At 40.1% G+C, this 55,228-nt stretch carries 52 protein-coding genes; 38 read left to right on the forward strand and 14 right to left on the reverse strand.

Annotated features, from left to right (window positions below; all coding sequences use genetic code 11):
- Positions 1 to 228 precede the first annotated feature (228 nt).
- Entirely contained in the window at positions 229 to 1,596 is a 1,368-nt protein-coding gene (locus tag LKD20_RS06910) for an NCS2 family permease (RefSeq protein WP_227721275.1), read from the reverse strand.
- A gap of 145 nt (positions 1,597 to 1,741) precedes the next feature.
- Here LKD20_RS06910 and LKD20_RS06915 point away from each other — a divergent pair, with 145 nt between their 5' ends.
- From LKD20_RS06915 to aroD, 3 genes are all read left to right on the forward strand, one after another.
- A complete protein-coding gene (locus LKD20_RS06915; protein ID WP_024066769.1) occupies positions 1,742 to 2,161 on the forward strand; it encodes an RrF2 family transcriptional regulator in 420 nt (139 codons plus the stop codon).
- Positions 2,162 to 2,254: 93 nt separating this feature from the next.
- A complete protein-coding gene (locus LKD20_RS06920; RefSeq protein WP_227721276.1) occupies positions 2,255 to 3,487 on the forward strand; it encodes an MFS transporter in 1,233 nt (410 codons plus the stop codon).
- Between the two features lie 306 nt (positions 3,488 to 3,793).
- Complete coding sequence (aroD, locus tag LKD20_RS06925; RefSeq protein ID WP_005385241.1) at positions 3,794 to 4,588, forward strand: type I 3-dehydroquinate dehydratase; 795 nt, start codon at positions 3,794 to 3,796, stop codon at positions 4,586 to 4,588.
- Positions 4,589 to 4,611: 23 nt separating this feature from the next.
- On the opposite strand, the gene LKD20_RS06930 is transcribed toward aroD, so the two are convergent.
- The 8 genes from LKD20_RS06930 to aroF all read right to left on the reverse strand — a co-directional run bounded on the left by LKD20_RS06930 (position 4,612) and on the right by aroF (position 12,895).
- Positions 4,612 to 4,914 carry a type II toxin-antitoxin system RelE/ParE family toxin gene (locus LKD20_RS06930; protein WP_227721277.1) on the reverse strand — a complete coding sequence of 101 codons (303 nt, stop codon included), beginning with the start codon at positions 4,912 to 4,914 and terminating at the stop codon, positions 4,612 to 4,614.
- A gap of 14 nt (positions 4,915 to 4,928) precedes the next feature.
- The gene (locus tag LKD20_RS06935) at positions 4,929 to 5,537 is read right to left on the reverse strand and encodes a type II toxin-antitoxin system RelB/DinJ family antitoxin (RefSeq protein ID WP_227721278.1); all 609 of its coding nucleotides are present in this window, start codon (positions 5,535 to 5,537) and stop codon (positions 4,929 to 4,931) included.
- Between the two features lie 286 nt (positions 5,538 to 5,823).
- Positions 5,824 to 7,059: a shikimate kinase gene (locus LKD20_RS06940; RefSeq protein ID WP_227721279.1), complete on the reverse strand. Its 1,236-nt coding sequence runs from the start codon at positions 7,057 to 7,059 to the stop codon at positions 5,824 to 5,826.
- A 123-nt stretch (positions 7,060 to 7,182) separates the two neighbouring features.
- Complete coding sequence (locus LKD20_RS06945; RefSeq protein ID WP_005385244.1) at positions 7,183 to 8,322, reverse strand: bifunctional chorismate mutase/prephenate dehydratase; 1,140 nt, start codon at positions 8,320 to 8,322, stop codon at positions 7,183 to 7,185.
- Positions 8,309 to 9,403 carry a chorismate synthase gene (gene aroC, locus LKD20_RS06950; protein ID WP_227721280.1) on the reverse strand — a complete coding sequence of 365 codons (1,095 nt, stop codon included), beginning with the start codon at positions 9,401 to 9,403 and terminating at the stop codon, positions 8,309 to 8,311. Before aroC ends, LKD20_RS06945 begins: the two co-directional genes overlap by 14 nt.
- 72 nt (positions 9,404 to 9,475) lie before the next feature.
- Positions 9,476 to 10,744, reverse strand: coding sequence for a 3-phosphoshikimate 1-carboxyvinyltransferase (aroA, locus tag LKD20_RS06955; RefSeq protein WP_227721281.1), 1,269 nt, complete (start codon positions 10,742 to 10,744; stop codon positions 9,476 to 9,478).
- A gap of 10 nt (positions 10,745 to 10,754) precedes the next feature.
- On the reverse strand, positions 10,755 to 11,807 hold the full coding sequence (aroB, locus tag LKD20_RS06960) for a 3-dehydroquinate synthase (RefSeq protein ID WP_227721282.1): 1,053 nt from the start codon (positions 11,805 to 11,807) through the stop codon (positions 10,755 to 10,757).
- A 74-nt stretch (positions 11,808 to 11,881) separates the two neighbouring features.
- A complete protein-coding gene (gene aroF, locus LKD20_RS06965) occupies positions 11,882 to 12,895 on the reverse strand; it encodes a 3-deoxy-7-phosphoheptulonate synthase (protein WP_227721283.1) in 1,014 nt (337 codons plus the stop codon).
- A 730-nt stretch (positions 12,896 to 13,625) separates the two neighbouring features.
- Here aroF and LKD20_RS06970 point away from each other — a divergent pair.
- The 3 genes from LKD20_RS06970 to LKD20_RS06980 all read left to right on the forward strand — a co-directional run bounded on the left by LKD20_RS06970 (position 13,626) and on the right by LKD20_RS06980 (position 15,680).
- Positions 13,626 to 14,042: a GNAT family N-acetyltransferase gene (locus LKD20_RS06970; RefSeq protein ID WP_227721284.1), complete on the forward strand. Its 417-nt coding sequence runs from the start codon at positions 13,626 to 13,628 to the stop codon at positions 14,040 to 14,042.
- Between the two features lie 82 nt (positions 14,043 to 14,124).
- Complete coding sequence (locus LKD20_RS06975; RefSeq protein ID WP_005385252.1) at positions 14,125 to 14,583, forward strand: DIP1984 family protein; 459 nt, start codon at positions 14,125 to 14,127, stop codon at positions 14,581 to 14,583.
- A 458-nt stretch (positions 14,584 to 15,041) separates the two neighbouring features.
- Positions 15,042 to 15,680, forward strand: a complete 639-nt coding sequence (locus tag LKD20_RS06980) for a hypothetical protein (RefSeq protein ID WP_024065613.1) — start codon at positions 15,042 to 15,044, stop codon at positions 15,678 to 15,680.
- 84 nt (positions 15,681 to 15,764) lie between these two features.
- On the opposite strand, the gene LKD20_RS06985 is transcribed toward LKD20_RS06980, so the two are convergent.
- Positions 15,765 to 16,793 carry a ribonucleotide-diphosphate reductase subunit beta gene (locus LKD20_RS06985; RefSeq protein WP_005375612.1) on the reverse strand — a complete coding sequence of 343 codons (1,029 nt, stop codon included), beginning with the start codon at positions 16,791 to 16,793 and terminating at the stop codon, positions 15,765 to 15,767.
- A 74-nt stretch (positions 16,794 to 16,867) separates the two neighbouring features.
- A complete protein-coding gene (locus LKD20_RS06990) occupies positions 16,868 to 19,150 on the reverse strand; it encodes a ribonucleoside-diphosphate reductase subunit alpha (protein WP_227721285.1) in 2,283 nt (760 codons plus the stop codon).
- 442 nt (positions 19,151 to 19,592) lie between these two features.
- On the opposite strand from LKD20_RS06990, the gene LKD20_RS06995 reads away from it, so the two are divergent.
- On the forward strand, positions 19,593 to 20,108 hold the full coding sequence (locus tag LKD20_RS06995; protein ID WP_227721286.1) for a flavodoxin family protein: 516 nt from the start codon (positions 19,593 to 19,595) through the stop codon (positions 20,106 to 20,108).
- An 83-nt stretch (positions 20,109 to 20,191) separates the two neighbouring features.
- Here the strand turns inward: LKD20_RS06995 and LKD20_RS07000 are convergent, their stop codons facing one another.
- On the reverse strand, positions 20,192 to 21,751 hold the full coding sequence (locus LKD20_RS07000) for a hypothetical protein (RefSeq protein WP_227721287.1): 1,560 nt from the start codon (positions 21,749 to 21,751) through the stop codon (positions 20,192 to 20,194).
- Positions 21,752 to 21,904: 153 nt separating this feature from the next.
- Here LKD20_RS07000 and LKD20_RS07005 point away from each other — a divergent pair, with 153 nt between their 5' ends.
- From LKD20_RS07005 to LKD20_RS07035, 7 genes are all read left to right on the forward strand, one after another.
- Positions 21,905 to 23,077, forward strand: coding sequence for an iron-containing alcohol dehydrogenase (locus LKD20_RS07005; protein WP_227721288.1), 1,173 nt, complete (start codon positions 21,905 to 21,907; stop codon positions 23,075 to 23,077).
- A gap of 42 nt (positions 23,078 to 23,119) precedes the next feature.
- Complete coding sequence (locus tag LKD20_RS07010; RefSeq protein WP_227721289.1) at positions 23,120 to 23,950, forward strand: hypothetical protein; 831 nt, start codon at positions 23,120 to 23,122, stop codon at positions 23,948 to 23,950.
- Between the two features lie 30 nt (positions 23,951 to 23,980).
- Positions 23,981 to 24,847: a hypothetical protein gene (locus tag LKD20_RS07015; protein WP_227721290.1), complete on the forward strand. Its 867-nt coding sequence runs from the start codon at positions 23,981 to 23,983 to the stop codon at positions 24,845 to 24,847.
- A gap of 147 nt (positions 24,848 to 24,994) precedes the next feature.
- Positions 24,995 to 25,906 (forward strand): hypothetical protein, encoded by a 912-nt coding sequence (locus LKD20_RS07020; RefSeq protein ID WP_227721291.1) that lies wholly within the window; start codon positions 24,995 to 24,997, stop codon positions 25,904 to 25,906.
- 108 nt (positions 25,907 to 26,014) lie between these two features.
- Positions 26,015 to 27,052 carry a nicotinate-nucleotide--dimethylbenzimidazole phosphoribosyltransferase gene (locus LKD20_RS07025; RefSeq protein ID WP_227721292.1) on the forward strand — a complete coding sequence of 346 codons (1,038 nt, stop codon included), beginning with the start codon at positions 26,015 to 26,017 and terminating at the stop codon, positions 27,050 to 27,052.
- A 9-nt stretch (positions 27,053 to 27,061) separates the two neighbouring features.
- Entirely contained in the window at positions 27,062 to 28,375 is a 1,314-nt protein-coding gene (locus LKD20_RS07030; RefSeq protein WP_349226936.1) for a DUF389 domain-containing protein, read from the forward strand.
- A 369-nt stretch (positions 28,376 to 28,744) separates the two neighbouring features.
- Positions 28,745 to 29,566: a MetQ/NlpA family ABC transporter substrate-binding protein gene (locus tag LKD20_RS07035; RefSeq protein WP_060924427.1), complete on the forward strand. Its 822-nt coding sequence runs from the start codon at positions 28,745 to 28,747 to the stop codon at positions 29,564 to 29,566.
- Positions 29,567 to 29,670: 104 nt separating this feature from the next.
- On the opposite strand, the gene LKD20_RS07040 is transcribed toward LKD20_RS07035, so the two are convergent.
- Entirely contained in the window at positions 29,671 to 30,561 is an 891-nt protein-coding gene (locus LKD20_RS07040; RefSeq protein ID WP_227721294.1) for a PocR ligand-binding domain-containing protein, read from the reverse strand.
- A gap of 480 nt (positions 30,562 to 31,041) precedes the next feature.
- Here LKD20_RS07040 and pduB (LKD20_RS07045) point away from each other — a divergent pair, with 480 nt between their 5' ends.
- The 23 genes from pduB (LKD20_RS07045) to LKD20_RS07155 all read left to right on the forward strand — a co-directional run bounded on the left by pduB (LKD20_RS07045) (position 31,042) and on the right by LKD20_RS07155 (position 52,621).
- Positions 31,042 to 31,743 (forward strand): propanediol utilization microcompartment protein PduB, encoded by a 702-nt coding sequence (gene pduB, locus LKD20_RS07045; RefSeq protein ID WP_038124004.1) that lies wholly within the window; start codon positions 31,042 to 31,044, stop codon positions 31,741 to 31,743.
- A gap of 21 nt (positions 31,744 to 31,764) precedes the next feature.
- On the forward strand, positions 31,765 to 33,426 hold the full coding sequence (locus LKD20_RS07050) for a propanediol/glycerol family dehydratase large subunit (RefSeq protein WP_227721295.1): 1,662 nt from the start codon (positions 31,765 to 31,767) through the stop codon (positions 33,424 to 33,426).
- Positions 33,427 to 33,435: 9 nt separating this feature from the next.
- Positions 33,436 to 34,134, forward strand: a complete 699-nt coding sequence (locus tag LKD20_RS07055; RefSeq protein ID WP_227721296.1) for a propanediol/glycerol family dehydratase medium subunit — start codon at positions 33,436 to 33,438, stop codon at positions 34,132 to 34,134.
- Positions 34,135 to 34,145: 11 nt separating this feature from the next.
- Complete coding sequence (locus LKD20_RS07060) at positions 34,146 to 34,676, forward strand: diol dehydratase small subunit (protein ID WP_105089792.1); 531 nt, start codon at positions 34,146 to 34,148, stop codon at positions 34,674 to 34,676.
- Positions 34,677 to 34,694: 18 nt separating this feature from the next.
- Entirely contained in the window at positions 34,695 to 36,521 is a 1,827-nt protein-coding gene (locus LKD20_RS07065) for a diol dehydratase reactivase subunit alpha (protein ID WP_227721297.1), read from the forward strand.
- On the forward strand, positions 36,518 to 36,892 hold the full coding sequence (locus LKD20_RS07070) for a glycerol dehydratase reactivase beta/small subunit family protein (protein ID WP_227721298.1): 375 nt from the start codon (positions 36,518 to 36,520) through the stop codon (positions 36,890 to 36,892). Before LKD20_RS07065 ends, LKD20_RS07070 begins: the two co-directional genes overlap by 4 nt.
- 27 nt (positions 36,893 to 36,919) lie before the next feature.
- Entirely contained in the window at positions 36,920 to 37,975 is a 1,056-nt protein-coding gene (locus tag LKD20_RS07075; protein ID WP_227721299.1) for a cob(I)yrinic acid a,c-diamide adenosyltransferase, read from the forward strand.
- A 10-nt stretch (positions 37,976 to 37,985) separates the two neighbouring features.
- Positions 37,986 to 38,708 (forward strand): MIP/aquaporin family protein, encoded by a 723-nt coding sequence (locus tag LKD20_RS07080; RefSeq protein ID WP_119206720.1) that lies wholly within the window; start codon positions 37,986 to 37,988, stop codon positions 38,706 to 38,708.
- Positions 38,709 to 38,792: 84 nt separating this feature from the next.
- Positions 38,793 to 39,155 carry an ethanolamine utilization microcompartment protein EutS gene (gene eutS, locus LKD20_RS07085; protein WP_038117203.1) on the forward strand — a complete coding sequence of 121 codons (363 nt, stop codon included), beginning with the start codon at positions 38,793 to 38,795 and terminating at the stop codon, positions 39,153 to 39,155.
- A gap of 13 nt (positions 39,156 to 39,168) precedes the next feature.
- Positions 39,169 to 39,609 carry a EutP/PduV family microcompartment system protein gene (locus tag LKD20_RS07090; protein ID WP_227721300.1) on the forward strand — a complete coding sequence of 147 codons (441 nt, stop codon included), beginning with the start codon at positions 39,169 to 39,171 and terminating at the stop codon, positions 39,607 to 39,609.
- Positions 39,610 to 39,627: 18 nt separating this feature from the next.
- The gene (locus tag LKD20_RS07095) at positions 39,628 to 40,635 is read left to right on the forward strand and encodes a nicotinate-nucleotide--dimethylbenzimidazole phosphoribosyltransferase (protein ID WP_227721301.1); all 1,008 of its coding nucleotides are present in this window, start codon (positions 39,628 to 39,630) and stop codon (positions 40,633 to 40,635) included.
- 44 nt (positions 40,636 to 40,679) lie between these two features.
- A complete protein-coding gene (gene pduA, locus LKD20_RS07100; RefSeq protein ID WP_005385289.1) occupies positions 40,680 to 40,961 on the forward strand; it encodes a propanediol utilization microcompartment protein PduA in 282 nt (93 codons plus the stop codon).
- A 2-nt stretch (positions 40,962 to 40,963) separates the two neighbouring features.
- Positions 40,964 to 41,806, forward strand: a complete 843-nt coding sequence (gene pduB, locus LKD20_RS07105; RefSeq protein ID WP_227721302.1) for a propanediol utilization microcompartment protein PduB — start codon at positions 40,964 to 40,966, stop codon at positions 41,804 to 41,806.
- Between the two features lie 92 nt (positions 41,807 to 41,898).
- Positions 41,899 to 42,078 carry a hypothetical protein gene (locus tag LKD20_RS07110; protein WP_119206718.1) on the forward strand — a complete coding sequence of 60 codons (180 nt, stop codon included), beginning with the start codon at positions 41,899 to 41,901 and terminating at the stop codon, positions 42,076 to 42,078.
- A 65-nt stretch (positions 42,079 to 42,143) separates the two neighbouring features.
- Complete coding sequence (locus tag LKD20_RS09590) at positions 42,144 to 42,674, forward strand: BMC domain-containing protein (protein ID WP_303880685.1); 531 nt, start codon at positions 42,144 to 42,146, stop codon at positions 42,672 to 42,674.
- Between the two features lie 26 nt (positions 42,675 to 42,700).
- On the forward strand, positions 42,701 to 42,976 hold the full coding sequence (pduA, locus tag LKD20_RS07120; protein ID WP_005385294.1) for a propanediol utilization microcompartment protein PduA: 276 nt from the start codon (positions 42,701 to 42,703) through the stop codon (positions 42,974 to 42,976).
- Positions 42,977 to 42,982: 6 nt separating this feature from the next.
- A complete protein-coding gene (pduL, locus tag LKD20_RS07125; RefSeq protein ID WP_227721303.1) occupies positions 42,983 to 43,603 on the forward strand; it encodes a phosphate propanoyltransferase in 621 nt (206 codons plus the stop codon).
- A 10-nt stretch (positions 43,604 to 43,613) separates the two neighbouring features.
- Positions 43,614 to 44,453 (forward strand): ethanolamine utilization protein EutJ, encoded by an 840-nt coding sequence (gene eutJ / locus LKD20_RS07130; RefSeq protein WP_227721304.1) that lies wholly within the window; start codon positions 43,614 to 43,616, stop codon positions 44,451 to 44,453.
- Position 44,454: 1 nt separating this feature from the next.
- Positions 44,455 to 44,946: a PduM family microcompartment protein gene (pduM, locus tag LKD20_RS07135; protein ID WP_119206715.1), complete on the forward strand. Its 492-nt coding sequence runs from the start codon at positions 44,455 to 44,457 to the stop codon at positions 44,944 to 44,946.
- Positions 44,933 to 45,199 (forward strand): EutN/CcmL family microcompartment protein, encoded by a 267-nt coding sequence (locus LKD20_RS07140; protein ID WP_024066335.1) that lies wholly within the window; start codon positions 44,933 to 44,935, stop codon positions 45,197 to 45,199. The genes pduM and LKD20_RS07140 overlap by 14 nt, the downstream gene beginning before the upstream one ends.
- 131 nt (positions 45,200 to 45,330) lie before the next feature.
- Positions 45,331 to 46,761: an aldehyde dehydrogenase family protein gene (locus tag LKD20_RS07145; protein WP_227721305.1), complete on the forward strand. Its 1,431-nt coding sequence runs from the start codon at positions 45,331 to 45,333 to the stop codon at positions 46,759 to 46,761.
- A gap of 11 nt (positions 46,762 to 46,772) precedes the next feature.
- Positions 46,773 to 47,891, forward strand: coding sequence for a 1-propanol dehydrogenase PduQ (locus LKD20_RS07150; protein WP_227721306.1), 1,119 nt, complete (start codon positions 46,773 to 46,775; stop codon positions 47,889 to 47,891).
- Between the two features lie 476 nt (positions 47,892 to 48,367).
- Complete coding sequence (locus LKD20_RS07155; protein WP_227721307.1) at positions 48,368 to 52,621, forward strand: acyl-CoA dehydratase activase-related protein; 4,254 nt, start codon at positions 48,368 to 48,370, stop codon at positions 52,619 to 52,621.
- A 738-nt stretch (positions 52,622 to 53,359) separates the two neighbouring features.
- Here the strand turns inward: LKD20_RS07155 and LKD20_RS07160 are convergent.
- Entirely contained in the window at positions 53,360 to 54,547 is a 1,188-nt protein-coding gene (locus LKD20_RS07160; protein WP_227721308.1) for a multidrug effflux MFS transporter, read from the reverse strand.
- A 234-nt stretch (positions 54,548 to 54,781) separates the two neighbouring features.
- Between LKD20_RS07160 and LKD20_RS07165 the strand changes: the two genes are divergently transcribed.
- The gene (locus LKD20_RS07165; RefSeq protein WP_024065668.1) at positions 54,782 to 55,066 is read left to right on the forward strand and encodes a PepSY domain-containing protein; all 285 of its coding nucleotides are present in this window, start codon (positions 54,782 to 54,784) and stop codon (positions 55,064 to 55,066) included.
- Positions 55,067 to 55,228: the final 162 nt, after the last annotated feature.

A 55,228-nucleotide genomic window follows, 5' to 3' on the forward strand; every position in this document is an offset into this window, starting at 1 on the left:
ACTGCAGCATAAAAAAATTCCGAGCAACCAGTTTAGGTTACTCGGAAATAAAAGTCTAACTTTTTGGGGTCACTACATTAATATCTTTGGAGATAGGTTCTTTTAGTATATGTAATTTACATATACTATGCTTTTGGCATTTTACATGTATTTTGTTCTTAGCCTATTAGTGATTATAGCAAGCGAAGTTTAGCTTTCATTAATAGCTAAATTATAAGCATACGTTAATTAGAAGAATACATAACGGATGATAACGAGTACCGCCAATACGTACATAATCCAGTTAACCTCTTTTGCACGACCAGAAATGATCTTGAGTAGAGGGTATGCAACGAGACCTGCAGAGATACCGTTAGCAATGCTGTATGTGAAAGGCATCAAAACGATAACTAGGAATGCCGGGAAGCCTTCTGTCCAATCATCGAAGTCGATGTTTCTGATAGCACCTAACATGAGGGCGCCAACGATGATAAGAACAGGAGATGTTGCTGCATTTGGCACCAAGGATACGATTGGAGCTAAGAACAAGCAGATTAAGAATAATACGCCTGTTGTGACAGCCGTTAAGCCTGTACGGCCACCAGCACCTACACCTGCCGCACTTTCAACAAAGGCAGTAATCGTAGAAGTACCGAGCAATGCACCAGCACTAACGCCGATTGCATCGACAGTCATAGCTTTACCAAGGCCTGGGAATTTACCAGATTTAGGATCTGCAATTTTCGCCTCTGTTGCAGTACCAATCAAGGTACCCATGGAGTCGAACAATTCTACGAAGGTGAAGGAGAAGATAATCGTGATTAAGCCCATGTGGAGCGCACCAGGAATATCTAATTGAAGGAATGCTGCTTTAGAGAAATCAGGCACTGCCAATACAGTGAAGTTCTCAGGCATTGTAGAAAGGCCAGTAGCGTAGGAAAGAATTGTTGTTGCTGCCACACCAATCAAGAGGGAACCTTGAATTTTACGAGCCATCAATAGAGCTGTAAAGATGAGGGAGAATAGAGCCAACAATGTTTCGCCACTGTGCAAATTACCAAGCGTTAAGAGCGCTTCGGACGCAGGAGGTACTAAATTACCGTGCGTTTGCACAACTTGACCTAAGGAGTTGGGAGACAAACTAATAGAGATAGCCATCAAGCCGGATAATTTCAAGCCGATGATAGCGATGAAGAGGCCGATACCAACAGTAATAGCAACCTTCATAGAGGCTGGGATACCTTCAACGATCATTTGGCGTATTGACGTAAGTGTTAATACGAGGAATACGAGACCGGAAATGAACACCGCGCCTAATGCTGTTTGCCAGGATACGCCCATACCGAGAACTACGGTAAAGGAGTAAAAGGCTAAGAGGCCAACTCCTGGAGCGAGGGCAATCGGATAGTTTACGAATAAACCCATAGCAATCGTTACAAGGCCACCACCTAAGGCTGTAGCGATGAGGACTGCATCTTTATCCATCCCTCCGAGACTAAGAATGTTAGGCGCCAAGAATAGGATGTACGCCATCGTGATAAACGTAGTAATACCAGCTAAAATTTCGGTTTTAACAGTTGTACCGCGTTCACTGAGTTGAAATAGTTTATCTAACATTAGATAACATCCTCCTATATGAAATTAAAAAAATACCCAAATAAAATATTTCGATATATGTATAGTGTATCATATTTCCCACCATTTTTTGTATGAATTTGTGATATACTATAAATATATTATGAAATGACTTAGAGGTTAACTTATGAAAATATCTACAAAAGGGCGCTATGCCTTACGGATATTGGCGGATATTGCAGAGCACGGGGTAGAAAAAAATGTACCAATTCGTGAGATTGCAGAACGCCAAGGATTTTCCGATAAATACTTAGAGGGGATTGTATCTCGCTTATCCTCCGCTGGCCTCGTTAAAAGTGGACGTGGTAAATACGGTGGATATCGCTTGGTAAAATTGCCGGCTGAATACAATGTATATGAAATTTTATATGCTGCAGAGGACTCCATTGCTCTCGTATCTTGTTTAGAAGACGATGTAGAGCCATGTCCGATGTTTAACGATTGCTTGACTGCTCCATTGTGGCAGTACTTGCAAGATGAATTCCGTCATGTTATGGAACGCGTATCCTTACAGGATGTAATGGATCACAAGTTTCCAACGGAATAAATGAGAGAGTCGCGTATCATATGCGGCTCTTATTTATATAGAATGTAAAAGTATCTTGCTATATATACTTTTATATATGAAAGGAGGGACCGAATGAGTACCACTACATATGACGCTCGCGGTGGTATGCGCAATGTATGGATCATTACGGCGGCTATGACAGTGCTAGCCATATGTTACACTATGATCATTCCGTTTTTGCCTATCTATCTTTTAGAATTAGGCGTTCCAAAGGCTGACGTAGCTCTTTGGTCGGGTCTCGTTTTCGGTATTACCTTTCTCATTGCAGGCATTATGGCTCCTATATGGGGCAAGATTGCCGATAATAAAGGTAAAAAACGGATGGCCTTGCGTGCTGGCTTTGCCATCGCTATCTGTTATGTATTAATTGGCTTAGTTACAGACCAATATCAATTACTCATGGGGCGTGCGCTCGTTGGTTTTGCTAATGGATTCTATCCAGCGGCAATGACTATGGTGTCCCTTAGTGTTGATGAAAAACAGGTTGGTAGAGCATTAGGTATATTTCAAACCGGTCTTATCTTAGGCAATGTCATTGGCCCGTTTTTAGGTGGCGCCGTTGAAAGTGTTGTAGGGATGCGACCTGTATTTTATGTATCTGGTATTGCTGTATTTATTGCGACTTTGGCCGTATTATTTTTTGTGAAAGAACCAAAATTACATACTGTAGGCACTGATGGAGCAGCGCAACCTACTCAACCTACTAAATCTACATCCTTACGTGAAGACTTTAAAGCGGTTCAACAACAGCCAGTATTAGTACGATTGCTTTGGATTTTCTTCTTTATGCAATGTGCTATCATGATGTTGCAACCTATCTTGGCCCTCTATGTCGGGGATATGCAAGGTACCATGGAAGGGGCGGCTATGATCTCTGGTACAATCCTTAGTATCGGCGGCTTAGCAGGATCCTTGACGACAAATCTATGGGTTCGCCTTGGTGAACGCCGTGGCTACTTTAAGACCATATCCTACTGTATGATGGGGAGTGGTATCGTCCTCTTACTTCAAAGCTTGCCAGTGGGCATTTGGTGGTTTGGTATTTTACAAGTCTTAATAGGCTCTTGTATTGTAGGCATTAATCCATCCTTGAGTGCAGCTGTAACACTCAATACAGATCCAAGCTTTAGAGGTCGCATGTTTGGTATGACAACAACAGCTCAACAATTTGGTTCTATGGTAGGCCCTGTATTTGCTAGTATTGTATCTACTTATGTTGGTATATCCTATGTATTTAGTATTACCGGCTTGCTATTACTATATATGGGCTTCCAATCTCGAAAACTATCCATGCAACATGATTAACATTAAAAAGATACCTTACTTAACTATTACAGTAGTTGAGCAAGGTATCTTTTTTAGTATAACTAGTATTGTAAGGTTCATATAATATAATTATATTTTATTAGTCTTAAGGTTTTGGGCATAACAAAAATTGATGCTAATCGTTAATCTAAGAATACTGTTTTAGTGCATAATAACAGGCTTTCATACATTTTTAGTGAATAGCAATCCAATATAGGCTGATTGATTGCTTTTACAAAAATATTGGTATATAGTTAGTTTAAGGTAAGTCATTTGTCTCACCTTGTGGGACGGAAAGGAGTTATTATGGTCCGTATCGGTCATGCTGTACTCGGCGAAAAGGGGACAAAGATATGTGTGCCTATTGTAGGCACAACAATGAAAGAAATTTTAGATGCCACTGCGGTTGCATGTAATACACCGTGTCATGTAGTGGAGCTACGCATTGACTATTACGAGCGGGCCCACTCCATTGACGCTATTATTGAATTGTTAATGCTTATTAAGCCTCAATTAAAAGGTCGTGCCTTATTATTTACATGGCGCACGAAAGGGGAAGGTGGAGAAAAGTCTATTTCTTCACAAGACTACTTCACAATGTTAGAGCGCATCATTCCTACTGGATTGGTAGATGCTATCGATATTGAACTCTTCTTTGATCAAGATAGAATGCTTAAAACGATTGAATTTGCCAAGGTACATGGTATTACAATTATCATGAGTAACCATGATTTTAATGGCACTCCAAGTCATGAGGTTATTGTAAATCGCCTCATTCAAATGAAAGAATTCTTAGCCGACGTGCCAAAGATGGCTGTTATGCCCCATACAACAGGCGATGTTCTTACACTCCTCGAAGCGACGGCTGAAGTGAAAGCTTTATATCCATCCGATCCAATCATTACAATGGCTATGGGTCCACTAGGTGCAGTTACACGCGCTGCAGGCGCTCTATTCGGTAATGCTATGACCTTTGCCTCTGCTGGCAAAGCATCTGCACCAGGCCAAATTGATGTGCATGAACTAAAACGAATTCTAGATACCATCGACGTAGATGGCGTATTCGATGAACAACAACATAAACGCGTAAAAGTACATTAAAAAGTCGGCGAAAGCCGACTTTTTTATTTGTCTTGTAGTTCTTGTAATATATTCATACGAGATGGTCGAATATAGAAAATATAGATGTAATTACCTATTACTTTATATAGAATAAGATACTTTTTGTATGATAATTTTCTGTATTTTTCCTTGCTATCTACAATAGGATAGCGCTCAGGAAAAATGAATAATGAACAGATTTTTTGGTAAATTTGCGATAATTCTTTTTGGATAATCGCAGTGTCTATAAAGCGTTGCTTTAATGAAAGTTTGAGATTTACTATGTCAGATTTAGCAGTAGGGGTCAAAATTATTGTATATCTCATTTTTACCTCCATACTTATAAATCTTTAAGGAGTTCATTAAAGACTTTTTCAGCAGGTTCGCCAATTCCCTTTTTTGCTTGATTAAGTCCTATCTCTATTCTTGTGTTTAAATCTTCTTTACTCCATAGATCATCATTTATAGCATCAACCCATTCTGGGCGATGGATAGTGGAAGGAATATCGTTAATGAATTGTATTTGTTTAGATACAAGTGTAACAGTTTGTGATATAGTTAATCCCATTTCTTTTAAGATTGCTGTTGTTAGTGTCTTAACTTTAGGGTTTATACGGATATTGAGTATGCCTGTTTTATCAATTTTATCAAAGGATATTTCTACCTTGTTTTCTGTTGATGTTCCGTACGTATTTATAGTATCTGAGGCCTTTAATGTAGTTCGGGGTTGTTCGTAGGTGCCGTCATTGTTGAGTGTACTTGGCGTTGGTGTTTTTTCTGTAGGAGTTGTTGGTAAAGCAATAGCAAAAGGAATGCGACGTTCCTTAATGATTTGACGAAATAGTGCGTCTAGCATGGATGTATAGGATAAACCCTGTGCTTTTAATATGCTAGATACTTCTTGTTTCAGTTCTTCGTTGATGCGGACTTGTAGGTTTACGGTTTTCATAGTATCTCTCCTAGTATTCTTTCGGCTTATGCCTGTAATTCGTTGATCATATTGTTGATTTTATATTAAATGTTCGTTAAGTTAATTAATTCTATATGTAATTACATTGTAATTGCAAACATAGTTTTCTACAAATACATATAATACATAGAGCATATAAAAAAGCAGTAGTTATCTTAGAGATAACTACTGCTTTTAGTACTATATCTATGAAGTTAAGATATGAGTTTTAGTTTTATCTAGAAAGACAGATGTAAAGTATTCTACAAATGCGATGTATGAGCTCTTACAATAAATTTGCTTCGAAGTCTTCTAGGATAGCCGCTACTGTTTCTGGTGCATTGCGGTTATGTTCTATTATGCATTGAGCGAAGCTTTCATACATTGGTGTACGAATTTCTTCGAGCTCGCGTAAACGTTCGATGCCGCCACTAGAGAGTACACGGCCAGTGGTAGATAGATTTTCTATAGGTTGTGTTAATTGGTAGATACGACCGTTTTGGCGTAGGTGTGCGAAGTTTTTAGGCACTGTTACACAGCCACCGCCAGTGGAGATCACAAGGCCTGTTTGAGTGCCGAGTTTTGCAATCATTTCAGCTTCTTTTTCGCGGAACGCTGGTTCCCCTTGTTCTGTAATATAGGTGGAAATGTCACCGATTTCTTTTTCTAACTCTTGATCCACATCAATGCAAGTACGGCCCATTTCTTCGCCAAGGGCTTTGCCTACTGTTGTTTTACCTACACCAGGCATGCCGATGAGGATGATATTCTCCTTTTCACGTCGCATATCGCGTAAGATCTGCTCAATTTCCTTTGTACCAAAGTGTTCACCTTGGAAATGGTTAGCCGCCTCAACGCCTTGAGCTACAAGGAATGGCAAGCCATCACAATGAGGAATTTCCATCATTTCTGCTTGTAATAGTAAAATCGTGCGGCGTGGATTGTAGATGAGGTCTACAATACCTTCCAATTTAGAAAACTGCGTAATATCGATGAGATTGGCTGGATTATGAGGGTACATGCCGATAGGGGTGCAGTTAATAATAATCTGCGCTGTTTCATAATAGTTTGGCGCATCACCATAGAATGGAGCCGTTTTGCGAGATAAATGGACGATATTTTTAGCGCCTAAATCTTCGAGGGCTACGTGAACGGTAGCAGAGGACGCACCATCACCAAGAATGATACATTCCTTGCCAGCTACATCGATGCCTGCATGTTGTAGGGTAAACACAAAACCATCATAGTCTGTATTATAGCCGTGCCATTTGCCATCCTTGCGAACCATTGTATTTACACAACCGATACGTTCAGCACGAGGATCCACCACATCACAAGCTTCAAGGGCATTTACCTTGTAAGGAATTGTAATGTTGATGCCTTGTAATTCTGGATCAGCGAAGAACTCTTGCAATTGGCTTGGTTCGCGCTCAAATAATTCGTAATTTGTATTCCCTAACGCACTGTGAATACGAGGGGAGAAGCTATGGCCCAACGTACGGCCAAGTAAACCAAATTTCATAGGACCTCCTAGGTCAATATACATAGAATGGCTAATAGGCTGGTACCTATTAGCCATTGAAATTTTATAACTACATTCATTGTACTATATATGCCCTTATAGGCACTAGTACGGATGAATATATTAGTTTTCTGGATAATTACCGAGCAAGCGGAACTTATCTTGTGATGTATGAAGCTCTGCTAGCACAGACAACACCTTTGGATCCGCTAAGGATGCCTCTAAGTCGAGGTAGAACAAGAACTCAAAGTTATGGCCTACGATAGGGCGAGACTCGAGTTTTGTAAGGTTGACACCGATGTTAGCAAACTTGGTAAGCAATGTACCAAGACCACCTGGAGCGTGACTTGCTGTTGTTACTACAGAGATTTTGTTAGCCCCTGGATACACATGGAAGTCCTTGCTAATGCAGATAAAGCGCGTATAGTTGTTATCGCTGTTTTGGATGTTGCGCATCAATGGAGACAAGTTGTACAAGTCTGCACATTGAGGTGCTGCGATAGCGGCTACACCTGGATCGTCACTGGCTGCTACTAACTGTGCAGCACGCGCTGTATTATCAAAGGAGCGCAATTCTACACCTTCTAGTTTTTCTAGGAAGTGACTACATTGGCCCAATGCTTGTGGGTGAGAGATGATAGTATGAATATCCTCTAGTTTTGTGCCTTTTTTCACGAGTAGATCGTGAGAAATCCATAGGCGTGTACCGCGTACGATATAGCATTTACGATCCTCTAGAAGGTCATATACTTCTTTTACAGAACCATTGGAGCTATTTTCGATAGGTAATACACCGAATTGACATTCACCAGACTCAACGGCATCGAATACGGCACGGAAGCCTGTTACGTAGTGAATTTGGCTAAGTGGTAATAATTTATCACATGCCACTTGTGCATTGCTGCCGAATACGCCAGCACAAGCTACGCTGCCTCGTTGAGGAGGTAAGGTAGGGGATTGCTCAATGGCTTTTTTCATTTTTACAGTGAACTCATTATCTTGGAATAACTGTTCAGATTGGTACGTACGGCTCAAGCTGAATAATGCTTCGAAGAAACGACGCGCATATAGATCGAGGTCAGGGCCTGCATCTCGCGTTACTTTGTCGAGAATATCTCGTTCCCGTTTAGCATCGTAAATGGCCTTATTCATTTCTTTCTTTGCCGCTGCAACATCTTTGGAGAGTTCCATGCGCTCTTTGAATAATTCGAGCATCTGATCGTTTATGTCGTTAATTTTAACGCGTACTTCATCTAAGTTCATGGTCAATATCTCCTAAGAAATCAAGAATAACGAGGGCTGTTACAGCTTCGATAACAGGTACTGCACGAAGCGCTACACATGGGTCATGACGACCTTGAATGGTGAGCAATGTGTCCTCTTTTTGTGAAAGTGATACAGAATGTTGTTCTTTATAAATAGATGGTGTTGGCTTGATACCGACTTGCATAACGAGCGGCAAACCATTGGTAATACCGCCTTGGATACCACCGCTATTGTTAGTCGTTGTTGTAATCTTGTCGTCGTTCATGGTGAAAGCATCATTCACTTCGGAACCAAGCTTAGCACACATGTCAAAACCACCGCCGAAGGATACGCCCTTAATGGCAGGTACACCAAAGATAACGCGAGCTAGTCGGTTTTCAATGCCGTCAAAGTTTGGATTGCCAAGGCCAATAGGTAGCCCTGTAGCAACGACCTCAACGATACCACCGGTAGAGTCACCATCTTTTTTGAGCTTCATGACCAAGTTTTCTACTTCAGTACGTTTTTCTGGATCAACCATAGCAATCGGCTCTGCAGCGATGTTAGCTAATGCTTTCATAGCTGGATGAACCATATCGATAGGAGCATCTTGGATTATTCCCACTTGTTTTAAATGGCCGTGGATTTCGATACCTTTTTCGCGTAATAGTTGAAGGGCGATGCCACCAGCTACGCAAAGTGGTGCTGTGAGGCGAGCTGAGAAATGGCCACCTCCGCGCATATCTACCTTGTCGCCGTAGCGCATGCGAGCTGTGAAGTCCGCATGAGATGGGCGAGGGATATCGCGCAAGTTATTGTAATCGCTAGAATGCTGGGATGTGTTGCGGATCATAAATGCCAATGGAGAACCGCTGAGCATACCATCTACGATACCTGCTAAAAACTCAGGTACATCGGCTTCCTTACGTTGCGTTGTTAATTGATTTTGCCCTGGCGCACGGCGCTTTAAAAAGGCTTTTAATTCATCGATATCGATGGTATGTCCACAAGGTAGACCCTCTACAATACCGCCAATGGCGTACCCATGAGAGGCGCCAAAGGTAGATACCTCTATGGTTTTACCGAAATTAGATGCCATTATATTAACTCCTACTATATAGTACGTACTATTTCTATTATCTATTAGATTTCACCAGATACGATTAGAAATCTAAACTGGTTGTGCATTACCGCCCAGTAAGTTCCAGTCCTCGAAGAAGTCTGGATAGGATTTTGTGATAGCTTCGCTATCTTTTAAGGTAACAGGATTTTCACTGATGAGAGCCATTAATGTGCCAGCCATAACGAGGCGATGGTCATTTACGCAATCACCTTGGCCACCTTTAAGTATACCACTTCCGATGATATATAGGTCATCACCATCTTCACGAACCGTGCCGCCTAAGTCTCTTACGAGATTAGCAACGGCTACAAGACGATCCGATTCCTTTAGACGTAGGCGAGCACCCTTAACAAAGGCGCTTTCACCAGAAATAGAGCAAGCGAGGGCCGCCATAACAGGCAACATATCAGGCATTTGCTCAAGATCTGCATGAATCGGTTTAGAAGCACGACCTGTGACCGTCACATTCATACCATCCCAGATAACATCACAACCAGCATCAATCATAACTTGCATGATGCGGCGGTCCGCTTGTACAGAGTTTTTGTTCATACCTGTAATCGTAATTGGTCTGCCCGTCATACCGGCTGCCACCATCCAGATCGCTGCATTAGACCAGTCGCCTTCGATTTGATAATTATCACGACCGATGAAGGATGCACCAAATGGGACTGTGAAAGCCTCGTTAATATCAGTATCTGGTAAGGTATGCTCTACTTCTACACCAAAATTGCGCATAGTTTCAGTTGTCAATGTTACATAATCGCTAGATTGTAGTGGCGTAGTAGAGGTAATAGTAGATAAGCCGATTTGAGGAGCAGCCAACAATAATCCAGAGAAGAATTGGCTACTCACATCACCAACCATACTAAATTGACCGCCTTGAAGATGACCTGTCATAGTAAATGGTGGTTTGTCTTGGGAAAAAGTCACGCCGTGCGCTTTCATTTCACTTAGCATAGGTTCTAGTGGGCGATCTGGTAAACGACCTTTAGCATCTACATCTACATCGTTACAGATGGATGCTGCTACAGGTAATAAAAGGCGTAATGTAGTGCCTGATTCGTGCGGTACTACATTGCCCTTTGCTGGAGCTGGGCCAGGAGTAACGGTAACAATTTTATTTTCATATACTACGTGGGCCCCTAAGCCTCGCAAAGAGTCCATCGTTGCATCGATATCCTTAGAGGTACGACTCAGTAATATAGTAGATGGAGAGGTAGCAAGGGCTGCACAAATCAATGCGCGGTGTGCATGGGCCTTTGCTGGGATAGACGCAATCGTCCCTGTAGGGATGGCGTTCGTTACGGAATGCATATAAATCTCCTTAATCTAAATAGGTGGCAAGTTCTTCATGTGTTACCACCTTAAGTTCACTATGTCCATAGCTAGTAGGAACTACAATTTTTATAGTTGCCCCTTCGCTTTTTTTATCGTGTTTAGCAGCTGCTAAGATCTCTTTTTTCGTTATGGTCGTAGTAGTTGGCAAATCGTGTGCTTCTATGAGGGCCTTTAATTTGTCTAATGCCTCTTTATCTAACTCTCCATGTTTGACAGCACCTTGAGCCATGAGAACCATACCGATGGCTACAGCATAGCCATGGTGTACTTCAAAGTGGCTGGCCTTTTCGATGCCATGACCAAAGGTATGACCTAGGTTTAAGAGGGCACGAACACCGGATTCGCGTTCATCTTGTTCCACGATATCCGCCTTTGCTTGAACGCAGCGAGCGATAACGGCACTCACGCTATCGCGATGTTTAATTAATGGTTTATGTTCGAGTTGAGTTAATAAACCTGGTACATTGAGGAAACCGTATTTGATAATTTCCCCGCAACCATTTTTCCATTCCATGTCGGGCAATGTATTGAGCGTAGTTGGATCACAGAGGACGAGGATAGGTTGTTTGAAAGCACCCCACAAGTTTTTACCCGCTTCGAGATTAACCGCTGTTTTACCGCCTACAGAGGAGTCTACGGCAGCTAATAGAGACGTTGGAACCTGTACATAATCTATACCACGCAAGTATGTAGCTGCTGCAAAGCCTGCCATATCGCCTACAACACCACCGCCAAGAGCAATGAGGAGGTCTTTACGGGTTAACGATTGAGCCGCCATATACTCTACTAAATCGATGAGTTGATGAGCATTTTTGGAGCTTTCACCAGCAGGGAACACATAATCACAAACAGTATAACCCGCATGTTCCATATTAGCTTTCACAGAGTCCAAATAGTGTGGTGCCACGTTGCTGTCGCTGACGATGATAACACGGCAATTTGGTTTTAACGGTTTAATATAATCGGTGATGCGTTGTAAAGCGCCTTCCTCGATGACAACGTCATACGGTGTGGACGCGTTAATGTGGATGCGAGTCATAACGGTTCCTTTCATAAAAGAATAAGCTAGTATCTATTATAACGGATACTAGCTTATTTGTGTGCTGTTTAAAATTATTTAGTGCATTCTACCAATGCTTGGCGCAATGCGATAACTTCTTTCATAAGGCTAGTGAATTGGTCTGGACGTAATGCTTGAGGGCCGTCGCACAATGCTTTGGATGGATCGTTGTGAACTTCGATCATAAGGCCGTCTGCACCGCCGCCTACGGATGCAAGGGAAAGTGGACGAACCATGCGGCTCATACCTGCAGCGTGGCTAGGGTCCATGATGATTGGTAAGTGAGATAATTCGTGCATCATAGGAATTGCTGTTACGTCTAATGTATTACGAGTTTTAGTTTCGAATGTGCGGATACCGCGTTCGCATAATACAACTTGTTCATTGCCTTCGGACATGATGTATTCAGCAGCCATCAACCATTCTTCGTATGTAGCAGACAAACCACGTTTTAAGAGAACTGGTTTATTTAATTTACCTACTTCTTTTAAAAGTGTGAAGTTTTGCATGTTACGAGCGCCGATTTGAAGCATATCTACATTATCGAAGTATTGTAATTGGGAAATGTCCATTACTTCGGAAACGATAGGAAGACCAGTTTCTTTTTTAGCTAGCTCTAACAATTCTAAACCTTCTGGACCCATACCTTGGAAGGAGTATGGAGAAGTACGAGGTTTGAACGCGCCGCCGCGAAGGATTGTGGCACCAGCTTCTTTACAAGCTTTTGCTGTTTCTAATACTTGTTCAGGTGTTTCAACGGAGCAAGGACCAGCCATTACTGCGAAGTGACCACCACCGATAAGTGCGCCACCTACGTTGATTATAGAATCATCTGGATGGAATTTACGGTTTGCTTTTTTGTATGGTTCTTGAATACGAGTTACTTTATCTACGAAATCTAGGGATTCGATTTGACGAGCATCGAGGGATGCAGTGTCGCCGATAAGACCTAAGATGTTGTAGCGAGCGCCTTCTACTGGATGGATAATGAAGCCTTTTTCTTCTAATTCACTGCGTAAACGAGATACCTCTGCTGTTGCTGCGTTTTGTTTTAATGTAATAATCATGATAATTCCTCCTTGTAAACTACAGTGAATAGTAGGGCTCACCATACGGGATAGCAAACAAAAAAGGGCTACCCGTAGTTTAATACGGGTAGCCCTTTTACTATTCTAAGCAACTAATAATGACTCAATCTTAATTAGCGTACCACAAATAGTTCCTTACCCGTACGTTGGATAAAGAACCAATAAAAGTATTGTTTTGTAGCTAGGCTAATTTGGTTAGTCATCTTTGGTTGCTCCTTTCTAAAAATTATGGGTATAGTATAAACCCAAATGATAAAATTATGCAACACCTAAAAATAAATTTCATGGAAGTTTTAAAAATACTAGGATTGATAAATTGGTTGAAATGCAGATGTAATAAGGCCTTTTGTATAAAAATGATTTTTGCTATTCATGACTAAATTGTAGTATAATGAGTTTATAAAGAGAGCCAATCAACGTGTCGGTAGCGTTAGGCTCATCTAAAATTTGGGTAAAAATGATGCGCCTAACGTGTTAGAGGTCTAGCCACCTCATTACGTTAGGCGTTTTCATTACCTTACTTAACTAAGGCAATGATAGTAACTACGGATAACAAAATTATGATAACTACATATGTAATTTCATGTTTTGTCATAGTATCACCACCTTTCGGTGATGAACCTAACTCACGTCAATTGACTCTCTTAGGTACAGTATAACAAAAATAATTTTACACAAATAGCGATATATGAGTAGCTGTGGAGGCTATATGGTTATTCAAATCTTAGATCACATTACTGATGAAATAAAACAAATACGTATTGATGTATTTATGAAGGAACAAGGCTTTACAGAAGAATTCGATGAAATCGATGAGACTGCAAAATTTGTTCTCTTGTCCATAGATGGTAAAGCAGCTGGTACTTGCCGATATTTTCCAAGTGACGTAGTCGGAGATGCACATATTGGTCGCATGGCAGTACGCAAGCTGTATCGTGGGCAACATTTAGGAACAAAAATTATGATGGCAGCAGAAAATGCTATTCGTAGGGATGGATATAAAACATGTTCCTTGTCTGCACAGGTACAGGCTAAGCCATTCTATGAATCCCTTGGCTATAAAGCGGAAGGGGAGGAATACCTTGATGAAGGGTGTCCTCATATTTTAATGAGAAAGCTTTTATAAGTCCTTGTATAATAAGAATAAGTAGATAGGTAGCATTAAATAAGTTGAATGTGCATATTATTTTGTTACGAGGTGAGAGTATATGAAACTAGCAGAGGCATTACAAGAACGAGCTGACTTAAATAAAAAAATTAGTGATTTGCGAGGGCGTTTAAATCAAAATAGTTTAGTACAAGAAGGGGAAACACCTAATGAAAACCCTATAGTGTTGATGCAAGAACTAGAAAAGGCAATTGCTAGACTTCAACAACTCATTAAAGATATTAATCTTACTAACTGTGCAACTATTGTTGAAGGGCGCTCTTTAACACAAATTATAGCAGAAAAAGAAGGTGCAATTATGCGTCTATCTGCATATCGTGCCTTAGCAGATAGTGCGAGTGCGATTAATTATCGTGCTCGTGGCTCGGAAATCAAAATGATAGCAACTATAAATGTTAGTGAATTACAAAAAACAGCAGATAGAATATCTAAGGAGATTCGTACATTAGATAATTTACTACAGTCAACCAATTGGACAGTTGATTTAATAGAGTATTAAGTATAAGTTGGTAATCAAGATAGGGTGGATACAAAGCCACGATTGCTTAATTCGTAAAAAGATGACATTTACATGTACGGGGCATTTAAGATATGTATCGTGTAGGCCCTTATTGTGTATAAATGTATAGTTATTTTTTATAATGTATTACCATGTGTCAACTGTTTTGATGAGGGTGGCTTGGGGATATAAAAAGGAAGCATTTCACTAAAGAATGTGAAATGCTTCCTTTTTTATATTATTAAAATGTTATAAGAAAGCTAATTATCCTTATTCTAAATTATCAAAATCAGATGCTGCTGCTCTTGATTATAGTTACATATGTACAACAATATATTTAATTTATAAATAAGGATATAAATTTTACTGTTTACTTAGAGAATTATGATATAATATAGGTGTATAAATAATAATCGTTATTTGATTGCATAGAATTTCTTAAGTAAGGAGATTTCATTATGACAGCAGAACAAAAAGCAGCTACGGCAGCAACAAGTTCTACCGCAGCTAAACCAACACCTGATCAAGGTACAGACTGGATAATTTGCCGTGTATGCGGATATATTGAGGAAGCTAAGTACAGGGATCAACCTTGTCCAGCATGTGGTTTCCCTCCAACAGTTTGGATGGATTACAAACCACGTCGCATTAATCCAACACGCGAAAAATTGCTAGATTTTCATTTTCATCCAATTGCGGTACATTTCCCAATCGTAGCAACAGTAGCTTCTTTCTTAGTACCTGTTATTGCTTTGTTGATTCCATCTATTTCCAATGTATTATTCTCTGCAATTTCATTAGCAGCCATGATTTTACCACTTCTCGTTATCATTGGTGGTATTTCTGGTTATTTTGGTAGTAAATTACGTTACAAAACAGGAACATCTAAAATCCCTAAAGCAAAGATTTACTTAACCATTATCTACTTTATTCTTTCCTGTGCACAAGCCTACATCGCTATCGCTGACGGTGTGAATGCTGATAACGCATGGATTATGATTGTTTTAGGTCTCGTGGCTTCTTTCTTTGCTGCCAAACTTGGTAAAATGGGTTCCTACCTATTTGCAGGTCGATTCGGCCCATATACAGCTGGCTAACAGTTATTAATTGAATAACCTTTATAAAGAAAAAAAGTGATTCTCACGATGGGAGAATCACTTTTTCTTTTATCTTTTTTGTTACTATTCTAAATCATCAAAATCGAATGCCGCTGCTTTTGTATAGTTTGTAACTTTTGCTTCGAAGAAGTCTGTTTTTGTACTATTCAAGTTAGAGAAGCTTTCGATCCATTCCATTGGATTATCCTTGATTTCAGGATATAGATGAGGCAAGCCGATTGCTTCTAAGCGGATATTGGCAAGGTATTTGATATAGCGTTCGATAAGAACATTGTTAAGGCCGAGGATTTTATCATCAGTGATGTATTGACCCCATGCGATTTCATTTTCTGCACCTTGACGAATCATGTCAGTGATTTTCGCTTCTAGTTCAGGAGTGAACAAGTCAGGGCGTTCACGACGTAACTCGCGGATGATGTTTTGGAACAATACAAGGTGAGTTACTTCGTCGCGGTTAATGTATTTGAAGATTGTAGATGTAGCTGTCATTTTACCTTGGCGTGCCAATGTGTAGAAGAAGCTAAAGCCAGAGTAGAAGTAAATACCTTCTAAGATATAGTTTGCAATGATTGTGTGAATAAGGTTTGCTTCGCTAGGATCATCGCTAAATCGTTGATATGCATCGGCGATGAAACGGTTACGTTCAAGCAATGTTTTATCTGTACGCCATTCGTCATAAATTTTGTCACGTGTAATAGGGTTCGTTACAGTATCCAAAATGTAGGAATAACTTTGAGCGTGAATTTCTTCTTGGAATGCTTGGATATTCAATAAGGATGCCACTTCAGAGGCTGTAATATAACGGCTCAAGTTAGGCAAGTTTTCAGATTGAATGGAATCAAGGAAGTTCAAGAACGCAATGATTTTGTCGAATGCACGGCGTTCGTAATCTGTTAAGTATGGGAATTGCTTAACGTCTTCATTCAAGGAAATCTCTTCAGGAATCCAGAAGTTGTTGAGCATTGTACGGTACATTTGGTTAGCCCAGTCGTACTTGATACGGTTCCATTCGCGAAGGTTTGTGGTATTGCCACCAATCATAGATTGCGTGCCACGTTCACCATGTTCGTTAAAGATCAGTTTTTTATCCATAGTAGGACTCCTTTATACAACGATGCGACCTATACTGCTATAGGTCGTCATCAGACTTATATACACATCTCGTATTAGGAGGAGCAGCTAGTGCACTCATCCATTTCAAGGGACTGGTTACGGATGTAGTAGATTGTTTTGATACCTTGTTTGTACGCCTCAATATAAAGGTCTAGAATTTCTTTCGCTTTCATTTGAGGAGTGATGTACAAGTTGAAAGATTGTGCTTGGTCAATATGACGTTGACGGACGCCACAAGCTTTGATGGACCATTGTTGGTCGATTGTATGCGCCTCTTTGTAGAGCCAGAATGTTTTGTTGTTCAAATCTGGAGCAGTTTTTGGTGTGAAAGAACCTTTCTTTTCTTCGATGAAGAATTTTTTAAAGATAGGGTCGATACCAGCTGTTGTATTCGCAATGTTGGAAGTAGAACCAGTAGGAGCTACGGCCATCAAGTAACCATTGCGGATACCGTATTTAGCAACGTCTGCAGCTAATTGTTTCCAACGATCAGATGTGTAGCCACGGCGTGTGAAGTATTCCCCAGTTTCCCATTCGGAACCTTTGAACGCAGGGTATGCGCCTTTTTCTTTCGCCAATTCCATGGACGCTTTGATCGCATAGTAAGCGATATTTTCGAACAATTTGTCCGCTACTTCGATGTGCTCATCAGATTCCCATTGGATATCGTGATTTACGAGGTAGTGGTGGTAACCAGACGTACCAAGACCAATAGCGCGGTATTTATCAGACGTCATGCGAGACTCTGGCACTGGCGCTTGGTTGATAGAGATAACATTGTCTAGCATTCGAATTTGAAGGGCAATATTTTCTTCTAACTCTTCGTCAGTAATACGGCCAAGGCTGATGGAGTTCAAGTTACATGTAACCATGTCACCTGTATTTGTTTTCGTAGTGATAGTACCGTCTTCGTTGATAATTTCTTCAGCAAGATTAGTGAAACCAACGTTTTGTGCGATTTCGTGGCACAAGTTGGATGCGTAAATCATACCTGCATGTTTGTTAGGGTTTGCAGCGTTTACAGTATCGCGGAAGAAGATGAACGGTGTACCAGTTTCAACAGCGGAGCGCATGATTTTTTTCATCATGTCTAATGCAGGTACTTCGATACCGTGTAAGTTAGGATCTTGTTCACATTCAAGGTAACGTTTTGTGAATTCCTTATTGTCATCAGTATCGTAGTAGTCTTCTAAGGCATAACCTTTTACAGCTAAGATTTCATGAGGATCGAAGAGGGTGAAGTTTTCACGGCCGATCATACGCTCCATGAAGATGTTTGGAACAGAGATAGCAGGGAAGATATCGTGTGCTTTGCGACGGTCATCACCGTTATTTGTACGAAGTTCTACAAATTCATAGAAGTCTTTATGCCAAATATCAAGTGTTACTGTAGCGCCACCTTTACGCTTGCCCAATTGGTCTACTGCAACAGCTGTATCGTTGTACAAGCGAATCCAAGGAATAACGCCACCAGAGGAGTTTTTGAAACCGCGGATATCGGAGTTCAATGCACGAACTTTACCAAGGTAGATACCAAGAGCGCCACCGTGTTTAGATACGCGAGAGAACTTGCTGTTTACGTCGTAAATGGACCATAAGTTATCATCTACACCAGAGATAAAGCAAGAGGACAACTGATGGAATGGTGTACCTGCATTTGCCAATGTAGGTGTAGCTGTTGTCATTTTTAACTGGCTCATCAAATCGTAGAATTTCTTAGCGTATTCTACTTTGTTTTCGCCCTCTACCAATGCCAAGTGCATAGCGATAGCCATGAAACGTTCTTGCGGTAATTCGTAGATTTCTTTGTTGAAGCCTTTTACCAAATAACGGTCAGCCAATAATTTAAGACCTTCGTAGTTAAAGAGGTAGTCGCGCTTAGGTTTGATGTAATCGCCTAACTCTTGCAATTCATCAGGTGTATATTCTGTAACGAAGAAGTCAGCGTATTTTTTTTCTTCTACAAGCATGTGTACAAGATTTGGGAAGTTGCCATAACCGAATGCTTTATAACGACGAGTGATAGCTGCTTCTTTATAGAGATCGAACAAGAAGAGGCGAGCTGCTACAAACTGCCAATCTTGGTTCATTTTATTAACTTGGTTGCCGAAGCCGTCGTCTTTTTTAGAGATAACCTTTTCGATAGCTGTTTGTACTAAAGTTTTTTGAATTTCTTTAGTAGTCATGCCATCAACGAATTGTAACTTCGCATCCAACTCCAATTCTAGTGGATCACAAGAATCTAACCCCAAACATGCGAAGGCAATCATACGTTTCGTTTTTTCAACGGATAAAGGCTCGAAATGGCCATCCCGTTTCTTGATCATAATCTCCATTACTGTTCCCCTTGAGTCTTAAAAGTAATAAAACTGTTAATCTAAGCATATATAAGATTAGACTGAAAAGTATAAAATATCTTTAAGTTAAGTCTAATCAGAAAAATAAGGAAACTACTATATGTTGTAGTTTTCCTATTGAGCTTATACATTATGTTACGATTATAGCTAAAAAATTCTATACATTCAATATTGACATTTAGAAATTTATAAATCTAGTATGCTTAAATTTATCGATATAGTTATAAATGCTAGAAAGTACTATATAAAGAGCATATATGATGATTTTGAATGATGTATCTCTTTTGTGAATAGTAAAATAGTACGTGGCAGTATATAAAATTCCGTTCTATATCGTTCTATATACTATTGTGATTTATTTTATTAAACGCCTGCTATATATGTCCTATAATAGATATATATATTAATTAGGAGGTAAGACATGAAGTCTATTGTTATATACTCATCCCTTACGGGAAATACTAAACAAGTGGCAGAGGCTATTACTAGTGTATTGCCTGCAGGTACACCATGTGTATCTATGAAAGAAGTGCCGTCCGATTTATCATCTTACGATCTTGTATTTGCAGGATTCTGGGTGGATAAAGGGACAGCTAATAAAGAGGCCCGTGATGTACTAGGCATATTACATAACCCTCACATTGCTCTGTTTGCAACAGCTGGCGTACCACCGCAAATGGCACATGCTAAGGAGAGCTTAATCAATGCAGCAAATTGTTTATCCGATGGCGTAGAGCCTGTAGGAACCTTCATCTGTCAAGGTAAGGTAGATCCTAAGGTTATCGAAATGATGTACAAGATGTTCCCGAAAGGGCATAGCCACGGTCAATCTGCTGATCGCGATGCACGTCACAAACAAGCTGCAGTACACCCAAATGAAGACGATTTTAAAGCGGCCCAAGACTTTGCTAAAGATATCCTTACAAAGCTTGGATAATAATAAGAGCAGTACCCCTGTGGGGTACTGCTTTTGTCATATTATATATGATGTTGTAATTATTACTATATTGTATTATATGCTTAATTATAAAGTACATTAAATTTAAGTTTACGTGTATCGAATTGGTTTATGAAGTACGACGTAATCAATAGCTTATATCCATTGCCTTCTATAACGACAGGATCGATAGCTGTTTTATCGACTGTAAGGAACTTATCATAAATATGATGCACCTCTGTCACACCGTTTGGTAGAGATACCTCTAAATCAAGGCCTTTGTTGAGGAACTTGAAGGAGATGGAGTCGAAGTTGGCAGATTCTACTTCGTATTCCTTAAGGTCTCTTTCGTAGACTATTAATTCGATGTTTTCAATGTATTTATCGTATCCTGCAATCGAAATAATCTTTGGTGCAGTTATAGCATCAAAATTAATATATTCAACTCGTCTGCCGTTTGTTGGGTTGGTATCTGGCAGTTTTAAATCATCTACAGGGACATATGGTGTGCCATAGTCCGTGAAGTTAGGATCAAAGGTAGCAGCTATTGGTAGGCTTGCATGCCATTCGCCATCGACTTTAGTATAGGTCACAAATTCACGATACGTTGTATAGCCTATGAATGGCGTTAAGAGAACAGTACCTAAGGCAAGAGCCATAACTGTTGTGTGTACCGATGGTTTTAAACCCTTCACAAGAGAGTATACATTGTGTACTAAGAAGATTAAATTGAATGCACTCACGTAAATCGTATTGAGCCAGAGCACTGGTTCATTAATCACACGTTTACCGATAAGAACTAAGCACAGTGTAGTTAGTGTAATAAACAAGAAGCATAGGATTTGCTGTGTTCTGCTACTTTCACTAGATCTAAAGCTAGCCAAGTAGAATAGGTAGAAAATGGCTACATACGGATAGTAGGTGTAGAAGAAACGCGTATCCTCTCGAAGCCCTAACAGGATAAAGACTAAATAGATATTAGCTAGAATGCCTGTAATAATGGACGCCTTAGGCAAGATGATGCCGAATACAACAGTAAAAAATGAGTTTGGTGCTGGCGGACCTGCGGGATCCTCTTTATAAGAACATACCATAGATAGACAAATGAATATATTAATGGATGCGAGTACCTTAAAAATGGTTTCTTCAAAGTTGAATGGTTGGTCCACGATGATGAAGAAGAACCATAAACTCATGATGATAACTATGTTATATAGCGTAGACGTAACAAGGGTGATGCCAATCCGTTTGATGCGGTTAATGATTTCACCGATGTAGTGTTCACCAGGCGATGTGAAATACAAGGCAATCATGGAGTACAGCCATAGGTACGATATATTTTCCGTAGCTAGTTCAATACCTCGCACGTAGCCGTAGCTTTCGTGAATCATATAAAGGCCAACGCTGATTCCGATACTTACTAAGGTATATAAAACGGAAAACTTTCGAGCCCTTGTTATATAGCTTTGTAATATAACGATAAAGAAATACAGTGAGTATAGCTTAATGTCGATTTCGGCAAACCAATCTTGTTCAATATACAACGGAGTACATGAAAATATGGCAATTAATGCCAGTAATATAGGCGACTGCGTTGCTAGGTCCCTCAGCGAAGACCATAAATGTTTAATGGCAAATTTCATAGATGTTCTCTCCCTCTATAAATATAAATATAAATACCTCTCTTATTATTAGTATACCTGTTTTCTGGTGAAAGCCCTATGAGGTTTTACATGCTTTTAAATATCCTTTACAATAACACTAAGAACTAGTTTTCAAAGAAAAGAGGTTATCACATGGAATTCTCTTATTTTTTACCTGTAAACATCCAATTCGGTTGGAATAAAGTAGATAATGTTGCTGATTTTGCTGCCCCGTATGGCAAGAAAGCACTTATTGTAACTGGTCGCAGTAGTGCCAAAAAATCTGGTTTATATGACCGGGTGGTAGCAAAGCTTGATGCAGCACATATCGGTCATGTATTGTTTGATCAAGTAGATGCCAATCCATTGACCACAACTGCCTTAGACGGCGCTGCGTTAGCTAAATCTGAAAGCTGTGATATGGTTATTGCTATCGGCGGTGGTTCCATCATGGACTGTGCCAAAGGGATTGCCTTTATGGCGGTGAATGAAGGCGATATTAACGACTATATTTTCAACCGTAAAGTTAGTGATAATGCATTGCCTCTTATTGTTATTCCAACGACTTGTGGTACCGGCTCTGAAGGCAACGGTTTTGGTGTTCTTACTAATCCTGAAACAGGTGATAAGAAATCCTTACGCTGCAATGCTATTGTGCCAAAGGTTTCTATTGTAGACCCTGCTGTAATGGGTACAATGCCACCTCATGTATTGGCATCTGTAGGCTTTGATGCACTATGCCACAACATCGAGGCCTATACCTCTAAAACAGCACAACCTTTCACCGATGCGTTAGCTCATTATGCTGTAACCTTATTAGCACAATACCTTGTACCACTATATAAACATGTGAAAGCGACGGCTGAAGGCAAACCAGAGGTTCTTAACGAAACTCAATTAATAAAGGCTTGGGAGGCCGTTACATTGGCTAGCACAATTGGTGGTATGGTTATCAACACAGCCGGTGTAACACTAGCACATGGTATGGAACATCCTGCCAGTGGCCTTAGAGATATTACCCATGGCGTAGGTCTTGCCGTTATTGAACCTGTTGCTGTGGAATACACATGGAGTGCAAACCCTGATAAATTTGACGCCTTGGCTCGTATATTCAACCACGGAGATGCCTCCGAACTAGGCGAAGCATTACGCTTGATTGTACATGACTTAGACCTTACTACAAACCTTACAGAATTAGGTTTTACGAAAAAAGACATTCCATGGCTTGTAGATAATGTATACGTTGTAGCTACAGGAAATATTGCTAATACAGTAGCTGAAATCAGTCGTAAAGATATAGAAGCGTTGTATAAAAAGATGTTTTAAGTGTTGAAGTTATTTTAAGTGTTGTCATAATAGGAGAGAGTTTTGTTCCAAGGATTTTATGGCCTACTAACAGTTCTGCTATGCGTGTTGTTTGTAATTGTAGTAGTGCTATTTAACATAGCCCCAATTACTTACATTGTTTTTGGCATAGCCATAGTATCGAGTGTATTTCTACAATATCGGCGGTTTAAGAAAAAGTCCATATCTGAAAGTGCCCATAGCCGATTGGCTTGTGCTTTGTTTATTGTCATAACCCTTAGTATATCTTGGCTCGTAGCTGATTGGGTTCAATATGATCTTAATACAACTGTTGATCAGTTTGAGGATTTTAAGTACAGTACAACTGATTGGAAACGAGGATGGCCTAATAATAAGGAATTACCAGAAGGTCTTACATCTCCTGAGCAGCTTCCAGAAGGTATTTATAAAGTATCTATGGTACGAACGGATGTTGCTTGGGCTACTGCATATCCTTATCGCTATGTAGTTTTAGAGGGAGATCCTAAAGTAATTGCTCAATATGAGGCAATCGCAAAACAATATGCAGCCTATACAGCGCAAATTGATGCGGATGATGTATTGCGTGATTTAGACACTGGGGAGAAAAAGCGTTTTATATCTCATCCTAACAGTTACCGCTTCATAGATAGTATTGAGGAGGAACCTCTAAACTTACCACAACGGAGTTTTATAGAGTGGTTACGCTTTGCACCTAGAAAAGAAACGAAAAAAGTGGTGAAGGACACATATAATTCTACTAAAAATTATAGACTATATGTATTTGTAGATGATGGGAATACAAAAAGGCCACATTTTGTGGAACTTTTGATTAGTAATGATGGGACACGGGCTGTGTTTTATCAATCAAAGTAATTGGATTGGGTATTGTTGTGGAGAACATAAATGCGACAGTGTTTAATGTATCTAAAGAAATTGTTTTTTGGCGCACCTTATAGAAAGAGTATATGGTTTTTTATAACTCTTTGGGTATTAACATTTCTGTTCTCGGATGAGATATCATATTCTGGGTTATACTATCTGATTTTGTTAGTAGCTACGATTGTATTGTTGTTTGAAAAATGTGAAGTAATTGATAGTGAGAAAGGTATACGAAAAAGATTTTTAACATATTTTTATGTAATCTTTTTTCTGTGTATGCTTCCTACATTAGCTGTTACTTTAGTATTTTCTGCTGTAGGGATATCCCATTATGATACACAACGATGGCACTTTACATGGCCTTCATCTAAGGCGGGGTATATTCCGTCTCCATTACAAGCACCTAAGTTTTTACCTGAGAGTTTGAAAGTGATTTCTTCTGCTGAAGTAATTGGAATGGGAGGGAATCAAAGCTGTTTAGTATTAGATGGTGATAAAGCAACGATTTCAAGGTATGAGGAAACTGTTAAATCTAATGCTTGGTATTCGTTTATAAATGGCAGGGATAAAGATACTACAGTTGAAGTACTTAATTCGTTTACATATCCAAAAAATAAAAATGTATTGGTTAGTGACATAAAGAATTATTATGAGATTATCACTATTCAACGACAAAACTGGAAATTATTTCCCTGGTTAATTGATGGCAGCCAGAGTGTCGGTGATGATCCTAATGAAGATTTTTATTATAGCACTCGAGTATCAGCTGAGAAATATGTAGTATATGTTGTTTACCATAACTTTGATCATGACCAGCCAAGAGTGATTTACTTTATGTTTAATCCGGAACGAACGCGAATGATTACTGTAGATATAGATATGTATCATTAGAGTTGGGCAGAGTTTGTATATAAAATTTGGAACAAAGGGGCTGTTTTGTTACAGCCCCTTTGATGATTCTACAAGTATTAAAAGGTACAATACTAGTAGAGATTGAAGTTGATTGTAGTGGTTGTTATAAAGCTAAGGAGTTGTATTGTGAAAAGAATATATTCATACATTGCTGCACTGTTAATGCTAAGTCTTATGGTTTCACAAGTACATGCAAAAGAGCAGGTTACTCAAAGTGATATTTCTGGTAGTGCTAAAGAGAAGTGCGTTAGTAGTGAACAAACTAATGATAAGATTGAAGCTGATTTACAAAGACATTTGGAAAGAATGAAGGCAGAGGACATAGCTAAGGGGTATTTACGTGAAGAAAAAACGTATGCTGAAGAAGTTAGTTTAGTTCGGGGCAGATTGTATCATTCAACGGATAAGCTCATTCATGATGAGAAAAAGACTACTCTTTTATCGTATCCAGTGGGAAGGAAGGTTCCTTGTAAGAAGAGTTTAAAGGATATAGATTCATATACAGACACAATTACTCGTAAAGGCATGACATTCCGCATTCCAAAAGGTGCAGAGTTGAAGATGTTCTATATGTTAGATAACAATATTTTTATAGAGTATGAGATAGGAGATATTTGGTATTCTATTCAGATTATTCCTTTAGATGTAGATCATCCTGATAGTAAAGATATAGAAAACAAAGTACTTGTAGATAAAGAGTATAATTTCTATCACACATTGCAAGTATATTGGCGTATGTGGGGAATCTTTGATGAGTTACAAAATCCTACTTATTCAGCGGTATGGAATAATGGATTGCCTGGAATGTTAGTGGATTCATACAATCCAGATAAGAAATCTAATTTACTATTTGCTGCATATGATGGACGGTATGCTGTATTTAATCAGCTGGTATATAATCCAAGTACGAGTCCTTTTACTCATGAGCAGTTAAGAAACACGATTGAATATTTTGATTCTAATAACAATCCAGAGTTTAAGGCTAAAAAGCATAGATTATTCCCTGATGAGAGGATAATTCGTATATATGAGTACTAGTACAAACCTCACATTACTAGATATGAGTTTTGTGTTATACTTCTATATAGAATAATATCGAATTAATAGAAGGCTAGTTGGCATATTCTGTGCAGACTAGAGATTAGAATGAAAGATAAGTCAGTATTACCAATTGAGGAACAATTAAATAGATTTCTTCAACCAAAATGCCTGATCCCTGGTGGCCTAGGCTTGTGGGAGGATTATTTCCGCAAGATTTGTAAGGCTTGGGGCGAGATTAGTGGTGAAATTCGACCTCAGCATATCATATTTTCTGCCGATAATGGTTGTAATATGGAAGGCTATGTAGGTTATAACTATGAGGTAACGCAAAAGCAGTCGCGTAATATGCTCTTGGGTCGCTCGTCGGCGACGCAATTTTGTAACTTTAATAATATTCCCTATGAGGTTGTGGACGTAGGGATTGCCTCAGATGATGGCATCGGAGTGGATCGCAAGGTCGCAAAGGGGACAAAGAATATATTAAATCATCCTGCTATGACTGAGGATGAATTTAATCGTGCCTTTCAAGTTGGCTATGAACGGGTACAACATTATGTAAAGCAAGGGATAAATCTTTTTTCCTTTGGTGAAATGGGACTTGGTAATACGACGACTTCTGCCTGTGTGTTGTCTGCCTTAACTGGAGCTGATCCCACTGAAACAGTAGGACCTGGTTCTTGGCCGAATAAACCAGATTTGATGAAACGAAAAATTGGTTTTGTGCGCGCTGTATTAGATAAGCATAAGACTAGTATCGTTTCTGTCAGTGAAGTTGAAAGAGTTCGTAAAATCGTAGCCCATGTAGGGGGCTTTGATATTGCAGCTATTCTTGGGGCTATGCTCGCTTGTGTTGAGTTTAAAAAGCCCTTTGTCATTGATGGCTTTATTACAGCTGTATCAGCAGCTTGTGCGGTACATATGAATGATTGTGTTAAGGATTATGCATTGCCATCTCATAACTCTCGAGAAAAAGGCACAGAGCTAGCTTTAGCAGAGTTAGATATTACACAAGACATGGTTCCTATTCAAGCACAAATGTCGATGGGGGAAGGCACGGGGGCCATCTTGATGGTACAAATGCTCAAAACTACACAGCATATGTTTGTAAACGTAGGGACCTTTGCAGATTTGATGAAATTATAAGGAGAAAGAATGGAACTAAATAAATACTTTGATATACATTTTGAGCGCGCTGATGATGCAACTATTGCTAAAAGGTTGATAGGTGGGGCTAAGATTAAGGGACCTGCGTTGGTTACCCTGATTCTCTCCATATTTATCGCCTCTATTGGGTTGAATATGAATAGTACGGCAGTTGTTATTGGTGCTATGCTTATATCACCGTTGATGGGACCTATTTTAGCAACTGGTTTTGGCTTTGCTACGCTTAATTTTACAGTTGTAAAAAGCGGTATTTTAAGATTGTCCTTACAGGTTACGATTGCTGTTTTGGCATCTGCTTTATATTTTTATATTTCTCCCGTTCAGGCGGCTACATCTGAACTATTAGCACGTACAGAACCGAATATTTTTGATGTATTCATTGCTATATTTGGTGGGTTAGCTGGGATTATTGGGCAAACGCGTAAGACCTTAGATAATGTTATACCAGGTGTTGCGATTGCGACTGCACTTATGCCACCACTATGTACGGCAGGATATGGACTGGCTAATGGAAATTGGCACTATTTCATTGGGGCTGGCTATCTATTCTTTATAAATGCATTTTTCATCTTCTTTGCAGCTTTTATTGTTTTAAAGGGTGTATATAGTTTGCCATTCCATAAACAAGCAGAAGAGGTTAATCGTCGTAACCAGCTAATATTTCTCGTGATTGGTCTTATTATGGCTATACCAAGTATTTATGCAGGCTATGATATGACCATCAAGTATTCTGAGTCAAATCATATGGAGCAGTTTATTAAGAATGATATTAATCAAGAGGGACGTCGACAAGTGATTGATTATTCACTGGATCAAACGAATAAGCTAGTAAACATAGTAGTTATAGGAGCTCCTGTGACTTCAGAGGAGCAAGCCCAGTTGGATGACAAGTTACAGAAAGATGAGTACTTGCAACCTTATACATTACGATTTGTTAATAGCGTAGATGAGCAAAAATCTACTATGGATAAGACGAACTTGAATAAATCTTCAGAGAATCTTGGAACATATAAAAACTTGATTAATCTGTACCAACCGACTTATCAATTAGTAAGTGAAACTATAAATACTATGAAAACGACAGAAGCTGAAGCAAAGGCGTTATTCCCGTTTGTAAGCAAAGTGGAAGGCATGCCTTTAATAGATAATCTAGAACAGCCTAAAGCGAGTCGATATATGGTGATTATTCATACTACATCTACTATATCTGATGCAGATTTGAAACGAATAAAAGCTTGGTTAGAGGCTAAATTATCAGCACCTGTAACTATTTCTGTGGAGCAAACAATGTCAACTCAATAAGTTGATTTTTTGATTTTGATTAGATTGTTTATTATATAGAGCGATATTTATAACGGTACTAAGTTTGATTGAACTTATTAGGTATATTACCTAGTAGTACGGGGAATCAGCTTAGTACCGTTTTTATGTACTTGGCATAGCTAAATGTAATTACTCTTATCTTGCTATAGATTAAAGTTATATTAATATATATATATAATCTATTATACGAGTAGGAATTAAATTGATATACTTACTACATCGAAAATATTAAATAATCAAATGTAGATACATGATAAGAAAAATAGATTTATTATAATATCTACGAATGTTGTATACGTATGAGTCCTCGTCCGAGATGTAGGTTTTCATCGTAGATAGGAGGATTACATGAAAAAATGGTTAGCATTAGCAGCGACGGCCGTACTGGGTGCGTCCTTATTGATTAGTGGTTGTGGCTCTTCCACAAATAACGCGAGCTCTAGTGGCTCTAAAGAGGTATTAAAGGTAGCAGCAAATCCTGTACCTCATGCTGAAATTTTAGAACAAGTTAAACCTATTTTGGCTAAGGAAGGTGTAGACTTACAAATCGTTGAATTTACAGACTACATCCAACCAAATATGGCTCTATCTAGCCATGAGGTAGATGCAAACTTCTTTGCAAACGTACCTTACCAAAATAACTACAATAAAGATCATGGTACAAACTTTGTAAGCTTTGCACCAGTTCACATCGAACCATTGGCTATCTACTCTCAAAAAATTAAAGATTTGAAAGACTTGCCAAATGGCGCAAAAGTAGCAATTCCATCTGATCCAACAAACAGTGCTCGTGCACTTCTCTTGTTGCAAAGTGCTGGTCTAGTAACATTGAAAGATCCAACTGGTTTGACTAACACACCATTTGATATAACTAGCAATCCTAAAAATATTCAAATTACTGAGTTAGAAGCAGCTCAAATTCCTCGTTCCATCCAAGACTTAGATGCAGCAGTAATCAATGCTAACTATGCGTTGCCAGCTGGTCTTAATCCTACAAAAGATGGCTTATTCGTAGAAAAAGCTGACTCTCCATATGCAAATCTTCTTTCTGTTAACCCTGGTGATGAAAATAAACCAGCTATCCAAAAATTAGCTAAAGCATTACAATCTCCAGAAGTTAAGAAGTTCATCGAAGAACACTACAAGGGAGCTATCATCCCAGCGTTCTAATTGATCGTTAATAACATATGTATCTGATACAATACCTTCTCATGACAAACTCTATAGATACGAAAAAGGCGTAACACCAATGGTGTTACGCCTTTTTTATTATATTACGCATCAATTGGTTTTGCATATTTTTTTCGATATGAATGTGGTGTTTCAGTGGTAGCCATTTTGAAAATTTTACAGAAATAACTAGTTCTGTTATAGCCCAATGTTTTACTGATCTGATTAATTGTTAGTTGGGAATATACTAATAGTTTTTTTGCTTCTTGTATGCGCAATAGTGTTATATATTGCACTACTGAAAGTCCCGTATCATCTTTAAAAATCTTAGAGAAGTAGGACTCACTTAAATGAATATGTTCCGAAATCCTTCTGAGCGACACTCGTTTGCTCAGATTTTTTTCTATATATAACATAGCCTTTCGAATTTCTGGACGATTAATAGGTCGTTCAGACTCCACAAAGTCTGGCAATTGTTCATAAGGCATCTCTTCTGCTATGGCATCGTTAAATGGGAAGTAGTGTTCTACCAAAATCCGTAAAACCTTTGTAGCACTGTAAATTTGTTCGGCTGTCAAAACTGGTAAGGTCCGATATAAGGCTCGAAGTTTGGTGTCATCATGCCAATCGGTTTGGGTCGGAAGAATAGGTTTGATCGTTGTATCTTCTGTTTTTGTTTGTCCTGCCATGATGAAGCCTAAGATGGCGCCATCTTTCATGATGGGCACAGAGAAATCTATAAGGCCCATGTGACAGCGATACGGGCAGGATGATAGTTCTTTTGTAGCATCTAGGCCACCATATAAGTCGCATTGATTGCAGCGCTTGGCATAGATTGGATTGCGCCTTACGACCTTACAAAATGGAGAAAAGTTATATTCTTGAGATAACACTTTTCCACGATTATTAACAAAAATAGCAGCAATCTTTGTTATGTTTGTGAAATCGCGCATGATTTCATTGATAAGCTTAGTATCTTCATTCGTACAAATCATGGTAAAACCTCCAATCACAAATGTGTTAAGAGGGCTAGTAAGCACACCGCTAAATAGCTCTACTTGCTCTCTATCTAAAGGGTAGGCTCTAAACCTGAGAAAAGAGAAAAGTGACATACCACCTAAAATTCATATACCTATAAAATTACGTTATTTCTTGCTTCTATATGTATAAGTATAACAGGATTGTCGTATTTTAGTAATAGAAAAATCGCATTTTACGAATATACATAAAAAAGTTGCATTTAATAATTTTTATAATAAAGATAGATAAAAGCCTTATAGTACATGTATTTAGAAAGGATTGAGTCCGATGGGTTGTGACTGAATAGCAAGGCATGCTCTATAGTAATATATGGTGTACAGAATTTAGGGTTGCATACATATGAATGATTAAAGAAATGATAAAAAATATAAAATGGTATACCGCAACATAGTTTTCTGTACATAGATACTTTCATTATACGTATGGAGGGTATTATGGCGACAACATGTGGATTAACTGAATTTGTAGGGACTAGTAAAACTGGTGATACTATTGGTCTCGTAATTGCTAACGTAGATCAACAAGTATTAGATGCGATGAAACTAAAGAAAAAATATCGTTCCATCGGTATTTTAGGTGCTCGTACTGGTGCAGGCCCACACATTATGGCTGCTGATGAAGCAGTAAAAGCAACCAATACTGAAATTGTTAGCATTGAATTACCTCGCGATACTAAAGGTGGCGCAGGTCACGGTTCTCTTATCATCTTTGGTGGTGATGATGTATCCGATGTTAAACGCGCTATTGAAGTGGCATTAGCCGAAGTGGAACGTACTTTTGGCGATGTATACGCAAACGATGCTGGTCATATTGAACTTCAATATACAGCACGCGCTAGTCATGCAGTAAATGCAGCATTTGGCGCTCCTGAAGGTAAAGCCTTTGGTCTTATCGTAGGTGCTCCAGCAGCTATTGGTGTAGTTATGGCCGATGTAGCTGTCAAATCTGCAAACGTTGATGTAATCGGTTATGCATCTCCTTCTGCAGGTACAAGTAATTCTAACGAAGTAATTTTACAGATTTCTGGCGATTCTGGAGCTGTACGACAAGCGGTTATTTCTGCTCGTGAAGTAGGTAAACAATTGCTCGGTACGATGGGTGACGAACCAGTGAACGGAGCCCCTTCCTATATCTAATCTGAAAGGATGGTATGCCCTATGAAATCAAAACGTTTCGAAGTCTTAAGTCAACGTCCTGTCAATCAGGATGGTTATGTAAAGGAATGGGTAGAGGAAGGTTTTATAGCCATGGAATCTCCTCAAGATCCAAAGCCTAGCCTCAAAATCGAAGGTGGTCGCATCGTTGAACTCGATGGTAAACGTCGCGAAGATTTTGATCTTATCGATACATTTATTGCAAATTACGGTATCGTTCTCGATGGTGCTCAAGAAGCGATGGCAAAGGATTCAAAAGAGATTGCTAATATGATGCTTACACCATCAGTACCTCGTGAAGAAATCGTTAAGATTTGTAAATCTATTACTCCAGCGAAAATGTTGGAAGTTGTTTCTACTATGAACGTTGTTGAAATGATGCAATGTATGCAAAAAATGCGTGCTCGTCGTACAATGGCTAACCAAGCCCATGTAACGAACGTAAACGACAATCCAGTGCAAATCGCAGCCGATGCTGCGGAAGGTGCACTTCGTGGGTTCGCAGAAGAAGAAACAACAGTAGCCGTTGCTCGTTACGCACCACTCAATGCGATTAGCTTACTCGTAGGCTCTCAATGTGGTCGACCAGGTGTATTGACACAATGCTCCTTGGAAGAAGCGACAGAATTGGAACTTGGCATGCGCGGCTTTACAGCCTATGCAGAAACAATTTCCGTATATGGTACAGAAGACGTATTTACCGATGGTGATGATACACCTTGGTCTAAAGGATTCCTCGCATCTGCTTATGCATCTCGTGGTCTTAAAATGCGCTTCACCTCTGGTACAGGTTCTGAAGTACAAATGGGACAAGCAGAAGGTAAATCTATGTTGTACCTTGAAATCCGCTGCCTATATATTACAAAAGGCGCTGGCGTACAAGGTATTCAAAATGGTTCTGTAAGCTGTATCGGTATTCCAGCAGCTGTACCTTCTGGTATCCGCGCTGTATTAGCAGAAAACCTTGTAGCAGCTATGCTCGACCTAGAATGTGCATCTAGTAATGACCAAACATTCAGTCATTCTGATTTGCGTAGAACAGCTCGTACATTGATGCAATTTGCACCAGGTACTGACTTTATCTGCTCTGGTTATAGCTCTACACCAAACTATGACAACATGTTTGCTGGCTCCAACTGGGATGCAGAGGACTATGATGACTGGACAGTTATTCAACGTGACCTTAAGGTAAATGGCGGTCTTATCCCTGCTCGCGAAGATGAAGTTGTAACGGTTCGTAATAAAGCGGCTCGTGCACTACAAGCTTTGTTCAAAGCATTAGGCTTGCCTCCAATTACAGATCAAGAGGTAGAGGCTGCTACATATGCAAATGGCTCTAAAGATATGCCTCCTCGCGATAAGGTTGCAGATATTAAAGCGGCTCAAGACTTGTTAAACCGCGGTGTTACAGGCGTTGACTTTGTAAAAGGCTTAGCTAAAGAAGGTCATCAAGATGTAGCACAAAGTATTTTGAACTTATTAAAACAAAAAATCTCCGGCGATTACTTACAAACATCGGCCATCTTTGACCGTGATTTCAACGTTATCTCCGCGATTAACAATAGAAATGACTATCAAGGTGTTGGCACAGGTTATCGTGTGGAAGGTGAAGATTGGGAACGCATTAAAGATATTCCAAACGCCATTGATCCACGGGATATATAAGGAGGTGTCATGATGGCTGAAATTAACAGAGATGTATTACGTTCTATTATCCTAGACGTTTTACAAGAAATGGGTGGTGTTCATGAAGTACCACAATTCAAGGCTAGTGCTGGTAAAAGCACAACACCAAGTGCGGCTCCTAGACATGAAGATCCAACTGGTGACGATAGCTGGCTCCAAACTGGTGGTCCTGCACAACCTGGTACAAGCGCAGATGAAGTAGTTATTGCTGTTGGCCCTGCCTTTGGCCGTAGTCAACGACAAACTATCGTTGGTGTACCGCATCAAGAGGTAATTCGCCAATTAGTAGCTGGTATCGAAGAAGAAGGTTTAAAAGCTCGTGTAATTCGCGTGTATCGTTCCTCTGACGTAGCGGCCGTAGCCGTTGAAGGCGATTCTATTTCTGGATCTGGCGTATGTATTGGTATTCAATCTAAAGGTACTACTTTGATTCACCAACGCGATTTACAACCACTTTCAAATTTGGAATTATTCCCTCAAGCACCGCTATTAACAGCTGAAACATACCGTGCTATCGGTAAAAATGCTGCTAAATATGCTAAGGGCGAATCCCCAACACCAGTACCAACATTGAACGATCAAATGGCTCGTCCAAAATACCAAGCATTATCTGCATTGCTTCATATCAAGGAAACTAAGCATGTAGTAAAAGGTAAGCCAGCTGATGAAGTTCGTGTCACTGTATAAGGAGGTTTACTATGGCTAACGAATTAGAAGCCTTAATTCGGCAGATCGTATCTGAAATAGAAGGGGCGAAAGGTAGTACAACACAGTATTCAGCGCCTCATACACCATCTACAACTAATACAGTAGATAGAGTAGTTACAATCGAAGATTATCCGATTGCTAAAAAACATCCAGAATGGATTGATCTTGGTCAAGGTCGAGACTTAAGCCATATTACGATGGATAACGTAATGGCCGGACATATCACAATGGACGATTTAAAAATTTCTCCATCTATTTTAAAAGCTCAAGGTCAAATTGCTAAGGCTGGGGGCCGAGATCAAATTGAACTCAACTTCTCTCGCGCTGCAGAAATGACGAAGGTAAGTGATAAACGTTTACTTGAAATGTACAATGCACTTCGTCCATATCGTTCTTCTAAACAAGAACTGTTAGATATTGCTAGCGAACTTGATGGTTTAGGGGCTCCAATTTGTGCAAACTTTGTACGAGAAGCTGCAGAAAATTACGAACGTCGTAAAAAACTTAAAGGTGATAATTAACCTATAGGAGATGTCATTATGAAACGAATTGTTGGCATCGATATCGGAAACTCTACAACAGAAGCGGCCTTGGCCGAAATTCATAGCAATGGCGAGGTAAAGTTCTTATCTTCTGCAATCGCTAGTACCACAGGTATTAAAGGAACACGCGAAAATATCGTAGGTCTCATGGATGCCCTCAAGTCGCTAATCAGGTCTGCTAATCTTACTCTACGAGACATTGACTTAGTTCGTATTAATGAGGCTACACCAGTTATTGGTGATGTAGCCATGGAAACGATTACAGAAACCATAATTACAGAATCTACCATGATTGGTCACAATCCTAAAACTCCAGGTGGTTTAGGCCTTGGCGTAGGCTATACAGTTCCCATTGAGCAACTGATTGATAAGCCACAAGGTCAGCCATACATCGTGGTAGCTCCAAAGATTATCGATTTTGAATTGGTAGCACAGCTAATTAATGCGTACTGTAAGCGAGGTTATGATATTCGAGCTGCCATCCTTCAAGCCGATGACGGCGTACTCGTTAACAATCGATTGGATCATAAAATTCCTATCGTAGACGAGGTTGCGTATATCGATAAAATCCCAATGGGCATGCTTTCTGCGGTAGAGGTTGTAGACCCGGGGCAAGTGGTATCACAATTATCAAATCCTTATGGAATTGCCACTGTATTTGAGCTTTCACCAGAGGAAACAAAGAATATTGTGCCTATCGCTAGAGCTCTTATCGGAAATCGCTCAGCTGTAGTTATCAAAACACCGGCAGGGGACGTTAAGGAGCGGGTAATACCGGCAGGATCCATCATTGTTATGGGGAATGACCGAACTGTATCCGTCGATGTATCTGCTGGGGCAGAGAGGATTATGAAAACCCTCGAATCGGTTCATCCTATCGATGATATCAGTGGTGAAGCAGGTACGAACGTAGGTGGCATGCTTGAAAAGGTTCGCCTTACAATGGCGCAATTGACGAATAAATCACCCCGAGATGTATTCATCCAAGACTTGCTAGCCGTAGATGTAGCTGTTCCTATCAATGTAAAGGGTGGCCTTGCAGGTGAATTCTCTATGGAACAAGCCGTAGGTATTGCCTCCATGGTTAAGTCAGATCATCTACAAATGGAAATCATTGCAAAGCAGGTTGAAAAAGAGCTAGGCGTTCCTGTTGAAATCGGTGGCGAAGAGGCTGAATCAGCTATCTTAGGCGCTTTGACTACACCGGGGACAGCCAAACCAATGGCCATACTCGATTTAGGAGCAGGCTCTACCGATGCATCTATCATCAATCAAGAAGGAAAAATTAAGGCCATTCATCTTGCAGGTGCAGGAAATATGGTAACAATGTTAATCAACTCCGAGCTTGGTTTAGAGGATATGCATATTGCGGAATCTATTAAACGAGATCCATTGGCTCAAGTACTCAGTGTATATCACATTCGTCACGAAGATGGAACGGTGCAGTTCTTTAATGAACCACTTCCGGCAGCATTGTTTGGCCGCGTTGTTATTGTCACTCCTGATGGGCTTGTTCCTGTAGAGCGAGATATCCCACTAGAAACGATTAAACGTGTTCGTCAAACCGCCAAGAAACGGGTGTTTGTAACAAATTCTCTTCGTGCTTTGGCATCTGTTAGTCCTACTCATAATGTGCGAGATATACCATTCGTAGTTATCGTAGGTGGTTCTGCATTAGACTTTGAAATTCCTCAACTCGTCACCGATGCACTTTCACAATATGCATTAGTAGCAGGTCGAGGCAATATTCGAGGCGTTGAAGGTGCACGTAATGCGGTAGCAACAGGTTTGGTATTATCCTATGCACAGAAGGGAGGCCTATGATGGACCAAAGTATCATCAGCAAGCCAACCATATTGCTATATGCTACACAGCATATCAGTGAGGATGTACTAAAACCCGTTCTACATGGTATTGAAGAGGAAGGTCTACCAGTTGTCATTGAGTCCCACAGTGGTACGCATATGGCATTGGCTGATCTAGCATCTCGTAATTCCGCTTTATCTGTAGGTATAGGCGTTGATGAACAGGCTATTGTATTGACCTATAAAAATATACCAGCGCATCAATTTATCTACCGACTCAGTGGTTACAGTCAATATCCGGATAGCTTACGTACTTTAGGTGTCAATGCAGCTCGCCTTGTAAAAGGAAATCCTTTTGTTTCTGATGAACAATTGGAAGTGGCCTTTTAAATACAATTAACTTGAGAGGTGGTGCATATGGCTATTTATACGAAAACCGGTGATGCAGGTACAACAGCTCTTTTTGATGGCACACGGGTACCTAAAAATTCACTTCGTGTGGACACATATGGAACCTTTGATGAATTAAATGCACAGGTTAGTGTATGTGAGAAATTAGTCGTCTCACCAGACAATAAACATGTGCTTCACACATTACAACATCAGCTCTTCCGCTTATGTGCGGAGGTAGCAACGCCTCATGTAGAAAATCTTAGTGAAAGCAGCAATTTGATTTCACAACAAGATATTAGCGATTTGGAACGTTTAATCGATGACTATACAAAGCGATTGCCACAGCAACATAGCTTTATATTAAGCGGTAATTATTTATCTGCTGCAGAGCTACATGTGGCTCGCACAATCTGTCGTCGCGGTGAACGGTTACTTATTAGCTTAGGTTCTGTAGAACCAATTCGCGATGAGGTTCGAAAATTTATAAATCGATTATCTGATGCTCTTTATATCATGGCTCGTATGGAAGACTATGTGCAATTTGTAGAAACAATTGTAGAGCGCGTAGCAGAACGTGTTAAGAACAGTCATGCTGAAGTACTGGCGGAAACGAATCGGAGCTTATGGCATATGGGGCATACTACTGAAAATGGAGTTAGTTATATGGCAACTAGAACAAAGCTAGAAGAAATTATGACGAAACTTTCACAAGCAGCCATGGACTATGCTCAGTCCATAGGTGTACCTATCGTTGTATCTATAGTAGATGCAAAGGGTGTATTAATGTATTTCCATCGTATGTCAGATGCATTGCTCATCAGCAACGATATCGCACAGGCAAAGGCGTATACTGCAGTAGCTCTCAAAGCGGCAACTCATGAAGTACATCAAAGTGCACAGCCTGATGGCGATCTATTCAACATTGAATCCATGGTAAATCGTAAAATCTGTACCTTTGGTGGAGGTTATCCGATCATCATCGACGGAGAAATTGTCGGTGGTTTCGGCATTAGCGGTGGCACTGTGGCAGAAGATATGGACATTGCATCTCATGCATTACAATCTTTGTTAACTCGATGAGGTGAAAACAATGGACGTAACGCAAATGTATATTAGTGAGTTTGTTGGTACTGCCGTTCTAATTGCATTTGGTAACAGTACAAATGCATCAATTTTATTAAAGAAAACCATCGTTAGTATTTTTGGAACTAACTGGTTACACATTATCTTTGGATGGGCCTTTGCCGTTTCCTTTGGTGTATACGTAGGTATTACACTTGGTGGGCCTGGCCACTTGAATCCAGCAGTTACCTTTGCCCTTGCTGTGGCAGGTATATTTCCTTGGGATCAAGTTATTCCAATGTCTATAGCGCAAATTGCAGGTGGTTTTACTGGTGCTGCTATTGCTGCACTGTTCTATTATCCACACTTTAAAGTAACAGGTCCTGACGAAGGGAACTGCGTAGGGATTTTTGCAACAGGTCCAGCAATCGATAATAAACCTTTCAATTTGATATCTGAAATTATAGCTACGTTTATGTTTATGCTAGCTATTCTCTGCTTAGGTAAAATGGCTGATGGTTTAGCACCTATGGTCATTGGTATCTTGGTAGCATCGATTGGTATGTCCTTTGGTGCAACTACTGGATATGCGTTAAATCCAGCGCGCGACTTTGGTCCACGGTTAGCGTATTTCTTACTACCGATTCCTAATAAGGGAACTGCAAACTGGCAATATGCGTGGGTACCATTTATTGGCCCATTGATTGGGGCGGGCTTAGCCGTATTATTCTTCCAATTAGTGGCACCTTAACTCTAGCTAGAGTATATAAGACAAAACGAATGATAGTTTGTCAGGATAGTTTAAAGAATACATGTTGAATTAGGAGGAGATTATATGGCCTTTCAAGAGGTAATTGATGCAAAACAGCGCATCATACAAGAATTTGTACCCGGAAAGCAGGTTACGATAGCCCATGTTATTGCCAATCCTAAGCCAGATTTATTTAGAAAAATGGGGCTCGAGGAAAAAGGACGAAATGCCATTGGGATTCTTACTATAACACCTGGCGAAGGGACCATTATTGCAGCCGATATTGCAAGTAAATCCGGTGATATCGAAATCGGTTTCATCGATAGATTTTCGGGGGCACTTCTCATAACTGGTGATGTATCTGCTGTTGAATCTGCATTGCGCAGTGTAATTGAAGGTCTGCAACGCATATTAGGCTTTTTCCCGACGGATTTAACAAGATCCTAATGAAAGGGTAATTATGAGTACCGAAAAGAAAGAAAAGCGTATCCTCCTAGTAGGCCGTAGCGGTTGTGGCAAGACTACATTGGCCGATACGATTACGCATGGCTCGGCTACGTATCATAAGACACAAGCTATAACGCGGGTGGGAAACTTCATTGATACCCCTGGAGAATATATGGAAAATCCTAATTACTACCGAGGCATTATCTTGCACGCCTATGATGCGGATTTAGTGATTTTCATGATCCCCGCAGGTGATGAAACAACTATATTCCCACCAAACTTTGGAAACTCCTTAAATCGCGAGGTTATAGGGGTTGTATCAAAGGTGGATACGGGTAAAGATGTTGAGGCGCCTCGGCGCAATCTTAAACTAGCGGGAGCCACTAATATTTTTGAAATATCAGTTCACGACGAAGAGTCGTTAAAACAATTATGTAACTACATATACGGTTAGTTGAAAGAAGGTTTTTCCATGGACAAAGTGTTTGAAGAACAACTTAATCAATTTATTTTAAATAAGGCGATCATTCCAAAAAGCTTGGGTCTATGGGAACGATATTTCAAAAAAATGTGTCTCGCGTGGCAAGATATGAAACCTGAGATTCAGGCTCAGCATATTATCTTTTCTGCAGATAATGGTATTTCCGTAGATGGCCTAATCGGTTATAACTATGAGATTACTCGTAAACAGTCTCAGAATATGATTGATGGTAAAAGTGCAGTTGCTAATTATTGTATCTTTAACCATATTCCTTACGAAGTGGTAGATGTAGGCATTGCTTGTCCACAAGGTATTGGGGTGAATCGAAAGGTTGCTCAAGGCACAAAGAATATATTAGACGGTGCTGCTATGAGCGCTGAAGAATTTGACCTAGCGTACCAAGCGGGATATAACCGCGTTGTCTACTACGCAGAATCGGGTATCAATCTATTTTCCTTCGGAGAAATGGGTGTTGGTAATACCACAACTTCAGCAGCTGTCTTGAGTGGTCTTACAAAACTAGACCCACGGATAACCGTAGGTCCTGGATCTGGTCCTGATGAAGAGGCGTACATGAATCAAAAACGAGAGTTTGTACGTACTGCACTATCTAATCATAAGGGGCACTTAAACAGTCCAAAGGAGGTAATCAGCCGCGTAGGTGGATTTGATATAGCCGCTATTACAGGCGCTATGGTAGCTTGTACAGACCTACATATTCCATTTGTAATCGATGGATATATTACAGCAGTTGCTATGGCTTGTGCTACGCAAATGAATGGAGAGGCTCCATTATATGGCATTCCATCTCATTATTCTCGTGAAGTAGGGATGGCGGCAGCATTAGCCTATGCAAATATTCGTCTTGATGAAGTTCCAATCCATGGGCAAATGGCATTAGGTGAAGGAACTGGTGCAGTATTAATGGTACAACTGCTTAAAACAGCACACTTTGCCTTTATGAATATAGGCACTATGGTGGAACTATTAGAAAAATAAATTTGTAATCTTTGCTCTATGTTTTGTAAAAGGAGAGAAAACAGATGACACAAGAAGCATTAGGTATGGTGGAAACTAAGGGCCTAGTAGGCGCTATTGAAGCAGCAGATGCAATGCTTAAAGCAGCTAATGTAGAACTCGTAGGGAATGAAAAAATTGGCTCTGGTCTCGTTACTGTTATGGTTCGCGGTGATGTAGGTGCTGTAAAAGCTGCTGTAGACGCAGGTGCAGCCGCTGCAGAACGCGTAGGCATTGTTATCTCTACTCATGTAATTCCAAGACCACATAAAGATGTAGAAGGTATTTTACCAACAAAGGGTGAATAATTATGGCCGATACTAAAAGTATGGTAGATGAGATTTTAAAGCGCGTATTGATGCGTATCGATGGTGCTGATTTAAGCAAAACTACAGGCGCAACAGGTAATGCATCATGTGTTTCGTCACCTGTAAGTTCACCTACTACAAATCAACTACAAACTTCAATGATTACTGAACACGTAGGCAGTACTACAACAGGCGATACAATTGGCCTCGTAATTGCCAATGTAGACAGTCAAGTATTGGAAGCTATGAAGCTCACTAAGTCATATCGATCTATCGGTATCTTAGGTTCACGTACAGGTGCAGGGCCGCAAATCATGGCCGCTGATGAAGCTGTAAAAGCAACGAATACCGAGATTGTTAGCATTGAACTTGCCCGTGATATGAAAGGTGGTGCCGGTTCTGGTTCCCTTATCATATTTGGTGGCGATGATGTATCTGATGTAAGACGTTCTGTAGAAGTAGCATTGCGTGAATTAGAACGTACCTTCGGCGAAGTATATATGAACGAAGCCGGTCATGTGGAAGTTCAATATACAGCTCGCGCAGGAGAAGCATTAGTGACTGCCTTTGGAACACCAGAAGGTAAAGCCTTTGGCTTGATCGTTGGAGCCCCAGCAGCTATTGGTGTAGTTATGGCAGATACAGCAGTTAAATCAGCGAATGTAGATGTAGTAGGCTATCGTTCTCCATCGAGTTCAGCTATGAGTAATGAAGTTATTTTACAAATCAGTGGTGATTCTGGCGCTGTTAAACAAGCTGTAAAAGCAGCACGTGATGTAGGATTAGCTTTACTAGAAACTATGGGAGACAGACCTAAGAATAAAGGTAATGCTTACATTATTTAATGAATATTATTTCAAAGAGTCAAATATTCATTACATATCATTATCACGTCGCAATAGATGATACTTTCACAATGTGAATAGGAGGATTCATAATGGCAGAACTAAATGAACAAATGTTACGGGCTATCATTATGGACATAATAGATGAAGTAGGTATGCTCAAGGATGAGCCTGTTCAGGCGACACCGAAAGAAGAACCTAAAACAGAATCTCAAGAACCAGAATTAAAAGATTTGATTCGTCAAATGTTAGTAGATATGCAACGTAGCTAACGTTATAGGAATGCATGAATCCTGTTGCGAATCATCAACAGAAATAGACGTCGGGAGGTGGCATAGTGAAAGATTCACTAGGGTTACTAGAAGTAGCTGGTTTACTGGGGGCTATCACCGCATCAGATGCAATGGTTAAAGCTGCAAATGTACGGTTGATAGGCATAGAAAAGGCGAGAGGCCTTGGCTGGATGACAGTAAAGGTTGCCGGTGATGTAGCAGCTGTGGAAGCGGCTGTTCAGACTGGTGTAGCTCTTACAAAAGGAATGAACCTGTATGTAGCTCATAAGGTAATTCCACGGCCTGCAGAAGGCTTAGTAGAATCCTTTAATGATGACTTTACAGATAAGCCTGCTAAGGTATCTGATGATACACAGTTAACTAAGGCGAGTGCTAGTGTTCAAGAAACTGAGGAAATTATAGAAATCGAACCAGTCAAAGCTGAAGTTACAACTTCTAAAACAGAGAAACCCAAATTAGATGAAAAGGTTGTTGAAGTGTTAGATGAAATTGTATCTACCATCATAGAACCGAAAAGTTCTAAGTCTACAGGTACAAAGAAAACAACACCAAAGAAAAACTCTAAAAAGAAATAAAGTAGTAAATAATAAAGGAGATTATCATGAATAACGCATTAGGCATGGTAGAAACAAAAGGTTTAGTAGGCGCCATTGAAGCGGCTGACGCAATGGTAAAAGCAGCTAACGTTACATTAGAAGGTACTGAAAAAATTGGTTCCGGTCTTGTAACTGTAATGGTTCGCGGTGATGTTGGCGCTGTAAAAGCAGCGGTTGATGCAGGCTGTGCAGCAGCACAAAAAGTAGGCGAAGTAGTATCTACTCATGTAATTCCACGCCCTCATAGCGACGTAGAATTAATCTTACCTAAGAAAGGATAATAGCTTATGGATCGGGAACAGATTCGTGCTATCGTACGAGAAGTGATCGAAGCCATGTTCGAATCGTCCATTCCCGTAGGTGTGAGCAATAGACATGTCCATCTATGTCAGGCGGACTGGGATGTATTATTCCCGAATCAGGCTATTACTAAGAAAAGTGACTTAAAACAAACTGGAGAGTTTGCTTCAGAACAAACCGTTACTTTAGTGGGGCCTAAAGGAGTCATTCAAAATGTCCGCGTACTAGGTCCTCTTAGAAAACAGTCACAAGTGGAGGTATCGTTGACCGATGCTCGTACATTAGGCATAAAGCCTCCTATTGTGCTATCTGGTCATTTAGAATCAGCCGTAGAGATTACTCTATGTACTGAAAACGGGGAAATAACAAAACCTATTTGTATTGTTGCAAAGCGACATATTCACATGTCGCCGGATGATGCAAAACGGTTCCATGTAAACGACGGTGATAGCGTTAATGTCGAACTTCAAACGCCAGAACGCACCACTGTATTTGGTGATGTCATCGTTCGGGCCGTGCCTGGTTTTGTCCTAGAACTCCATATTGACACAGATGAGGCAAATGCTGCCAATGTACAAGGTACAGTGATGGCGAGAATTGTACAGTAAAGTAGGTGATATGATGAAGGGTTTGAAAAAGGCAAATAATACATTGCAAGAGTTCTCTGATCTTGTAGAGTCCAAACAAGTGAGCTCTCATAATCAAAAGAATTTGCGCGTAGGTATTGACCTTGGTACATCATCTATTGTCCTATCCGTAGTTAACGACAAAGGTAAACCTATATATGGCGCCTTTGAATACAATGAGTCCATTCGAGATGGCCTTGTAGTTGACTATGTAGGTGCTGTTACAATAACGCGTGCTTTAAAGGCTAAGGCAGAGGCAGCCTTAGGCACAGAACTTGTATATGCCGCAGCAGCTGTTCCACCTGGAACGATAGGTAAGAATAAAGATGTAGTAGGTCATGTTTTGGAAAGTGCCGGTTTTGAAGTAACTTGTATTTTAGATGAACCTACCGCTGCTGCTAATGTGCTAGGCATTACCGATGGCGCTGTTATCGACGTCGGTGGTGGTACTACAGGCATAAGCATTTTAAAGGATGGCCGCGTTGTATATACCGTGGATGAGCCGACAGGGGGTACCCATATGAACCTTGTTATTAGTGGTGCCTATGGGATTTCGATCCCGGAAGCGGAGGCTTATAAGCGGAATGAAGCCAATAAACGCGATGTATATGCAACAATACGGCCTGTTGTTGAAAAAATGGCAGCTATTTCTAAGCGTGCGTTACAAGAGGGTGGCTATGAAAAGGGGACTCCCATTGTTGTTGTAGGTGGTGCTTCTAATTTTGAGGAGTTCACAAAGACTTTCAGTCAATATATAGGTTTACCTGTTCATAAGCCACTGTATCCAGAATTTGTAACGCCCTTAGGGATTGCCATGGGAAGTGAGCATTAATATGGATGCATTAGTTAAACTGGTGCTAGAACGCCTAGAAAAGCGCATGACATCCACTGCTACTTTTATGGTCACAGAGTGCAATAGCTATGATGAGCATATATTGTTGCAGAACCAACTCATTTCTTTCGCTGGTATAGATTATGGTCATATACGAGAGTTAATGCGCGATACATTGGTGCCTTGGGTTGCCTATTTACATCGTGCATTAGCGTATGACTGTGAGGTGACGATACACCTAGCAGTTCCTGTAACCTCGTTGATGAATCCATCAGTCATTCTAGATTGGCCTATCAAATTTCTAGATAAATTTGGTCGTCCTATATATGCCAGTCATCAAGCGTGGATAACGGCCTCTTTTGTTAGATCTTGTGAAAGTCAGTCTATTATCGTCATATATAGGGGACAACGGTTCACCATGGCTGCTCGAGATGAAATCGAGCGCTTAGGTATCACAATAATTGAAGGGAACGAGAAGTATGCAAGTCGGTAAAGTTGTGGGTAGTATCGTATCTACTCAAAAGCATGAATCTCTAAAGGGAATGAAACTGATGATGGTAGATATTCTCGATGGAGAACAAGAGTTGACGGGGCGCATAGAAATCGCCGTCGATACAGTATGTGCTGGTGAAGGTGAATATGTGCTTCTAACTCGAGGCTCATCGGCACGGCATATTTTCGAAGATGATAAAGGCACCGCAGTAGATTGTGCTATTGTGGGTATTATTGATAGTTTTGAAAAATAATTGTATAGGAAATAGCTGGTGCCAGAGTTAAACCTAGTTATTGTGTCACATCATGAATGTATCCTTGATTGTGTACACCGTTAGTTGACATGGTCATTGCATCAGCAATGCAACCTATATGGAGGTTCATGATGGAAAACAATACACAGTTGAAAGAAATGATCCGCTCCATGGTTATAGATGTATTACAGGGGCAAAAGCAAGAAATGGCCTCATCACAACCTATTAAACAAGTGCCTAGAGGTCAAGTTGAGCCAGGTGTATTTGATACAGTTGATGAAGCAATTCAAGCTGCAAAAGCAGCACAAGCGCGCTTTGAAGATTGCACCTTAGCAACCCGTGAAAAGGTAATAGCAGACATCCGTGCTGCCATGCGTCCACGAGTACAAGAGTTGGCTCAGAAAACCGTTGAAGAAACGGGGATGGGTCGCGTTGCGGATAAAGTACTAAAATTAAATCTAACACTCGATAAAACACCGGGCGTAGAAGATCTCGTTACAGAGTGTGAAACAGGCGATAATGGTATGACATTATACGAATTGTCTGCTTATGGTATTATTGGTGCTGTTACGCCAAGTACGAATCCAGCGGAAACATTAATATGTAATACAATAGGTATGCTAGCCGCAGGGAATGCTGTATTCTTTAGTGTTCATCCTGGTGCTAAGCATCTTAGTCGATTGCTAGTTAGTGAACTTAATCAAATCATCGCCAAATCGATTGGCATTGAAAACCTTATTGTTACACTTCGAGAGCCATCTATTGAGTCTGCTCAAGAGATGATGCTACATCCAGATGTGAGCCTATTAGTTGTTACTGGAGGTCCTGGCGTAGTAAAACAAGCGCTTCAAAGTGGTAAAAAGGTTATCGGTGCTGGTGCAGGCAATCCACCGGCCTTTGTAGATGAAACGGCAGATATTAAAAAGGCCGCTCAAGATATTGTTCTCGGGGCTAGTCTAGATAATAATATTCTATGTATCGCTGAAAAGAGCGTTGTAGCCATGCGCCAAATCGAGCCACAACTAGTTCAAGAAATGGTAAAAGCAGGTTGTGTTCTCCTTGAAAATCAACAAGATATTCAACGCCTAGTCGATTTAACAGTGTTACCGAATGGGACACCAAATAAAAAATTTGTCGGTAAAAATGCAAGCGTTATTCTTGATGCAGCACATATTCCGTACAATGGTGATCCACGGTTAATTATCATGCGGGCTCCAAAAAATCATCCCTTTGCAGTAATTGAGATGTTAATGCCTATTTTACCTGTTGTTACAGTAGATAGCTTTGACGAAGGTCTTGATGTATGCTTGATGTTAGAAGCAGGCTTACATCATACGGCTACAATGCATTCCTTGAATATGGAACGCCTCAACCGGATGGCTCGTAAAATGAAAACTTCCATTTTTGTTAAGAATGGTCCGTCCTATGCAGGGCTTGGATTTAGCGGTGAGGGTACGACAACCTTTACAATTGCTACACCAACTGGGGAATCGACTACATCAGCGCGCTGCTTTGCACGACGTCGTAGATGTTGTTTAACAACAGGATTTAACATTCGATAGGTGGTGAGCATATGAATAAATGGACTTTTCCAACTCAAATTTATGCAGGACCAGATTCGTTGAATCGTCTTACAGAATTTAATAATGAATCCATCCTTATCATATGTGATCCATTTTTAAAAGATTCTCCAAGCCTTACGTATGTGATTGGCTTAATGGACAGTAAAAATAAAGTAACTATCTACACTGATGTGGTGCCTGATCCGCCCATAACGCATGTGGTAAAGGGTATTGAATTTATGGAAGGTATTAAGCCGTCCGTTATCATAGCCATAGGTGGGGGCTCCTGCATTGATATGAGCAAAGGGATTGCTTACTTTGGTCGTAAATTAAAGCATATGGATATCAAATCCTTTATTGCCGTGCCTACGACTAGTGGTACAGGATCTGAAGTGACCTCTTTTGCTGTTCTTACTGATAGCGAAACACAGATTAAGTATCCTCTTGTGGATGATGCGGTATTACCTGATGAAGCTTTATTAACGCCATTATTTGTAAAAACATCTCCACCAAGTGTTACTGCATTCAGTGGTATGGATGTGCTAGTTCACGCATTGGAAGCTTATGTAGCAACGGCTGCAAATAATTTTACTGATGCGTTGGCACAACAGGCGATTGAGCTAGTCTTTACTTACTTACCAAGATGTCATAAGCCAACAGCTACAGAGCAAGATAGAATGTCTATGCATGAGGCTTCATGTTTAGCAGGTCTATCCTTTAACAAGGCCGGATTAGGTATAGTTCATGCCATGGCTCATCAGTTGGGAGGACAATTTCATGTGCCTCATGGGCTAGCTAACAGTATGCTTTTGCTTTATGTAATTGGATTTAATTGCTCTCGTAACCAAGAGGTGGCCAAGAAATATGCCCATCTATCTGCTAAGTTGGGCTTTGCATCGCATAAAGCATCCGATGGAGATAAAATAGGTGCATTACTAGAGGCGATTATAAAACTACAACGAACTTTAGAATGTCCAATGACACTGACTGAATTTGGTGTAGATAAGGCTACATCTGAACCAAAACTTAACCTCATGGCAGATAGAGCACTAGAGGATATGTGTTATAGATTTAATCCATACCCAGCTAACCATGATGATCTTATTGGATTATATAAAAAGGTTTTGTAACCTATATAGAGTGAATAATAAAACTCAAAAGTATATAATGAACAATACAAATACAAGAGGCTTCAATGATTTCATGGAAGCCTCTTTTTGTATTCCCTTATTCTTGTTAATTGAAATAGAAATAGAAATAATATTTACCTATTTGTTGCTTAAGTTATGTGCTGTTAGGTACACTTTTTTTCATCTTAGAATGATATAATAAATTTTACATCCTATCTCGATGTAGAGGTGTTATTCAAGTTTAGTCATATTCCATATAACTCATTGGAATATAGAAAAACATAGATTTTATCTACATTTGTTGTATAATATGTATAGGATATTTAAAAAATTAGATGTTTTTGTGAAAGTCTATCCTTATCTAAGTTTAATTAGATGTTTGGTGCATTTTATTTTAGATTCATGCTCAATGTACTACTTTCACAATATGAGTATGATCTTGTGTGGTCATACGTTTTTTGAAAAGAGAGGTATTTATGCAACACATGCTACGCATGGGTATTGACGTGGGCTCTACAACGGTTAAAGTTGTACTATTAGACGAACACGATAATTATTTGTATAAAAAGTACATACGCCATTATGCAAACATTTTGGACACCGTATATACCTTGCTCCAAGAGGCTCAAGTGGGCCATGAAAATGATCAAGTTCATGTATGTATTACAGGTTCTGGTGGTATGGCGATGGCTGAAAAGGTGCGCATTCCATTCGTGCAAGAGGTTATTGCTGAAACACGTGCTGTAAAAGCGTTGTATCCAGAAACCGATGTTATCATCGAACTTGGTGGTGAAGATGCGAAGGTAACCTATTTAGGTCAAACGGCAGAACACCGTATGAATGGTTCTTGTGCAGGTGGTACAGGTGCTTTCATCGACCAAATGGCGACTTTATTGCAAACTGATGCATCTGGTCTTAACCAATTGGCCATGAATGCTGATACGATTTATCCAATTGCAGCACGCTGTGGCGTATTTGCTAAAACAGACGTACAAGCTTTGTTAAACCAAGGCGCATCTCATGAAAATATTGCAAAATCCGTATTCCAAGCTATTGTAAACCAAACAATTGCGGGTCTTGCATGCGGTCATAAAATTGAAGGTAATGTAGCATTCCTTGGGGGGCCATTAACATTCTTGTCCGAACTTCGTCAATGTTTCTGCGATACCTTAGAACTAGATGAAGCGCATCGCATTATCCCTGAAAACGGTGAATTATTCATCGCCTTAGGGGCGGCTTTGATGAAAGAAGACTGTCGTGAGATTACGGTTGGTCAATTAACAAAGGAAATTGGTGCCCTCATCGGTATTCCTATGGAGGCTACAGATCGTGTAGAACCTCTATTTAAAAATGAACAAGAATTAGAAGAATTCCGCGCTCGTCATGCTAAGGCTGTAACGCCAAAGGCGAATATTGAAGATGCGCAAGGTCCATGTTACCTTGGTATTGATGCGGGTTCTACCACACTTAAGGTAGTTCTCATCAATAGTAATAAGGAAATTATCTTCTCTCACTATGGTCCAAACCATGGTAAACCATTAGAAAAATCTCGTGAAATGATCGAGAAAATTTATGAACTGTTACCAAAAGGCGCTTATATTGCGCATTCTGGTGTAACTGGTTACGGCGAAGCGTTCCTTAAACGCGCCCTTGGCATCGATATTGGTGAAGTAGAAACAATGGCGCATTATCGTGCAGCACGTTTCTTCTGTCCAGATGTATCCTTTATCTTGGATATCGGTGGTCAAGATATGAAATGTTGTAAGGTTCGTGATGGCTATATCGAAGATATCGTATTGAACGAAGCGTGCTCCTCTGGTTGCGGCTCCTTCATCGATACATTCGCATCCGGTCTACGCATTCCAATCGACCAATTCGCGAAGGAAGGTTTGTTGGCATCCTTGCCAATCGACTTGGGGTCTCGTTGTACCGTATTTATGAACTCTAAGGTTAAGCAGGCTCAAAAAGAAGGTGCTACGGTACAAGATATCGCAGCAGGCCTTGCTTACTCTGTTATTAAAAATGCCCTTTACAAGGTTCTTAAGGTAAAAGATCCTAAAGAATTGGGCGATCATATCGTTGTACAAGGCGGTACATTCTACAATGAATCCGTATTGCGTGCCTTTGAGAAATTGATGGGCGTAGAAGTAATTCGTCCTGACGTATCTGGCTTGATGGGTGCTTATGGTATGGCCCTTCTTGCAGCTGAAACAGCAGAAGAGTTACAAAAGGAAAAAAGTACTTTGCTCGATAGCAATGGCCTTAACTCCTTACAAGTATCTACGACAATGCGCAATTGTGGCCTTTGCTCTAACAATTGTATGCTTACTATCAACGCTTTCTCCGACGGTCGTACCTACGTAACGGGTAACCGTTGTGACCGCGGTGCAGGTGGTATGATTCAAGAGGAACGCAAAGCAGTTCCTAACTTAGTAGACGTTAAATTGCGTCGTTACTTCGACTATTACTTAAAGAAAAATATTCCAGAGTTCGAAGGTAAAATGCGCGTAGGTATTCCTCGCGTCCTCAATATGTATGAGGATTTCCCATTCTGGTTTACATTCTTTAATACACTTGGCTATGAAGTAATCCTTTCCGATTACACAACGAAGGACCAATATAACAAGGCTATCGATACAATCCCATCCGATACAGCTTGCTACCCAGCAAAAGCGGTTCATGGTCATATTCGCGATCTTGCGAATGCACAGGTAGACTTTGTTTGGTACCCTTGTATTCAACATGGCCCTAAGGAATTTAGCCGCGACAATAATTACCATTGTCCAATGGTTATTTCCTATCCAGAACTTATTAAAAACAACATGCAAGACGTGTTAGGGGATACTCCATTCCATGCACCATTCTTGCCGTTGGCTGATAAAAAATCTCTTGTTCCTGCCCTTGTGAAAGCATTGGATTTCTTGAACCTCAAGAAGAAAGATATTGCTAATGCTGTAGAAAAAGCTTGGGAAGAACAAGAAAACTGTAAGGCTTCTTACCGTGAAACGACGAAGAAAACTGTATCTCGCCTCGTAGCAGAGCAAATTCCTACCATCGTATTAGCTGGTCGTCCATATCATTTGGACTCTGGTATTAACCACGGTATTCCAGAGCTTATTACATCTCTTGGTATGGCTGTTCTTACAGAAGATGGCGTTGCTCCACTAGGCAATGAAATTAAGCATCTACGTGTTGTAGACCAATGGTCCTACCATAGCCGTTTATATCGCGCTGCTGAATTCGTAAGTGGAACAGAAGGCTTCCAAATCGTTGAACTTAACTCCTTCGGTTGTGGCCTTGACTCTATCGTAGCGGATCAAGTAAAAGATATACTTTCAGCAAATCATAAAATTCATACCTTACTCAAAATTGATGAAGGTACAAACCTTGGTGCTGTAACGATTCGTTTGCGTTCCTTGCAATCTGTAATGGAACGTAGCTTGCGTCGTCATCATAACCCAGAAGCTCCAGAAGTGGTGGAAGAGCAATTACCAACGTACGATTATAATCGCGTTGTGTTTACAGAGGAAATGCGTAAGACTTATAAAATCTTGGTGCCACAAATGTCACCATTGCATTTTAGTCTCTTAGATCCAGTCCTCAAAAATGAAGGCTATGACTTTGAAATGTTGCCAGCTCCAACGCGTGACGATATTGAAGTGGGCTTAAAATACATCAATAATGATGCATGTTACCCAGCGATTATCGTTGTAGGTCAGCTCATGTCTGCTTTACTATCCGGTAAATATGATATCAATAAAACAGCTGTTATCATCTCCCAAACAGGTGGTGGTTGTCGTGCTACAAACTATATCGGTTACTTGCGTAAGGCTTTAATCGATGCTGGTATGAAGCAAGTACCAATCCTATCCCTTAATGCGAGCGATATGGAACGTCAACCAGGCTTCAAATTGACAAAAGGTTTCTTGCATCGTATGATCCAAGCCGTTGTTTACGGTGATGCTCTTATGCAATGCGTATTGGCTACACGTCCATACGAAACTAACCCAGGCTCTACGGATGCATTATGTGATTACTGGATTAAAAAATTACAGCAAAACATTACATCTGCAAGCCTTCGTCAGTACAATAAGTACATCAAAGAAATCATTCATGACTTTGATAACTTACCGGTTAATAAAGATGTACAAAAACCTCGCGTTGGCGTCGTAGGGGAAATTTATGTTAAATTCCATCCGAGCGCTAACAACCATATCAATGAACTCATTGAAAAAGAAGGTGGCGAAGTTGTTACATCTGGCCTATTAGACTTCTTCTTGTACTGCGCAATGGATAGCACATACCGTGCTAAACACCTTGATGGTACATGGCTATCTGGCTTCTTCGGTACATTGGCTCGTGAAGCCCTTGAACTCTACCGCTTGCCATATGCTAAAGCTGTAGCGGCGTCCAAACACTTCGATCCTCTACAACGTATGACAGAAGTAGCAAAAGAAGCAGCTCAATACATTGGCCTTGGTAACCAATGCGGTGAAGGCTGGTTCCTTACAGGCGATATGATTGACCTCATCGAAAAAGGGGCAAAACAAATCGTATGCTTGCAACCATTCGGCTGCTTACCAAACCACGTAACAGGTAAAGGCATGGTAAAAACACTATCCGCTGCCTACCCAGACGTGCGCATTGCTGCCATCGACTACGATCCAGGCTCCAGTGCAGTAAACCAAGCAAACCGCTTGAAACTATTATTATCGACCATGTTTGAATAAAGGAGTGCTCCGTTATATTTTCAACGGGGCCATGTTAGATGTATTGCTAATTTTAGCCCCAATAATAGTTGTGTAACTCGATGGAGCTATTGTAAATAAGCGATAAGGTGCTTTCATTTTATAATGGGGCCCGGATACAACTGCATATCATTAGTATAGAAAAAATACAGCCCTCTCTTGGCTCAGGTACGTCACTACGCTCCGTAAAATCGCTGCAGAGAGGGCTGTATTCTTTTCTATATACACTCGGCTATGAAGATGTCCCATTATAAAATGTAAGTAATCCAATCTACTATATCCCTAATAGCTCCATCGAGTTTGTTATCTCATTATTTATTATAAAAAATTAGCAATACACCTAACGGAGATGGTAGGGAGGAGATGTGCCTATGGCAGATCTCCTTTTCCTACAATCAGTTGTGTAGGTGATTTCCGTTATTGTGCTTTATATTTTCAGAAGGGAAATAATAGTGCCAAGTCGATATTTTAATGTGTAATATATATAGTTTATTGCTTTGGTTGATGCTCTTAAGTCGTAATGGGACGCCTTCATAGAAAATGTTAATAAAAATAGCACCACCTTTTTCGCAGCGATTTTACGGAACGTAGTGACGTACTGAGCAAGAAAAAGGTGGTGCTGTTTTTATACTTAAATTTATTCAATTGTAATGGGGCCCCATTACGACTGAGAAATACAAGGGCTATAACATTGTATTAACTACTGCAATACGGCTGGCACTATTCTTTCTCAACTAAACCATATAGGCACAATAAGGAAAGCACTGCACATACTAGCATTGTAATCCCCATGGGTACCCCCGTATGATCTCCACCAATACCAACGAGTGGAGATACAATACCTGCCGCAAACATGCTGGCAAAGCCGAGTATGGCAGAGGCACTGCCGGCCATTTTCCCGTAGTTAGTCATCGCCATTGAGAAGGAGGCGGAGCCGAATAGGGATACGGTACATACGGTAAAGAATAGGATGGTTGTTACCGGAATGAGGGACCATTCGAAAATCATAGCAATTAAGAATAGTAAGGAACCAATTGTAAGTTGCCATAGGCTGAATGTTAGTAATTGTTTAGCTGTTATAACATTACTAACACGACTACTAATGGCACTAGCTAAGACAATACCACAGCTGTTAATACCGAAAAGATAGCTAAATTCTTGAGCGGAAAGATTAAAAATATTTTGGTATACAAAGGATGAACCTGATATATAAGCAAAAAATCCGCCAAAGGCAAATAATTGTATTAATGTTTGACCTAAGAATGGCTTATCTTTGATGAGGGTAATATAATTTTTAACTGCTACACCTACACCGCCTGTAATACGTTTTTCTTTTGGTAAGCTTTCACGGAATAGAAGTGAGCCTACTAATAGAATAGCAGAGAATACTGCTAGAATTACAAAGATTACACGCCATGTAGTGAATAAGAGCAATTGGCCACCTATGAGAGGGGCAAGTACTGGAGCTAAGCCGTTAACCATCATAAGTAAGGCGAAGAGTTTCGTCAATTCTTGACCAGAAGCAAAGTCTCGAGCGATAGCCTTGGCAATTACAACACCTACAGATCCAGTTAAACCTTGTAGGAATCTACCTAGTAAAAGTATTTCGATGTTAGGTGCAAAGGCACAAATGATGCTAGAGATGACACATAGTAAATTGCCTACGATGAGTGGTAATTTACGACCCATTGTATCGCTAATAGGGCCACCAAATAATTGGCCTAATGCAACACCAAAGGTCATAACACCAATGGTCATTTGAATATTAGATGCGGTTGTATTTAATTCGCCAGGCATAATCGGCAATGCTGGTAAATAAAGATCTGTTGCGAGCGGTGTTATGGCTGTTAACATGCCAAGGAATACTACCAAGATAAAGGAAACCTTAGCAGAATTTTCTTGATTCATATAATCCTCCTATCTTAAAATGGGAAAAATAAAAGCCTGCGAATCGCACTTCGCAGACTGCATTTAATTTTTTCTATTTGATACGATGTATTGTAACATGATTAGTAGATAATTTCTATAGATTTTTCTTAATAAGAATTATGATTTGCTATCTTTTCTCTCATCGATTACAATAAGTTATATTATTTATATCTAAAAGTATCAATTTGGTTTATGTGTGTAGGAGAGAATTATATGAAAAAAATGGTAAAATCCTTGATTTTGACTGTAGTAGCTGTCCTGAGTACTACGGTAGTGTCCTCAGTGGAAGCTATTAGTTCTGATGAGGCCGTGCAAAGTGCATTGGCACGTGTACCGGGTGCAACGGTTACTAATATAACTGAGTTCAATCGCGATTATGATCATGGTCGTTTAGAGTATGAAGGTGAAATTCATTACAATGGTTATGAATACGACTTTGAAATTGATGCAGATACTGGCACATTTACAAAATGGGAAGTGGAGCAAGAGGTCTACTAATAGACTGAGAGCTTATAATGTGTAACAATGTGGATTAACTCCTTAAGGTTGTATTACTTGGAATATCCTAATATATAACAATAAAAAGGGTTATAGGACAAAACGTGTTGGTTTTATAGGCGATGGAGCCAGTAAATTACTGGCTCCATCGCTATTTTAAGT

This window comes from Veillonella fallax (assembly GCF_020687175.1).
In the GTDB taxonomy this organism is placed as follows: Bacteria; Bacillota; Negativicutes; order Veillonellales; family Veillonellaceae; genus Veillonella; species Veillonella fallax.

What these genes read in the sequence shown, in the direction of transcription:
- LKD20_RS06920 (WP_227721276.1), top strand. Translation starts at nt 2,255, where the DNA reads ATGAGTACCACTACATATGACGCTCGCGGTGGTATGCGCAATGTATGG.
- aroC (WP_227721280.1), bottom strand. Translation starts at nt 9,403, where the DNA reads ATGGCATCTAATTTCGGTAAAACCATAGAGGTATCTACCTTTGGCGCC.
- LKD20_RS06985 (WP_005375612.1), bottom strand. Translation starts at nt 16,793, where the DNA reads ATGGATAAAAAACTGATCTTTAACGAACATGGTGAACGTGGCACGCAA.
- LKD20_RS07080 (WP_119206720.1), top strand. Translation starts at nt 37,986, where the DNA reads ATGGACGTAACGCAAATGTATATTAGTGAGTTTGTTGGTACTGCCGTT.
- pduA (WP_005385294.1), top strand. Translation starts at nt 42,701, where the DNA reads ATGAATAACGCATTAGGCATGGTAGAAACAAAAGGTTTAGTAGGCGCC.
- LKD20_RS06995 (WP_227721286.1), top strand. Translation starts at nt 19,593, where the DNA reads ATGAAGTCTATTGTTATATACTCATCCCTTACGGGAAATACTAAACAA.
- eutS (WP_038117203.1), top strand. Translation starts at nt 38,793, where the DNA reads ATGGCCTTTCAAGAGGTAATTGATGCAAAACAGCGCATCATACAAGAA.
- LKD20_RS07000 (WP_227721287.1), bottom strand. Translation starts at nt 21,751, where the DNA reads ATGAAATTTGCCATTAAACATTTATGGTCTTCGCTGAGGGACCTAGCA.
- aroF (WP_227721283.1), bottom strand. Translation starts at nt 12,895, where the DNA reads ATGATTATTACATTAAAACAAAACGCAGCAACAGCAGAGGTATCTCGT.
- pduA (WP_005385289.1), top strand. Translation starts at nt 40,680, where the DNA reads ATGACACAAGAAGCATTAGGTATGGTGGAAACTAAGGGCCTAGTAGGC.
- LKD20_RS07005 (WP_227721288.1), top strand. Translation starts at nt 21,905, where the DNA reads ATGGAATTCTCTTATTTTTTACCTGTAAACATCCAATTCGGTTGGAAT.
- pduL (WP_227721303.1), top strand. Translation starts at nt 42,983, where the DNA reads ATGGATCGGGAACAGATTCGTGCTATCGTACGAGAAGTGATCGAAGCC.
- LKD20_RS07040 (WP_227721294.1), bottom strand. Translation starts at nt 30,561, where the DNA reads ATGATTTGTACGAATGAAGATACTAAGCTTATCAATGAAATCATGCGC.
- LKD20_RS06930 (WP_227721277.1), bottom strand. Translation starts at nt 4,914, where the DNA reads ATGAGATATACAATAATTTTGACCCCTACTGCTAAATCTGACATAGTA.
- LKD20_RS07150 (WP_227721306.1), top strand. Translation starts at nt 46,773, where the DNA reads ATGAATAAATGGACTTTTCCAACTCAAATTTATGCAGGACCAGATTCG.
- LKD20_RS07035 (WP_060924427.1), top strand. Translation starts at nt 28,745, where the DNA reads ATGAAAAAATGGTTAGCATTAGCAGCGACGGCCGTACTGGGTGCGTCC.
- aroB (WP_227721282.1), bottom strand. Translation starts at nt 11,807, where the DNA reads ATGACTCGCATCCACATTAACGCGTCCACACCGTATGACGTTGTCATC.
- LKD20_RS06975 (WP_005385252.1), top strand. Translation starts at nt 14,125, where the DNA reads ATGAAACTAGCAGAGGCATTACAAGAACGAGCTGACTTAAATAAAAAA.
- LKD20_RS06945 (WP_005385244.1), bottom strand. Translation starts at nt 8,322, where the DNA reads ATGAACTTAGATGAAGTACGCGTTAAAATTAACGACATAAACGATCAG.
- LKD20_RS07055 (WP_227721296.1), top strand. Translation starts at nt 33,436, where the DNA reads ATGATGGCTGAAATTAACAGAGATGTATTACGTTCTATTATCCTAGAC.
- LKD20_RS07030 (WP_349226936.1), top strand. Translation starts at nt 27,062, where the DNA reads ATGGAACTAAATAAATACTTTGATATACATTTTGAGCGCGCTGATGAT.
- pduB (WP_227721302.1), top strand. Translation starts at nt 40,964, where the DNA reads ATGGCCGATACTAAAAGTATGGTAGATGAGATTTTAAAGCGCGTATTG.
- LKD20_RS07145 (WP_227721305.1), top strand. Translation starts at nt 45,331, where the DNA reads ATGGAAAACAATACACAGTTGAAAGAAATGATCCGCTCCATGGTTATA.
- aroA (WP_227721281.1), bottom strand. Translation starts at nt 10,744, where the DNA reads ATGCATTCCGTAACGAACGCCATCCCTACAGGGACGATTGCGTCTATC.
- LKD20_RS06935 (WP_227721278.1), bottom strand. Translation starts at nt 5,537, where the DNA reads ATGAAAACCGTAAACCTACAAGTCCGCATCAACGAAGAACTGAAACAA.
- pduM (WP_119206715.1), top strand. Translation starts at nt 44,455, where the DNA reads ATGGATGCATTAGTTAAACTGGTGCTAGAACGCCTAGAAAAGCGCATG.
- eutJ (WP_227721304.1), top strand. Translation starts at nt 43,614, where the DNA reads ATGATGAAGGGTTTGAAAAAGGCAAATAATACATTGCAAGAGTTCTCT.
- LKD20_RS06990 (WP_227721285.1), bottom strand. Translation starts at nt 19,150, where the DNA reads ATGGAGATTATGATCAAGAAACGGGATGGCCATTTCGAGCCTTTATCC.
- pduB (WP_038124004.1), top strand. Translation starts at nt 31,042, where the DNA reads ATGGCGACAACATGTGGATTAACTGAATTTGTAGGGACTAGTAAAACT.
- aroD (WP_005385241.1), top strand. Translation starts at nt 3,794, where the DNA reads ATGGTCCGTATCGGTCATGCTGTACTCGGCGAAAAGGGGACAAAGATA.
- LKD20_RS07090 (WP_227721300.1), top strand. Translation starts at nt 39,169, where the DNA reads ATGAGTACCGAAAAGAAAGAAAAGCGTATCCTCCTAGTAGGCCGTAGC.
- LKD20_RS07140 (WP_024066335.1), top strand. Translation starts at nt 44,933, where the DNA reads ATGCAAGTCGGTAAAGTTGTGGGTAGTATCGTATCTACTCAAAAGCAT.
- LKD20_RS07160 (WP_227721308.1), bottom strand. Translation starts at nt 54,547, where the DNA reads ATGAATCAAGAAAATTCTGCTAAGGTTTCCTTTATCTTGGTAGTATTC.
- LKD20_RS07015 (WP_227721290.1), top strand. Translation starts at nt 23,981, where the DNA reads ATGCGACAGTGTTTAATGTATCTAAAGAAATTGTTTTTTGGCGCACCT.
- LKD20_RS07025 (WP_227721292.1), top strand. Translation starts at nt 26,015, where the DNA reads ATGAAAGATAAGTCAGTATTACCAATTGAGGAACAATTAAATAGATTT.
- LKD20_RS07110 (WP_119206718.1), top strand. Translation starts at nt 41,899, where the DNA reads ATGGCAGAACTAAATGAACAAATGTTACGGGCTATCATTATGGACATA.
- LKD20_RS07065 (WP_227721297.1), top strand. Translation starts at nt 34,695, where the DNA reads ATGAAACGAATTGTTGGCATCGATATCGGAAACTCTACAACAGAAGCG.
- LKD20_RS06915 (WP_024066769.1), top strand. Translation starts at nt 1,742, where the DNA reads ATGAAAATATCTACAAAAGGGCGCTATGCCTTACGGATATTGGCGGAT.
- LKD20_RS07050 (WP_227721295.1), top strand. Translation starts at nt 31,765, where the DNA reads ATGAAATCAAAACGTTTCGAAGTCTTAAGTCAACGTCCTGTCAATCAG.
- LKD20_RS06940 (WP_227721279.1), bottom strand. Translation starts at nt 7,059, where the DNA reads ATGAAATTTGGTTTACTTGGCCGTACGTTGGGCCATAGCTTCTCCCCT.
- LKD20_RS07075 (WP_227721299.1), top strand. Translation starts at nt 36,920, where the DNA reads ATGGCTATTTATACGAAAACCGGTGATGCAGGTACAACAGCTCTTTTT.
- LKD20_RS06910 (WP_227721275.1), bottom strand. Translation starts at nt 1,596, where the DNA reads ATGTTAGATAAACTATTTCAACTCAGTGAACGCGGTACAACTGTTAAA.
- LKD20_RS07060 (WP_105089792.1), top strand. Translation starts at nt 34,146, where the DNA reads ATGGCTAACGAATTAGAAGCCTTAATTCGGCAGATCGTATCTGAAATA.
- LKD20_RS06980 (WP_024065613.1), top strand. Translation starts at nt 15,042, where the DNA reads ATGACAGCAGAACAAAAAGCAGCTACGGCAGCAACAAGTTCTACCGCA.
- LKD20_RS07070 (WP_227721298.1), top strand. Translation starts at nt 36,518, where the DNA reads ATGATGGACCAAAGTATCATCAGCAAGCCAACCATATTGCTATATGCT.
- LKD20_RS07155 (WP_227721307.1), top strand. Translation starts at nt 48,368, where the DNA reads ATGCAACACATGCTACGCATGGGTATTGACGTGGGCTCTACAACGGTT.
- LKD20_RS07095 (WP_227721301.1), top strand. Translation starts at nt 39,628, where the DNA reads ATGGACAAAGTGTTTGAAGAACAACTTAATCAATTTATTTTAAATAAG.
- LKD20_RS07165 (WP_024065668.1), top strand. Translation starts at nt 54,782, where the DNA reads ATGAAAAAAATGGTAAAATCCTTGATTTTGACTGTAGTAGCTGTCCTG.
- LKD20_RS06970 (WP_227721284.1), top strand. Translation starts at nt 13,626, where the DNA reads ATGGTTATTCAAATCTTAGATCACATTACTGATGAAATAAAACAAATA.